The sequence below is a fragment of the Cellulophaga omnivescoria genome (assembly GCF_001999725.1).
Taxonomy (GTDB): domain Bacteria; phylum Bacteroidota; class Bacteroidia; order Flavobacteriales; family Flavobacteriaceae; genus Cellulophaga; species Cellulophaga omnivescoria.
The window spans coordinates 1-41,191 of sequence record NZ_MDDP01000009.1; the positions used below are offsets into that span (position 1 = coordinate 1).

Genomic DNA, 41,191 nt, shown 5'->3' on the forward strand with positions numbered 1-41,191 from the left:
ATTTTAAGTTGTTGAATATACAGTAGATTGGCTCTTTACAATTTTTTTTATTATGAATAAAGATAAACAAATTTATGGTGTAGATATAAGCAAAGATGTCTACGATGTGTGCACACCAGAAGGAGATTTATATCAATTTAAAAACAGCGCTAGCGGTTTTAAAGCATTTGCAAAAATTTTATCAACCAAGGCTCATTGTGTAATGGAAGCCACAGGATATTATCATTTTCAGTTGGCCTATTTTTTAAATAATAAAGGCATAGCAGTATCTATTATAAATCCATTAAAGATTAAGCGCTTTATCCAGATGAATCTATCTAAGGTAAAGACCGATAAGAGTGATGCTATTTGGATTATGAAATACGGCAAGAGCCAATCACTTGCATTATGGAAAGGCGATAGTGAATTAATGCAAGAAAACCTTCAGCTTACTCGTTTACTGAGTCTTTACACAAAACAGAGCACCCAGCTAAAGAATAAGATACACGGCGAATCAACCTTAGGTAATCCATCAAAAGTAGTAGTAAGTTCCTTAAAGAGCCAGCTTAAATCGCTGTCAAAAGAGATTGAAAAGCTAGAATCTAAGTTATACGAGAATGTTAAATCAGCCCATCAAAAGTCTCTAACATTATTAAAAAGTATCCCAGGAATAGGAGAGAAAACACCTATATCCTTAATTGTTTTAACCGATAATTTTACACGATTTGATTCTTATAAAGGATTATGTAGTTATGCGGGTATCACCCCAATAATCCGAGAATCAGGAAGCAGTGTAAAGGGACGTCCTAGAATTAGTAAAATGGGCAATGCAAAACTGAGAAATCTACTATTTATGTGCAGTTTTAATGCCTGTAAATTTAATACCGCTTGCCGAGCTTTATTTGAAAGGTTGTTAGCCAAAGGAAAGAGTAAAAAATTAGCTTTGATTGCCGTGTGTAATAAGCTACTAAAACAAGCATTTTCAATCGTGAAATCAGGCCTGCCTTATGACCAAAATTATAGAAATGTAATAAAATAAAAAATACTAAAAAAAGTTGTTTTTTACCTCAGTTCTTTGTTAGCAAACGTTTTTTCTTTTATCGCAACTATCCTAATTCTTTTATAGTCAGCAAACCATTTTCCGTTGATCAGGCATTGTTCCTTTACTTTTTCCTGCACCTCACTTTTAATTTCCTCCATATGATTTTCGGAAACTCCGATAAAAAAGTTTTCTCCGAACATTGAAATCCAATCTTTTATTCCAGAATTTTCGTCTGCAAGTTCAGTCGGTCTGTCATAATGTTCTGCAAAAAGAACTCTAAATCCAGCCGATTCAAGTTCAGTTGAATATTCTCCAATTGTTGGAAAATACCATAGGTCTAATTCGGATTGCTTTTCATAACCTCTTGTCTTCAATGAGTTTCTCAGTTCATTGACTATTGTTTGTACGTTTCCTTTACCTCCAAACTCAAGAACAATTTTCCCATTTGAATTTAAATTTTCGTACATACACTTTATGGCGTTTTTGAAATCGTTCACCCAATGCAGTGTTGCGTTTGAAAAAATCGAATCAAATTTTTCATTGAATTTGAAATTACTGGCATCGGCAACTTGAAACTCAATGTTAGGGAATTTCGATTTGGCATCAGAAATCATTTCAGCTGATTTGTCAATTCCAATCACTTCTTTGGCTAGTCCGCTTATTTTAAAAGTTAATTGTCCTGAACCGCACCCCAAATCTAAAATTCTTTGATTCTCTTTTGGGTCGAGAAGATTAATAAGACTTTCTCCATAATGATAGACAAAAGAATGTTTCTCATTATAAAGTTTAGGTTTCCATTTTGTTATCGTATCGTTCATTTCTAATGTTTGCTAACGTTTATGTATAAGAATAGTTGCGGGTTTGTATGCTAGGATTTTCCGAAGGAAAATCAGACGTTACAAACACGCAACGACCTTTGATTAAGCACTAAGCCGCAATTATTATTATACTGTGTGCCTGTTGCACAAGTTAGTAAAAATTTGACATAGTGTTAATCTTATCTTTTCATAAGATTCATAACTTTAAGAATGCAAGGCAAAAAAGTATTTCAGGAGAAATTGTTTAATTCCTTTAGTTTAAGTTCACGAGTTCCAAAGGAAAATTTCTATCGTCGGTTAAATGAGGTGTGTAATTTTAATTTTCTGTATATTCTTACAGAAAAATATTATGGTTCAAGCGGACAAAAGAGTATAGACCCTGTTGTGTTCTTTAAGTTATGTTTGGTAGGCTATTTAGAGAATATTATTAGTGACCGCAAGTTAATTTCTCATTGTTCTATGCGTCTAGATATTATGTATTTTGTAGGTTATGATATAGATGAGGAACTACCATGGCATAGTACTATTAGTCGTACGCGTCAACTTTTTCCAGAATTAATTTTTGAACAAGTATTTACAAAAGTTTTACAACTTTGTATAGAAAACGGTATGGTTAGTGGTCATACCCAGACTATAGATAGTGCTCCAGTAAAAGCTAATGCGAGTATGGATACTCTTGAGTTAAAGGTTCCTGAGGAAGAATTAGAGGAACATTTACAAAAAATTAGAGCCATAAGTTCAATGGACAAGGAGCAACCACGCCGAAAGAGTAAAGGTGATAAGTCGGGCAAGGATCAGCGAAAAATAAGAGCTAATACAAAAGAATTAACAGCTATAAAGAGTAGAAACAAGCGTTGGTCAAAAGATCAAGATCAACGTCCTGGGGCAGGTAATAAAGGCTCAAAGTACACCAGTAATAAGACACATTATAGCCCTACCGATCCCGATGCTCTTATTAGTGTAAAGCCCGGTAAGGCAAGAAAGCTTAATTACCAAAGCCAATTAAGTGTAGATATCGCCAACCATGTGATCACCGATATTAAGGCATATCACGCAGATGGCAAGGATAATCAACAATTACAAGATATTGTAAAGCGGTTACAAAGGCGTTTGTGGCAACAAGGTTTATTGTTTAAGAACTGTGTAGCAGATACGGGTTATAGTAGCGGAGAGAATTATGCATTTCTTGAAGGTCAAGGATTAAAAAGTTTTATACCACCTCATGGCACTTACAAGGGAGGTCCAGATGGTTTTATGTATAATGAATCAGAAGATCATTATGTATGTCCTCAGGGCAAGGTTATCCCTTTTACCAAGGAATTTTTAGATAGCCGAACCAAGACAAAGAAGAAAGAGTATCGGGCTAGAAAACATATTTGTATAGGTTGCCCCATACGCAGGATTTGCTTAGGTAAAAGTGCACAAGAGAAGAAATTTAGTGTTACGTACTATAGAGCGGAATATGAAAGAAATATTACACGTGTAAACAGTAAACAAGGTAGGTATATGAAAGGCAAACGGCAAAGTACTGTAGAACCAGTCTTTGGTACCTTAACACAGTTTATGGGGCTCAGAAAAATAAATACTATAGGTATAAAGCAGGCAAATAAAATAATGCATATGTCTGCTATTGCCTATAATTTGAAGAAATACTTAAAATTTACAAAAAAACATGTAAAAAGTGGAGCGGGACAGTTTGCTTTATTGTTTTTAGTAAAAAATGTTATTGGCAAGTCTTTTTTAGCAATATTAAGAGATCCAAAATTAACTTTATAATTACCAAGCAACAATAAATAAGCCTCTTAAAGAGGCTTATATCTATTCGTTTTTTACCAAATTATAGACTTGTGCAACGGTTACCTTTGTTGGGCTTAGTTTTTTATTTTAAGTTTCTTATTATTCCATCTAACCGAGTTATCTCTGGAATTATTTGAACATCAATTCGGTTCTTTTCAGATTGCAAGTCTATTTGAGATTGAACGCTATGAGTTGTATGAGCAAACGAACCTCTCTTTTTTCCGAAATCATCCATAATATTTAACCAAGTTTGGTCAAGGTCAGATTCTTCAACACCCAATGGTAATAATATTTTCCTTATATTTTTTGATTTAACTCCGTGATTTTTATTCAGTAAATTAATATAGTGTATAACTGTTTTATTTATCCTCGATTCAATACTATTTTTATCTGGTTTATTATCCCAAATAATATCTTTAGCACAAAATGTCATAACTGATAAAAGACAGTTGCTTTTCTTTCTTGTTGTTTTCCATAAATCCAATGATTTTTGAATTTTTTCTGATGCCATATCTTCAAAATAGGCTTCTATTTCCGCGTGGACTAGAATTACATAACTTCTAATTTGGTCAGACTCCTTTTTAGTATAGTTACCAGAAATTTTGACAGCCGGAAGCAAATTATTTTCTATAGCACTAATCCGAGACAATAACTTGTTATGTCTTAATGAATTAGCCATTATTTAAATTGTTTGTTCTAAATATCCATTTTCATTATAGTAAGGAACTACAATAGGAACATCTAATACATCTGCTAAAGCATTTCCCCAAGTTGTTAACCTTTTAAATGTGTTGTCCATACTTTTGGTTGTGTGTTCAAAAGAGCTTAAAAATGCCTCATCTACAATACATAGATTTTTGAAAGAGTCCAAAATTGGTGTCATTTTAGTTTTAGCCTCTTCTAAAATTTCTGGAACACTAAAATAGTATACCATTATGTCGAATATTGCACGATTAAAATTGTTTTGAAATGAATCACCTAGCCACTTACTGAAGGCTTGTTTTTGTCCTCCATATAGTTCAATTGTGAATTGAATAGCACTATCTAAATTTTTTGCATCTGCAATAATTTTGTCTTTATCATTCTCCCAATTCTCATTTAAAATTTTAACAGTATTATCAAATGCTTTTTTCAAATTCCCTTCATACACTTTTAGGAAGTACTTATTTGCGAAATATCGAATAACAATCTCGACATCTCTCATTCTATAATCAGGTTTTTTAAGATTAAGCATATTTCTAATTCCTTCACTTTCAATTGAAAATTCATCAGCAAAATCAATAAAAGGACCTGGATGTAAAGCTTGTCTCAATTCTTGTGGACTCAACTTTATACTTCCAGTGTTCAAACGAAGAAATACAGTAAATAAGAAAGATTCATTTGGCCAATTTTTTATTATTGTAGTTCTTATACTTTGATTTTCTAGTTGATTCAATTCATCAATGTACTCAGCATCTTCTTTTAATTTCTTATAAGTTTTACCACTTAAGTCAGTTAATATTTCTAAACCTATAAGTCTAAGAGGTTTAAATTCATCATCTGCTTTTTGCGAAAAGAATCTACGAATAGTTAAGAGTCTTTGCTTGCCATCAATTACTATATATTTACCTCTTTGGCCTTTCTTTTCTGCAAGTATTATTTGAGGAATTGGCAGTCCTAGAATAATAGATTCAATAAATCGACTTTTAGCTTTGTTTGACCAAGCATCTCTTCTTTGAAATTTAGGGAATAAGTCAATATTGCCTCTTGTTAGTTGGTTGTTAATAGTTTCAGCAGTCCAATCAGTTCCCCAAATTACGGATTGACTAAAAGAGTCGTCATTTTGTTCTATGTCTTCTTCGTTTTCTGCTCCAATATCTTCTGGGTCAGTAAATAAGCTTTCATCTAAGTCGTTATTTTCCATATTGTTTCTATGTTTATTCAAATTAAGCCCAACTAGTTAGTAAACGCAGTTTATTGCGTTTATTTCTCTTTCAAATATATATTATTTAGGTAACATATCTAAAGGGCTTGTAATATTTATAAGATTAGTAGTACTAACATGGGTGTAAATTTCTGTAGTTTTAGAGCTATTGTGCCCCAATAATTTTTGTATGTACCTTAAATTGGTGCCTGCGTCTAATAAATGTGTAGCAAAAGAATGCCTTAAGGTGTGCACTGTTGCGGGCATATGTACCCTAGCCTTCTTTTTAGATCTGTTAAATACCTGTCGTATGCTAGAGGCACTATACTGCTTTCCATCTGCGCCCTCAAACAACCACTTTTAGGTTTGTATACTATATAATATGCACGTAATTGCGCTAACATAGTAGGTGATAATAACGTAATTCTGTCCTTGTTACCTTTTGCGTTTCTTACCCATACACGCATATTGTTAGAGTCTATGTCTTCTACTTTAAGGTTTATACATTCAGATATTCTTAATCCGCAACCATATATCATCTTTAAAATGGTTTTATGTTTTATGTTATTTGTGACCGTTATAATGTCAGCTACCTCTTGTAAAGACAGTACTTTAGGTAGTTTTTTAGCTTTTCTAGGTCTACAAAAATCATATTTTAATAGTAAAATATATGGGATGTAAAGGAAACTAAGTTATTTTTTATCTCATGAAATCCTATAAATAATTTTATTTTGAGAATATTCAAGAAAATTCAGTTCAAATTGTTACTTTAAATTGTAGTTATTATAGGTCTCGAATACTAAAAGTACAAATTAATTTTTTACAGTTTTATCTTCAAATATTGCTATTACATTAATTTTTAGGTATAACTAATATACTTTAAAGCTCTTATTTTTGATAAATTTTAAATTTTTTCTAATTCACTTGTTGCTCCGAAACTATATGAACGAGAAGTAAGTCTTTTTTTTCTTTATTACTGTAACAAACTAATCTTAGTGTCTTCTATTTTATTTCTTTAGAACATCCAAAGTATTTCTTTTATATACCTATTAATATCAAATTAAAACTCTCTCATAATTTTTAGTTACTATAGTTTGAGATTCCAATTAAAACACACATTGCCAATGCCTTAATATTTCCGACACTTGAAAGATAATTTGCTTCGTCGATATTAGTTAAAAAACCAATCTCCAGAAGTATTGATGGGCAGTTAACAATAGTTTCACGTAGGACCTGAAAATTTGCAAATTTTAGACCTCTAGTTTTAAAACCTAATTTACCTGAGGTCTCATTTGAAATAGCTAATCCTAATTCAATAGCGTCATTTGTAAAGCGTGAATCAGAATTATGTACAAATACCTCCATGCCTTTAGCATTGTTTTGGGATGCATTACAATGCAAGGAGATAAATAGATCAGCATTTAGAGTTTTAGCCAAATATGCTCTATCATTCAAAGAAATTAGAGTGTCTTTATAGCGCGTGACGTAAATCTCAAATTTATCATTTAAAACCATTTTATTCAGTCTTACTATTTCTTTAGCTATATTGAAAACTACCTCTTTTTCCTGAATACCATACATACCAATTGCACCTATATCTTTTCCACCGTGTCCTGGGTCAATTAGTATGATTTTTTTTTGACCAAAAATGAGACACATTTTTAGGAACAAAATCATAAAACTGACGTTTTTGAGCCTTGTTTTCCATTTAAGTTTCATAGTTGAGACGATTTTTTTTATCCATACCAATACAAATTAATGTTATTTGTTTTCAATTGTAATCAAACGAATTTAAATAATATTTTTTATATAAAATACTAGTAATCAATGATTTGCATTCTAATATAACGTATTTTTCATAATGTAAAAATGAAACAAAAATTAAATTATTTCAATATGAAAAAATTACCTTCTTTAACCGTCTTGTTCCTTATTATTTCAAATACCTTATTTGCGCAAATTGGAGGAATTGAAAATTCTGTAAACGATGTTTCCGATACCATTAGGGCTATTTTTCCTATTATTTTAGGCGTCATCTTCTTAATAGGTTTCCTTTTCAATGCAGGCCATTTTTTTGGTGAAAATGCAGATCTTAAAAAAGGAATCACGCGGGTATTGGTATTTGTGCTTATTGCAGGAGCGGTAGTTGGGATCTTTACTTATCTAATCGGAATTGTAGTCTAAGTCGCTAAGAAACAATTTTAAAACAATTCTGACAATGAAAAATTACCAAGTCTATAAAAATATTAGAAAACGAGCAGTGATTATGGGTTTACCAATTTCACTATTCGCACTTATGATAACCTCTGTACTTGGGACATTACTGATCATCATATTTTCATTCAATTTTTTTGTTGTTTTTATTGTATTTATATGGAATACTGCTCTATATGTTGCATTGACCAATCTTAGCAAGCATCCAACAATACTCCACTTTACAAAAGTATTTCCAAAAACCATCAGCAATAAAAATGCCTGTGTCGCAGGCATTTTTAAAGGTCAAATACTTAAAAAATAGCAATCTATATGAACAAAATAAATCTCTCCTCACACTATCCTATAATAGATATCAAGGATCATATTTTATTTGCCACTAACGGTAATGTAGTGCTTTGTTATAAAGTAGATTTTCCTGAAATCTATTCCTTATCAGAAAATGATTTTGAGGACGTACATGGCGTGTGGTTTCAGGCTTTTAAAGCATTGCCTGTGAGCACGGTTCTTCACAAACAGGATATGTATCAAAAGGTAACTTATGACGCCAAGACTATTCCAAAGGATAGTTTCTTAGCTAGGGCTACAAATACCTATTTTAAAGGACGAGAATATATGAAACATACTTCTTACTTATTCTTTACGCTGCCCATCAATAAAGCTTTGAATGCTTCCAAATTTACAAATCCATTTCGCAAGGTTGAAAAGGAAATTTATAAAAAACTTGACCATAATGTATCGGAGTTTATTGCTTCCGTAAACGATGCAGTTGCTTATATCAATAATAGCCACAAGGTAAAGTTAATACCACTGAGTCCTGAATCCATAAAAGACATCAGTGATACTTACTTTAATGGTTTTAATGAAGGTTTTGATACGGATATTCAATTGAAGAAAACCAACATTGAAATAGGTGAACATCATTTTGATGTTTTGGCAGTTAATAGTGAATTGTGTTTTGGAGATGTAGTACAGACTAGTAAAACCAATGCTAAATTTACTTCAGATGATTTTGTGTTTCACCAGGGGTTTATGGATGGTTTAGGGTTGAGTTTGAACGAAAATCATATGGTCAATCAAATTATTTATCTAGATGATAAACATAAGTGGCGCAAGTTACTCGATAAGAAAATAGAGGAATTAAACAAGAGTTCCAATTTTGGAACCCAAAACAAAGTCGTCTTAAAAAAAATTAAGGCGATTGTTGCTCAAATTAATGCCGATGATAATTCAAGAATAATAAGGGGACATTTTAATATCATTTTTTGGTCTAGAGAAGATAGAGAGCTTTCTAAAATAGCCTCTAAAATAAAGGCGGAGTTTAAGGAGCTTGATATCGTTCCTTATTATCCAAAAGGGGAGGAACGTAAAAATTATTTTCTGAATTCTTATTGTTGTTTTTCTTCTAACTTCTCTAATGAAGATTTGTATGTAACCGATTTGAAGCACGCCTTGTGTTTGTATATCAACAATACCAACTATAAGTCAGATGCTACGGGTATCATTTTTAATGATAGACAACATAATATTCCTGTACTTAAGGACGTATGGGATGAGGAGAAGAAACGTATTAAAGCTAGAAACTTTGCCATTTTTGCACCTACAGGAGAAGGAAAATCTTTTTTAGCCAATAATATCCTTCGACAATACTTTGAGGCGGGAGTTCGACTAGTGATTATTGATTTAGGGGGGTCGTATTCTAAGTTTGCTAAACTCTATCCTGATGACCATATCATACTGCGTTATGAGCAAGGAAAGAATTTAGGAATCAATCCTTTTTATATATCCAATCAAAGTGATTTGACACCAGAACGGTTAGAGGATTTAGCTGTTTTTATATTAGAGCTTTTGGCTTCAGGAAAAAAAACTTCCAAAGCTGAAGAGGTAGCCGTTAAAAAAGTCTTATTGTATTATTATGCGGTCATTAGAACGGGGCATTCATTGGCTTCTTTATACCAATTTATCGAAAAGAAAAAGGATACCCTTATTGCTGAAATCAATGTAAAGGAAACGCATTTTAGCGTCTACAATTTTTTACACATTCTTTCTGAATATGTGGATAATGGACTGTATAGTTTTCTTTTCGCTATAAATGAAGATCAGACTTATAAAATTGAAGACAAACGAATGATCATTTTTGAATTGGATGAGGTAAAGAATAATAAGGAAATCCTTTCGGTAATGTTAAAGCTTATTAAATCAGCAATTCAAAGAACTATTTGGAGGAATAAAGCTGAAAAGGGAATCATTCTGTTTGATGAGTTTGCGAAACAACTCAAATTTGAAAACGTATTAGAAAGTGTAGAATTCTATTATCAAGCCATTCGTAAACAAAATGGAGCTATTGGCGTCATTCTCCAATCGATCAATCAATTGCCTAATAATTCTACTTCAGCAAGTATTCTAGAAAACACACAAGTAATTTATAGTCTTCGAAATGAAAAAGGCTATGACGAATTACAAAAACGATTGAACCTGTCTAGTCACGACTTAAATCAATTGAAATCTATTAGAAACAATTTTACGGGTGCTAGAATCTACACTGAAATTTTCATCAAAATTGGAAAGGAAAGCAACATTTTTCGATTAGAAGTTCCAAAAGAGGTTTATGCGGCCTACCTAACAGATGGAAAAGAAAGCGATGCTATTATGGCCATTTATAATGAAGTAAAGAATATGGAAGCCGCCATAAATGGATTTATAAAAAGTAAGTATAAATAAAAAAATAAACATTATGAAGAACCAGATTAGAATAACCACCTTATCAGTTGTAGTTTTCTTTTTAATACAAGCACGCGGGACGTGTCAGGGAATGCCGGTGTACGACAACACTAACTTTATTAGCCTATCTAAGTCGTTAATTGAATCCGCAAAACAGACTTCTCAATTATTAAAATCAGTCGAATTTTTAAAAAAACAAAAAGAAAACATTGAGAAGGTGAACAATGTTATAAAGCAATTGAAGGCGGTGCGTGAATTAACAAGGAACAATCAAAAGCTATTTGATATTGTACAAGGTGATTTACGAGAGATTCTAAATTCACCTTATATCAAAGCCGATGAGGTTCATCGGGTTTCTGAATCTTTTAATTCCATTATCGAAAGTTCTTTAGAGGGCTTGGAGTTTATGGATCAGATACTTTCAAGTGATAATCTTAAAATGACAGATGCTGAACGTGCTGAATTTCTTAAAGCAAAAGAGCTAGAATCCAAAGAAATGGTGGTTGAAATAGAAGCTAAAACTAGACGTTATCGCGAAATTATTGCCTTTAGGAAAATGCAGGATAAAATCAACAACAGAGAAACCAATTACTAATGGCTGGATTTGTTTTAGGCATAGGGTTGGAATATATTGATGCAGTATTTACAACCATTAAGAATAGTGATTTTTCGCAGTATACTATTACTGGAATGAAAACACTTGCGCTATTATTTTTTCTCATTAATATTTTAAAAAAATACAATGAAGGTGTTGCGAATAATGAGGGATATACTTGGGGGTTAACACCTTCAGAACTCGCGAAGAATTTTGCAGTCGTTATTTTGGTTATTTTCTCGACTCAGGTATTGACTGTTTTTGATGGAATTTTAGTTGCCATTGAAAATCAATACAGGGATACTGCGCCTGCTCTTCTTCCATTGCAAATGCAAGACATTGATTTGGAACAGGATGTTGGTGCATTGGAAGCTGCAAAAAAAGCACTGGCCTTACTTTATGAAGCTTTAGTAACACCATTATATGGATTAAAAGCGATCGCTTTTATTGTGGGTATATTTTTATGGTTGCTGGATTTGTTTATTTATCCCTTGTTTCTGGCAGAGCGTTATTTCTTGCTAGGGATTATGCAGGCCTTTTTTCCGTTGGTAATTAGTCTAGCTGTATTTGAAAAATTTAGAACATTGGCATACAATTTCTTTAAACTCTATGCAGGGGTTTATATGTTAGTACCTGCTTTTTTTTTGGTCAATGTCTTTGTGAATAACCTCTATACTGAAATTAACACCAATTTCTGGGGTGAATTATTCGGTACAGATTGGGGAAGTGATTTTTTTGCGCCCTTACTACAATTTGGATCAATAGGGTTTATCGTCTTACTCAAATTCAAGCTGTATCGCAAAGCAACATCTTTTGTATTTAAACTCTTTAGCGCCTAATTAATTATGAAAACACCTTATAAAAATATTTACAGTTTAATGAAGCTAAATCGTTTTGTTGTATTGACGGTTGTGATTACAGCTGCTCTTACTTGTATCGTTTCATTGATACTCGTGATACAACTTCATAAGGAAATGGTTCACAATGCTTTTGTAGTCAATACCGATGGACATATAATTCCTTTAAAACTTGTTTCTCAACAGGAAAATTTAGAAGTAGAAATACAGGCACATTTAGAACTTTTTCACACCTATTTCTATAACATAGATGCCAGTAATTACGATAAGAATCTAGATAAAGCTTTATGGTTAGGGGATAGTACAGTGGATGCCTTGTACAGACAGAAGAAAGCAGATGGAGTTTACAACCGATTATTACAATATTCATTGCTTCAAAGAGTATTGAAGATTGAATCTAGAATCGATATACAACAAGAACCGTATCGCTTTGAAACTACGACCATTTTTGAAATCAATCGAGGATCTATTGTAGATGTTTATGAGCTGATAACAACGGGAAACCTAATTCATGTTGATAGAAATTTCCCAAACAATACGCATGGCTTTTTGATTACCAATTTTTTTGAAAACAAACTTAAAAAATTAGAGACTTATGGGGATAGAAAAGAATAAAATTGTTTTTGCAGCTGTCATACTATGTGTGGTTTTATTTATAGGTTCATACGCAGTGATCATGCTAGGAGAAGATGAAGAAGCAAGCATTGAAAATAATCAAATCCTAATTCCTCAATTAGAAGAAAGACAAAAAGAATACAAATCCAAACTGGAGGCGATAGATGACTTGAAAGAAGAAAGGCAGACTAATGCTCCAAGTATTTATGATGAGCGCTTATTGGACTCTACAGGACTTTATGACCCTTATCTGTTGGATAAACAAAAGATGCGAATTGTGGATAGTATCTATAACGAAGGTCGCATTCGTTATTCGGATAGCGGTTTTAATAAGCCCGTAAATAAAGTTTTACCTAGTATAGACCTCAAAAAAACTATAAAAGAAACAGAAAAGGAGGGAGGCCATAGGACAGCAAAAGAACTTGAATTAGAGCATCTATTATTCTTTGCTTCAAACCCCTTAGAAAATCAAAAATTAGCCATTAAAAAAATGGAAGAAGTGATTTTTGTTCGGGTAGATGGAACACAAACAGTAAAGACCAATTATCGTTTACAACTGCGATTGACAAAAGAAGCTTATATCAATAATACTTTAGTGCCAAAGAATACTCCCATTTACGGCTTTGTAAGCTTTAAGCCCAACCGTACAATGATAACTATAGAAAGCATCAACAACATACCAGTTGAACTAAAAGCTTTTGACTTGCAAGATGGGAGTGAAGGAATATATGTAGAGAATAGTTTTCAAGCCAATGCGAGACAAGAAGTTGAAGGAGGTATTGTGGATGATATACATATTCCTGGAGTGCCTCAAGTAAGTGGTGTCAAAAAAATATTTCAACGAAATAACCGAACTGTAAAGGTGACTGTGACTGATAATTATCAATTACTCTTAAAAGTCCAAAATGAACATTAAAAACTAGCGCTATGAAAACCTATATTATTTACCTCTTCCTAATTTTTTCTACAACTATAAATGCTCAAAGAGTAGTAGATACGATATATGCCAATGAAAAAAAGAATGTTGCCTTGTTTTTTTCAAGTCCAATACGCCAAGGTATAACAGGAACAGTAAACTTTGTATTTACGTATAACCGTGAACAAGAAAGCTATTTTGGTTTGTTACAGGCAACACCAGGAACAGAAAGCAATTTATTGACGATTACTAGTGATGGTAAAATCTATTCTTATATTTTAAAGTATAAAAAGGAATTACAAAAACTGAATTATTTTATCGCTGAGAGTGAAAGCATAGGAAATGAGAACCCTGAGATACTGCAATCTTTACCTGTTGCGAAATCAGTGGCTCACGGTCGAATTAAATATTTCCAAAAATTTAGTGACTACTTGTTAAGGTCGTCTTCTTCATCCATAGCAAGGAGGTATAAAAAAGGAATCAAATTACAATTGGAAAAAATGGTATATGCTGGTTCTGAAGTATACCTAGCCATTGAAGTAAAGAATAAGTCTGGAATCGATTTTGAAATTGATTACCTGACTATTTATAGAACTAATGGGAATAAAAAAAGGAAAGCTTCTTATCAAAAATTACCTTTAGGGATTAGGTATAAACACAAAATGGAAACGACTATAAAAGACGGTGAATCTTCTCGATTTATTTATGTGCTGCCTAAATTTGTTCTGGGTGATAATGAACGTTTAGAAATTGAGTTGAAAGAAGCGCATGGGAGCCGGAAAGTGATTTTGAAAACGAAGGTTTAAAGCATTTTTAAATAATTTGAATTCAACTTTTCTTTTGGTTATGCATATGTTTTATTAAATGGAAAGAATATAGTGTTTGTTACGTAAACAAAACATTTATGGTATAATTCTATGTTTATTAAAGGGTTAAATGTTGCAAAAATAAAAGTATATCGTCTTGAAGGTATATAGTTGTAATATGAAAAAAATATTTTATTTATTGGTATTAATTTTATTCTGGAATTGTGATGATAAAAATAATAAACCTATGAGTGGAAATTATAGGTTTATTGGTGATAGTTTAAAGATAGAAAAAAAACTAAGCCAACATAAACTACCAGGTTTTAGTATTGCTGTATTTAAAAATTATAGAATAATACATGCCCAACAATGGGGGGTGAAAGCTGCAAACAACCAAGAAAAAATAGATGTAAATACTTCTTTTTCTACAGCTTCTATTACAAAACCAGTTACAGCATTACTATGTTTAATTTTGGAAGAAAAAGGGCTGATCAATTTAGATGAACCCATTAAAAAATACTTGAAGAGATGGCAACTTCCAGAAAGCGAGTTTACTAAGAATATTAAAGTTACTTGGAAACACTTACTTTCTCATACAGCAGGCACTAGTCAACACGGTTTCTCCGATTTTTATGATGGTGATACTGTTCCTACAATTGTTCAAAGTTTAAAGGGACAACTTCCCCGATATAATGATAAAGAAATAGAGTTTCTTTTTGTTCCAGGAACAAGCTGGAAATATAGTGGTGGTGGTTACGTAATTGTTCAAATGGCATTAGAAGATCATTTAAAAAAACCTATAGCTGAATTGGCTCAGGAGCACATATTCACCCCATTAAATTTGAAAAATACTACGATGATTCAACCAAATGAATATGGATTTTTGAGTAATGTGGCCAAGGTACATGATGAAGATGGAAATATTATAAAAACAGGTTTACCTATTACTCCTCAATTGGCCCCATCGGGTATGTGGTCAACACCTACCGATCTAGCGAAGTTGGCCATTGAGATTCAAAATGCGCTCAGAAATAAAGGAAATACTGTAATCAGTTATGAGGTAGCCAGAAAAGCAACTGCAATTTCCGCTTTAAAAGATGCTGCAGGTGGTTGGAGTTTGGGGTGGCAACTTTCGTTTGGATATGATAACTACAATTGGTTTCAATGCAATGGTTCAAATACAGGGGTAGGAGGAGATATATTTGCAACAATGGAAGATGGTAATGGGTTTGTTATTTTTGCAAATGGAGAAAAATCAAATAGATTTCCCGTAATAGATTATACAAGAAATACACTATTAAGTATAATGAAATGGAAAAAAGAGATTCCAAAAAATAAAATTAAACCTATACCGACAAATGTACAAAATGCGCTAGTTGGTACATATGATGATTTCTTGTATCAACGAAGTTTTGAAACTATTATTGTTGCTAAAAACAATCGTCTATATATTCAGTCTCCTTTTTTTGAACATTTTAAAGGCACTAAAGAAAGTGAAATGGTGTATCTTGGAGATAATGTTTTTAAAATTATAGATTACCCTAATTTTATAAAAGTAGAGACGAATAAAAATGGGCAGGCAATAAACTTTCTCATATATCGGGATTCTCCTGATACTCTTGCAGTAACTATCCCTTTAAATAAAAAATAAAGTAACTAACCTTTTTTTTGAAGTCAAATAATCATTTGGCTCAACATAGTCGAAATCTGGAGAATCGGTAAAAGATTATCTTTACGAAAAGTTGAAATCTTTAAAAAAATATCAAATTATAAATGAATTTTGAAAACCAACTCATCTTCTTTTTTAGTGCTTTAGGAGCATTTAATGGATTTTTATTATCACTCTACTTTGGTATTGTCGCACAAAGAAAAAAATTCTCAAATTACTTTTTAGCCTTATTACTTTTGGTATTGAGTATTAGAATTATCAAATCTGTCTTCTTATTTTTTAATCCAAATTTATTTAGTGTTTTTGTACAAATAGGGCTTTCTGCTTGTGTATTAATTGGACCAGCACTATACCTGTATAGCGTATCTCAACTAAAATCATCGAATACTATAAAATGGTGGATTCACATAATTCCTTCTTTTAGTATAGTGATTATATTAGGAATTCTATATCCATATTTAGGCAATAGAGAATTGTGGACCAAATTCTTAGTTAAGGGGATTTATTTTCAATGGTTGATTTATATTCTTTTAACAGGTTTTAAACTAAAACATATTCTAAAAAAAATATTCTCAAAAAATATAAAGTTCAACGAAGTTGAAGTTTGGTTGTTAAGTATTTTTGCAGGAGTATCAATTATTTGGCTTTCTTATAATATTGGTTCTTATACATCGTATATAGTAGGAGCATTATCATTTTCATTTGTTTTTTACCTTTTAGTTTTATTATGGTTATTTAAACAGAATAAAAACACTTTATTTTTTGAAGAAAAAGTAAAATACGAGAATAAGAAAATTGATAAAGAAGAGGTGAAATTAATTATAGAAAAATTAACTGTGATTAATAATGAAAAACTCTTTAAAAACCCCAATTTAAAATTGTCAGATATTGCTAAACAACTAAATATTTCTACTCATCAATTATCACAACTTCTAAATGATAATTTAGGGAAATCATTTTCGCTATTTATAAACGAATTTCGAATTGAAGAAGCAAAACAGTTATTAATTTCAAGTGAAATATACACAATTGAAACTATCGGTTACGATTGTGGCTTTAATTCTAAATCTACTTTTTTTACAACTTTCAAGAAGATAACAGGAACTACACCTGCTCAATACAAAAAAACTAGATTCCAAAAACAAAACAATTAAAAGTCTTTATTTACATAATAGTAGTTCGGATTTATAATAGAAAACCTTTATAGATAAGAATGATTGCATATTGCGGTAAATTAAAACCGTATGCAAAAAATTATATTTCTTTTATCATTAATTTCTATTCTAATTGGAGGTAAAACCTCTCAAAAAGAGTCTGACAAAATACTCTTTGTAGTATCTAATCAAGATACGTACGGAAATACAAATTTAAATGCATATAATCATTTTTCTGAAATTGTATTGGCTTATGATATTTTTAAAAAATCAGGTTATAATGTAGATTTTGTAAGCCCAAAAGGCGGAGTAATTCCTATTGGATATATAAACAATTTTGATAGCATTCAGAAAAAGTATCTAAACGATACTGATTTTAAGAATTTGCTTAAAAACACACTTCGTCCAAACGAGATTAATCCATTAAGTTATAAAGCAACCTATTACAGTGGTGGTGGTTCTGCAATGTTTGGAGTGCCAGAAAATAAAGAAATTCAAACTATTTCAAGAACTGTTTATGAAAACAATGGTATAATATCCACCGTTTGCCACGGTACCGCAGGTATTGTCAATTTAAAATTATCAAACGGAACATATTTATATGAAGAAAAACAAATAAGTGGCTATCCTGATATTTTTGAAAATATGGATTCGGAGAAATATAAAACCTTTCCTTTTTCTATAGAAAAAACAATTAATAAACGAGGAGGAAATTTTTCATATTCAAAAGAAAGAAATGCAAATTATTTTGAGGCAGATGGAAGATTAGTGACAGGTCAAGATCCTTCTTCTTCAATATCGGTTGCCAAAAAAGTTATAGAATTAATAGAAAAATAAATCAATATAAATATAAAAAAAATGAAAACAACAATCTTAACATTATTACTTTGCATTAGTGTTACACTAAATACATTTGCTCAAAAGTCTGATTATAGCCTCGTAGAAAAAACAGTTTCCTATTATTTAGACGGTGGTACAAATAATGACTTTGAAACGCTGAAAAAAGCCTTTCACCCTAGTGCAAGTATGAAATTTATCAAGGGAGAAAGCTACACAGAGGTAAATGCTATTGATTTCTTTGAAAAAGCCATCAAGCCAGGACCAAAGCAAAATCGCACTTGTATCGTAGAGCAAATCAATATTGCTGGTAATGCAGCTAATGCACGCCTTCGTATAGACTACCCCAGCTTCTATTTTATCGATTATGTGAATTTGTTAAAAATTGATGGGGAATGGAAAATAGTAAACAAGATATTCCACAGACAAAACAAAAAATAATTAATATAAATCTATTCGAAAGGATTATCGTGGTATAAAAATACTAATGATGAAAATCATATAATAAGCTTTAATACAAACTATTACTAAAATTAATTTAAAAATGAAAAAACTTCTAAGCCTTTATATCATAATAGCTTTTTCAACGGCAAGTTGTCAGCAAACTAACATTGTGGACTACGTACAACAACAATATGAAAAGGGAGAACTCAATGGAAATGTATTGGTAGTAAAAGGCGATTCCGTACTTTATGAAAAATCTTTTGGTATTGCCCATCCTGAAACAAAAGAACAGTTGACAGCTGCACATCGTTTCAGCATTGGTTCAATTTATAAAGAATTTCCAGCGGTTGCTGTAATGCAACTCTGTGAAAAAGGAAGCCTCAAAACTGATGATAAAATTAGTAATTATTTAAGTGATTTAGATTTGCCTACTTGGACATCTTCAATAACTATACAGCAGCTATTTAAGTACACCAGTGGTTTACCTAAGGTGTCATGGGAACATTATGTGGATAACAAAATACCAATTACAGAACAATTACTTTTGAAAGATTTAAGAAAGGTAGAGGAACTCGTTTTTAAACCTGGTACGGATTATCTGTATTCAAACTATAACCCCTTATTATTAACGCTTATCGTTGAAAAGGTGACTGGGCAATCTTTCGAAGATTATGTTCAACAACATATCTTTAAACCTGCAAAGATGACCGATAGTTATTTTGGCAAGGCAATGCCATACAAAAACGAAGTACTGCCTGCTATAGCATTTGATAAAGATTACAATTTTGATCCCTTTACAAATAGAGAAGCAAAGTTTTTAATGTTGTTTACTGCAAAAGATTTGTACCAATGGCTCTATCATTTACATAGTTATCAATTGCTATCAAAAGCATCTATAAAGTTCCTTTCAGAAAGAGAAGGCTCACAATCACCTTTAGGAATTTTAGAATGGGACGGTGACCAACTTGAAGTGCACCATCATCATGGTGAACAAGGAAACTATGAAAGCGTCATTAGATACTACCCTAAAGATGATTTGTACATTGTGATTTTAAAGAACCAAAAGTATTTTAATGTTATGGATATGGCAGATGAAATACATAATATTGTAACCAACACTAAAAATTAAAATATGAAAAATTTAATTATTATAATATTAAATCTCTCAAGCATAAGTCATTTACAAAGTCAGACTTTAAATGGAAACAAAGAAGACATTCAAACCATACTGAAAAACACAGAAGACTTTTCAAAATACGTAATGGCTTCAGATTACACGAATATTGCTAAATGTTATACTATTGATGCAAAAATATTTCCGAATAACACTAACATATAAGAAGGTGAGGATATTATTACCTATTGGACACTTCCTAACGGTGTAAGTACCACTTACCATAAAATAACCCAAACTGAAATAAGTATTATCAATAATACTGCTTATGATTATGGGTATTATGAGGGCAAAACCAAGCACAAAGACGGGAGCATAAATACCTGGAAAGGCAAATATGTAATCGTTTGGAAAAAAATAGATGGCGATTGGAAGATGTACTTGGATATTTGGAATAAATTGTAAAATATCAGAGCGAATGTAATATTTCATTAGATGTCTGACAAGATTTTTTAAAATTAGAAATGGATGAAAGCGGGCAATCTATAAATTTTATCATATTTAGAGGTTCCCCTGATATTCTTGCAGTAAATATTCCTTTAAATAAAAAAGAAAAGTAACTAATTTTTATTCTCTAGATATTAAATAATCATTTGGTTCAACGTAGTCAAAATCTGGAGAATCGGTAAAAAACTGTCTGAGCTGCCAAACATGACCTGAACCGTAAATTAATAAAAGGCGTTCTTCTTTATCAAAATCGGTTATGTCTAACGTGTTAGCAAATATTCTCAAATTTCTTCGGTACCACCTAGCTACATTATCCGCTCCTAAATAATTATCGCCAGCACCTTCTATTATTTTCGTTAGATATGACTGATGGTCTTTACGCCTGTTCTCAGGATTATTCAGCCTTAATAAAAGCTCTGTAAGAGTTCGGGTAGTTTTCAATGAATCTCCTATTTTATAAAATGCATCAAAGTCGTATCGTCTTGCTTTTTTATATTGACCTTGTGATTTTAAGTACGCATCTTCGTCATAATTGTCCCAATCTAAATTTACACCAAACCAATCGGCAGAGGCATCAGAACAAAAAATTCGGTCGTGGCCAAGTTTTTTGGCAAGTTTAAATCCTATTTGATAAACTTCGTTACTCTTTTCGCTAATATCAAAACTATCTTTCAAATAGTTTTGATACTTTTCATTAACAATACTATCTGCTTTAATTCTATTCCATTCCAATAGTATTTTGGTAGGTTTGTATTCTGCTATTTTGTTGAGAAGTGTCTCCAACTCAACTTGTCTTTTATCTTCCAAAATATTAAAAGGAAATTTAGGTTTATAACCATCCAAACCAGCATCATTAAAATGAAAAACACCCAAAACCATTGCTTTAGTTTTATGTTTTCCTATAAAGAAATTAGGGTCTTCTATTGGGCTTAATTTGTCCAATATTTGCTTCTCAATAATTATCTTGTCTTTTTGTTGGTTACAAGAAGTAAGTAGTACAAGAACAGTTAATATGTGAATTAGATTTTTCATGTTTATATAAAGTTTGGTTTTTTAAAGGACTGTTTGTATTTGCTTTTGTCGCACTTTCGTAACTATTCTTTTGTTTTTAAAATCCTGTAAAACTAGATATACTAAACAGCTAGAAATTGTAAAAAATCGACATTTTGAATCTATTAAAACGATTTTACCGCACTTTAAATTAAGAATTATTCATTTATACTGTCTGACCTGAAAAAACAATTTCTTTAAAGGAAGATAGTCTTTTAGTTATTCTAATGATTATTGATATATGCTGAGCGGTAGCGTTGATGGTGTGTTAGAGAAAGTTAGGTATCTCCCTTTCATTGTAAGATTAAAACAGATATTTTTTAACAGGCCAAACACTATTCAGTAGCATAACAGTTTCAATTATTTGTTAAAAGTAATTTCTATAGAAAAAGTAGCAACTTCTGAATTTATAAAACCTATTATAGCACTTATTTTAGAATGGTACTTTTTAGATGAAAAGATTACTGGTCAATCTATAATATCAGCGGTTATATTATTAACTGGGGTTTATTTTATAAATAACAACAAAATAAGACTACCTAAATAATAATATACCTTTGAAACTATATTGTAACAAAATACAGACCTATACGTTGTATTATAAATTGAGTTGTTTGAAATAAAGCTAACCAATTCAAAAGAAGAAATAATGTGTTAAAACGGAATTAACTAGAAAATGGAATACAATTTAATACCACCTTGCAAAGAACTTGAAAGCCACATAAGTCATTTTTGGGTTTGTACCTGGGATACACCTTTAGAAAAACCGAACACGACATACTATGTTGTTGGTAGTAGTTTATCTGAAATTGTTTTTGCCTTTAACGGAAATGAAAAGAACTCTAGCTTTCTGTTTTCAGCCATTCAGGGTCATACCCATTTAGCTAATCAGTATCCGGTAGATGAATTTCATCATCTTATAGGTGTAGCGTTTTATTCGTATGCAATCCCCAATTTTTTTAATATTCCAGCAAGTGAACTTAATGAAAAGTTCATGCCTTTGAATACATTTCTTGGTAAGGAAGGCATCCTGTTAAATGAAAAGATAGAAACAGCCTCTTCAACTAAAGAGCGTATTGATGTTTTATCTGAATATTTTAAATCGCTTTTGAACCAACCTAAAATGGAAGACCCATTAATAACAAAAGCAATTAAGGCTATAAAAAATGGTAATGGGAACCTGAAAATTGAACCACTTGCCTATGATTTTGGTCTGTCTCAAAAACAATTTAACAGACGGTTTAAACAATACTCAGGGTTTAATCCTAAAACCTATTCAAGGGTCATTCGTTTTGAATCTGTGATTAAACAACATCCTACTAGTTCAAGTCTTACAGAAATAGCTCATGAAAACGGCTATTTTGACCAAGCCCATTTTAATAATGAGTTTAAACTATTCACAGGATTTAATCCAAAAGACTTTTGGAGCCTAAGCGACGACGATATTTAAAACGTCTATTTTTTACAATTTTTAGAATCTTTAGTTGAATAGTTTTGAGGAGTAAAACCTAAAACAGCTCAACTAAGGATGAATTACAGAATTGAAAATAAAGAAAAAATAATCGGGCTCTTTCTGTTCATCGGACTAATTGCAGGAGTTTTCAGCATAGCACCATCAATTGATTCCGCAAACTATTTAACAGAAGCTACCACAAATTCCAACCAAGTAATTATAGCTGCCATATTTCAATTTATAATGTCCCTAGTCTATTTAGGCATTGCTATTTTACTATATCCTATCGTTAAACAGTTTAGCCTTAGTTTGTCCATTGGCTTTTTAAGTTTCAGAATTCTTGCTGTTACACTTTCCATTTTGGGAACAATTCTAATGCTTGGTCTTCTTATTTTAAGTGATAATTACGTTAAAGGTACTTCTATAAACTTCATAGAGATTCAAACATTAGCAGGTATATTAAAATCATCTCGCGATACTGTAAATCATATTTTCATGATTTTAATATTATGTATTGGTAATATTATGCTTTATGTCATATTTATTAAATCAAAACTTCTACCTAAATGGATTTCTATTTGGGGAATAACTGGAGCTGTCTTATCCATAATTGCAAGTGGTTTAGTTCTATTCAGTATTTTGGATATTATAACGGTAGAATACATAGTTTTAAATGTGCCAACAGCTATTTTAGATATAGTACTGGGTATCTGGTTGATGTTCAAAGGATTTAATAAAAAGTCACTTCTTTATCTAAAAAAAAACAGACTTAATATGTAGCCTTTTTACTTAGGATGTCCATTTTTTACAATTTTCAAAGTTTTGTTCTAAGTAGTTTTGCCGTTTTTAATTGACCTGTCTAAATATTTAAAAGCATGACACATAAAGAAAAACCTAAAAAGTCATATTATGCACTTATTGCAATTTCTGTAATCGCACTTCTGTTTAATCAATTTAAAGATGATGTTCTTTTTCAAGGAACTGATGAAATTGGCACTGAAATATCAATAAATAAGTTTCACGAATTAAAGAAACAAAAAGATAGCGATGGTAAAAGGTACTCGATTATTGGTCATGCAACTATTAGTAATTCTGATATCACGAGAGTAATTGGAAGACCTTTAAAGATAATATTTAATGACGCGGATAACAATTATATAGAGCGTTTTGAACTGTATTTTGGAGAAGGTAATAATGAATTTTATCTACCGAATGAATTCACACCTGAGGATTTAGTATTGTTTGATAATGAAGGAAATAAACATACATATAATGAAAATGTACGTTTGTCATTTACATTTAAAAGAATAAAAAACGCAATCCCAGAGAGAAATGAAGAAACTGGAGAGTATGTTTGGAGTTACAGCCAAATAAGAATTGACTCAGTAAAATAAATTATACATTACAAAATATACCAGTTACAATTTTAAGGATTGTTCGTCCTAATATATACATCAAACAAAAGAATTATGAAAATTAAATTATTGCTTGTCTTATCAATACTAGTGCTTACAAATTGCAAAAATTCAGAAAAAAAAGAAGCCCCTAAATCCTTAGATAAAGTTCAGATTGCCATGGATAAAAATGTAGATTCTCTTCTTTTAGATTCTAAAATAAATGCTGTTTCAATCGGGGTTTATAAAGATGGAAAAAAGTATATAGCTCACTATGGAGAACTAGATAAAGGGAAAAACAATAAATCAACGAACGAAACAATCTATGAAATTGCATCGGTAAGTAAAACGTTTACAGGAGTCTTAGTTGCCAACGCTGTTTTAGAAGGAAAACTAGCTCTTGATGATGATATTAGAAAGTATCTAAAAGAAGACTTCAAAAACTTCGAATATAATGGTGAACCTATAAAAATCAAACATTTGTTGACACATACCAGTAGAATGTCAAAATTCTTACCTGAAAGTATCAATGCGCTGTTAAATGACTTTAATGAAGATTTACCTTTTAAAGTATATGAAGTTCAAAAGGATTACGGTAAAAAAGAATTTTTTAACGATTTGCATTTGATAAAACTAGATACTATTCCTGGTGAAAAATATGCATATTCTAACGTTGACACAGAACTCATGGCGGAAATACTGGAAAATGTTTATGACAAATCTTTTAATGACATTTTGAAAGACTATTTCCAAAAGAATGCTGATATGCATGATACCTATGTAGACCTTCCAAAAGATAAAGAACAATATTTAGCTAATGGTTATGGAATGACTGGTAAACTTGTTCCACATGAAGTCGTTATATATGGTGCTGATGGTGGTGTAAAAACCACTATGCCAGATTTAGTTAACTATATGCAATTGCATTTAGACCCTAGCAATAAAGTAGTTGCAGAATCTCACAGAAACCTTCTTGAAAATGGGAATAGAGAAATAGGCTATTATTTCCCTATTAGAAACAATAAAGAATACGGTACGTATTACAGTATGCACGGAGGTGGTTTTGGTAGTCAAAATTGGTTTTTCCTACTTCCTAAATATAATTTGGGAATCTCTGTGATTACAAACCAAAGCGACTTGGACACAGCAGATAAATTAATGAAAGTTGTTAAAGGCCTAATTGAGGATTTGAAATAATATAAAAGATGCGAGTTCATTAGTTACAAACGAAAATAAAAGCGGATAATTCTAAGTTTAACAAACAGCAACAGAAAAGCAAAAGCTCTACGTTATAATAACTTTTGATTTTTACTACGATTTGAACAAATAATAAAATTATAATTATGAAAAAAAGTTTTTTACTAGCAATTACGATAATAGGTTTTTCAATTTCGTCAAATGCGCAAGACATCAAATTTGGCTTTAAAGGAGGGGTAAATTTCTCTACTATAAACGGTGATAATTTAGACGATATAGATGCAAGAACCGGATATCATATAGGTGCTGTTGCACAAATTGTGTTGACAGATATGTTTGCTTTGCAACCAGAACTTATCTATTCTGCTCAAGGAATTAAAAATTTGGATATTGACTATATCAATATTCCTGTTTTATTAAAATTCAAATTTGCTAAACTTTTTAGCGTAGAGGCTGGACCCCAATTTGGTTTTATAATTAATGATGAATATACACTGGTTGAACCAGAAAATATTGATTTTAGTGGAGTTCTAGGTGTTGGAGTAGAATTCGGTTCTTTTTTCGGTCAATTACGTTATAATATTGGTTTTACTGATATTGTAAAAAATGTTGATACAAAAAACTCTAATTTTCAAGTTTCTGTAGGGTATTATATATTCTAAATATCTATAGAGGAATAGATTAAAACGAAAATCTTAACAGCATGAACAAAATACTATTAGCCTTAATAATTGTTATTCCTTTAAACGTATTCTCACAAGAGTCTAGTTGCGAAGAAAAACTAGAAGCACAATTGCTTAGTAAAATAAAAAAATACGAATCTAAAAATCTTGTACCATACTATTCAGAAAAAGATGAAAAATGGGGGTTTCTAGATAAAGAGTCTAAGAAAAAAATTACAGTACCTATTTTTATGAAACCTGTCTTTTTTGGTCCATGGCTTAGTGCAGACCATGCTTTTGAAACTAGAAACAATGAAGATGGTTGTAAAATAGTTTTAAAGGGTTCTAAAAGCAATTATGATGTGCGTTATGTTTCAGAGGGGGATTATGGCATCTCAAGACAATTATATAATGAATCATTTGAAGAGGTAACAAACAATAGAGAAATGATTAATAATGACATTTCCGGTTTTGAAGTAGATGAAGATGGAGCTATCACTTCTTACAATGGTAAATATTATGATTTTAATAATAATGAACCGCTAATTGATAGATTTGCCATCCAATTCAAAGAAAAATACTATGCGGTAGTTAATAAGCATGAAAATTTTATTACCACCTATTCTATTATTGAACAAGATGGTGAAGTAGTTGAAGGTTTTGAGAAAATGCGTGACCGTCCTCGCTACAAATATACCTTTGCGACCCTAGAAGATTTGTGGTTTTTAATAGAAGTAGAAAATAATAGAGAGGGTTATGTCTTTAGGTCTATTAATCAAAAAGAATCTCCCGTAAAATTTGCATCCCCATATAGTATGACCATATTTCCTAAAACCATTGGGTACGCTATTCTAAGAACAAAATCGGGATATGGTGTATTGGACTTAACAACAATGAAGTGGAAAATAGAACCGGCTACTGAAAACGTTTTCTACTCCTTACATTATGCTTCATCAGATATATTGTTAGACAAAAATTATCCGGAACATAATGTTCCAGAGATTCCTCTTGAAGAGATATATGAAAATCGAAAAAAATCGAATATTTATGTTCTTAATCCTAAAAATCAATTCCAAGATTTAGACCTAAACTTATATATCCCTAAAAACTAGTATGATCCCTGTAAATCCTACATTTTAAATCTTATAAACTAGATGATATAGAAATGTTATAATTAGATTTATAAAGTGTTGTTTATATTTTAGCAAAACAACAAATCCATGTCATATTGTAGCTAAAAAAAAAGAACTTTAATGCTAATTTTTGTCTCACTACTGAATATTGCGATTTTTCAAGGAATCGTTTTAAGTTTAATTATTTTAAAGTCACCTTTTTTTAAATCTAAAGGGAATAATTTTTTAGCATGCACGATATTTACATTATCTCTACTTTTACTCAACCTTGTTTTTGAAGTTAATGGAGCATATAATGTTGTTCCTATCTTAAAAATTTTAGATAACGTAGAATGGGTCTTTATTTTACCCGTATTTTTCTTCTTGTTTGTAGAAAATCAAATTAATGATCCTCTTAAAAGTTTTAAAAAAAGAATTTGGTTGTTTATCCCTTTTGGATATTCTGTAATTATAAATGCTATAGACGCTATTTTTGATTCCAATTCAGTCGGAATTGTATATGATATATTAAGTCAGATTGAATTTCTATTGATCTTAATATTTCTACCTTTTATTATATTACGTACTTACACTTTAGTTAAGTTTTCCAACGATGAACAAGACAAAAGATGGATTATTGTTTTATGGTTTTTAATTTCGGTATTTCAAATAATATGGCTTTTATCAATTTTAATTGCTTTGTTTTTTGATTACAACATTTCTTATGCAATGAAAATTCTTGCGTTGTTCGTTTCTTATATAATTCATTGGACAGCATATATTGGAATATATAATTTTAAACTAGCCAAGGATAAAGTTGCAATAAGAAAAATATTAAAAGAAAAAGTATCTACTCCTTTTATTCAAACACAAATTGTTAAAAAAAACTTAGTTAACCAAGAAATATTCAATCAAGAAAACGATTATTATACAAAACTAGAAAAATTGTGTAAAGAACAGCACATATATAGAGATAACTCTTTGGATAGAATTAAAGTCGCAGAAAAACTCAATATAAGTGTTGGTTATTTGTCCCAAATTATTAACAGCATAAGTCATGAAAATTTCAATACTTATATCAATACCTATCGAGTTGATGACGTTAAGAAAATGATAGTTGATTCGGAATTTGATAATTATAGCTTGCTTGCTATCTCAATGGAAGCAGGATTTACTTCAAAAACTACTTTCAACAAATCCTTTAAGAAAATTACGGGTGTCACCCCAAACGAGTACAGAAAATCTAATAGATAAGTGCCGATTTATTCACTCTGAAGTTTTTGAAACCTTTTTAATCACGGATAAATTACTTTAGCCTCATAAAAATATTAATACACTTTTAATGAAAAAAACAATTTTAGTCACAACAATGCTATTTTCACTTTTTCTAGTTAAAGCTCAAGATCAAAATAGCAATACAGTTTACCAATTTGAAAAGAAAAATGATGTAAAGCTCAATGCATACTCTACGTCACTAGGCCTTTTTGAGGTTACATATGAAAGGAATTTAAATAAAAACTCTTCATTGGGAATTGTAGGCTTATATGCATTTAGTCAGAAATTTGATGAAGATGTCAATTATCAAATTTCACCTTTTTACAGAAGATACTTTAGTAAAAAATATGCTTCAGGTTTTTTTACGGAAGGGTTTGCAACACTAGGTTCTATCGATGGAAAACAACTATATGATTTAGATGGAAATTTAACCTTAAACGAAGGACCTGATGTAATTGATTTATCATTAGGAGCAAGTGTTGGTTATAAATGGGTTACCAAAAGTGGAATTGTTTTTGAAGCTTTATTTGGTATGGGTGGTAATTTGTTTAATGCATATAAAACAGACCATGATATTATAAATCGTCGTGCAATAAGTATTGGCTACCGATTTTAATCGCAGTTTCAACAAAATGTAAATTAAAAAGCTTAAAATATAATATGTAGGCGTGTTTAAACAAAAAAACTTGTACTACTAACACAGAGGAATTGACGGTATATAGAATCATTAAGACTTAATCTGGATAGAAAATAATGTTGGGTTAAATGATATTGCCAAAAACGATGTGAGTTTAATTACCTACTAACTTTTAAACCTTTCTTCAACCATAGTCTTGTAACTTTCGCCAATAGGAATTTCTATTTTGCCAATTTCAACATCGCTCTTCGTAAAAGCTGTTATTTGAAAATAATTAACAATATAGGAGCGATGAATGCGTATAAAGCGACTGTCTAACTCTTTTTCAAAAGCAGAAATACTAAATTTTACAGTATGTGATTCATTTACTAAATGAATCTTTATATAATCTTTTAAACTTTCTATATATAAAATTTCGGCAAAATCTATTCTTATTTTTTTTCTGTTTTTTGTTACAAAAATAAAATCATCCTTTTCGGTAGTTAGCGTAGTTTGATACTCTTGACTATAACTATTTTGCTGTTGTTTAAATTTTTCAATTGCTTTAAAAAAACGTGAAAAACTAATAGGTTTTAATAAATAATCTATAGCGTTCAATTCAAATCCGTCCAAAGCATAATTCCTGTAAGCTGTTGTAAATATCACATTAGGTTTGTGAAGCAAGTTTTTAAAAAAATCTGTACCCTTTAAAACAGGCATTTCTATATCTAAAAATAATAAATCTATTGCTTGCCGTTGTAAAATGGCACTTGCTTCTATTGCACTAGAACAAGAAGCTATAAGCTCAAAATCTGTTAATTGCCCTATGTGAGCTTCGATTAACTCTCTAGCTAATTCTTCATCGTCAATAATTAAACATTTGTACTTCATTATTTGGCAAGTAATTTTAAAGTTACTTCATAGGTTTCTTTAGCATTTTTAATATCCAATATATAATTATTTGGATATACTAACTCTAACTGCTTTTTTACATTTTTTAAACCAATACGACTCTCTTCACTATTTTCAAGGCTAGCATTAGGCTTAGTGTTTTTTATATAAAAAACAATCTGACTATTTTCAAGGTTAATATTTATTTCTATCAAAGCTTCTTTTAACTCTTGGCTAACGCCGTGTTTAAAAGCATTTTCAATAAAAGTTAACAATAAAAGTGGTGCAATATTCACATCTTTTTTAATATTGTTTTCAAATAAAATTTGAACGCGTTTACCATACCTTACTTTTTCTAAAGAAAGATAGTTGTTAATCAGCTCGATCTCTTTTTGAAGCGAAACGAAGGTATCATTACATCTATAAAGCATATAATCTAAAATATCTGCTAATTTTTCTATTACATCCGGTGTTTGGTCAGATTTTTTTAATGCTAGCGAATACAAATTATTTAAAGTATTAAATAAAAAATGCGGATTTAATTGATGCTTTAAGGCAGTTAATTCTGCTGTTTTCTTCTGTTCATTTAACTTTAAAAGCCTTTGCTGATTCTTATAAAACTGAGCCATTAGAAGTAATACGGCAGGTGTTAAAAACAAAATAGATTTACTTAAAAAAACAGAGAAATTGCTAAATCTTTTCCAAAATGAATCTTCCGCATATTTTTTAGCTATGTCATTATAGTACTCTATATATTTTGGTTCATATAAATACATATGAAGTGTAACATACAATGCAAACATTAGAATTAGTAAAATTATAAGCCAAAAAATAAAAAGATAGTTTCTTTTTTCGTTTAAAAATTTTGGAACTAACAGATACAAACAAGTGTATGCTGTGATTATTTGTGGGATTATGATTTTACAGGTAGAGTGAAATAACTGTAAATAACCTGCTTCAAAATTACTAACATTTATAGAAAGAATAAAGTATAGGAACACAGATATCCAAAACAATAAATGTTTGAATAATATAGACCTATATGGGTTGTATTTTTTTAAAAAAGGCTTCATCTGAAATAGCTAAAATACAATTATACTGGCTATTATTATTTAAAAGTCGCTAAAACCGCTATCTAGGATGTCGAACATAGCTTTTTTGATGATAAGAGTATAATTGTTAAAAATATCCTTTCTGTGGGCATTCATTAATTACTGGTCTATTTACTTAAAATCGTATATACCTCACTTATACTTTTGAATCAAAATACTTTTAAATATGAAAAACTTAATTTTTACTTTACTATTAGGGTTTATTGCAATAACTGCTTTCGGACAGAAAGTTGGAATGAGTTCCGATGAGATAGATCTTTCAGATCGTCAAGCTATAATCACCACAATTAAAAATTTTTATATAGGCGACCACACAGGAAGTATAAAACATAAAAAACTTTCTATGCATGAAAAAGGGGCATACAGATATGTAAATAAAGAAGGAAAATATAAAGAAAGTGAATTTCGATTAGATTCTGACAATGCTGATCCAAATTACAAAGAAGAGCTTTTGAGTATTGAAATTTATGATAAGATATCCTTTGCTAGACTTCGACTAGATCAATTTCACTCTAAAATTCCTGAATACAAATTAATGATACTTCATAAGGTTGATAGCCAATGGAAAATTACCAGTATCTATTGGGGTTACGGAATAAAACAATAAAAATAATATATCATGAAATACTTACTCTATCTGATGTCTTTCTTGTCATTTTTCTTAGTCTTTTCACAAGCCAATAAAAACCATAACAAGATAAATGAACAGCAATTACTTATTACTATTTATGGAAATCAAAATTCTAAAAAAATTATTAATTACGATAAAAGCTTTGTAAGTGAATCTAAACTTTTCTATGAAAGTTTAGAAAAAAAGAGTCCCACACAATTATCTGATAAAGAGAAAATTGGATTTACACTAAAAAACTATATAGAAGGGAGTTCTTATAATAATCTTGAACAATTAGAAAGTGTTTTTACAGAAAATGCCACTTTATACTTAACAGTTGGCGGTGAATTTAAATCGTTAACACCAAAAGAATATGTTGCTTTTTTTAAAGATGCTGAAAAAGGAAAGTTTAATGGTCGCTATGGAAAAGTATTATCAATTGAAGTAGTAAAAGATATAGCAACTGCAAAAGTAGAAATTTCTATTCCAGAAAGGAAAATGATCTATATCGATTTACTTCTACTAAAAAAAATTGGAGATAATTGGAAAATAATTAGTAAAACAGCAACACGAGTTGACGGTAATTAACATGAACTATATCCTAAAATGTTAAGCATAATGAAATACAACTTCAAATTTTTAATCTTTTCTATAATCTTGCTGATTGCGAGCTGTAAAAATAATCAAGCCAATTCTAATCTTTTAAAAGCTAATAAGATATTAGTAAATGACTATTCTACAAAAATTGACAGCTTAATTCAAACAACAAAACCTAGAAAGTTTAACGGTGTAATTTCCATCACTAAAAATGGGAAAGTTATTTATTCTAAAGCATTTGGATATTCCGATTTTGAAAATAAAACTCGCATTTCGTTACAAGATAACTTTAGAATTCAATCTAACAGTAAACAAATTACCGGAGTTTTAGTTTCCAAAGAAGTAGAAAAAGGAAACATTAACCTACATATCCCTATCAAAAACTATTTACCCGAACTTTCAGCATCTTGGGCAGATACGGTCACCGTTCATCAATTGCTCAATATGTCGGCAGGAATTGAAGACTTAGATAAACCCTTATTATTTGAGCCTGGTACAAGTTTTCACTACAGCAATCCAGCTTATGGTCTATTAGGAAGGATACTGAAAAAAGTAACAAAAAAAGAGTATAGCCAACTTGCTAATGACCTTTTTAAAGAAATAGGTATGGATAACACCTATTGTTACCAACTCAACAATAGAAACAAATATTTAATAAATGGTTATCAATGGATTGAAGACAAGTTTCAAAAAGTAAATTTTCACACACTTGGTTTTACTAATGAAACTTGGAATGATTTTGTTCCAACAGGTGGTATTATCTCAAACGTTGCCGACTTGCATATTTGGGACTCTAAATTGCATAAAGGAGAGCTACTAAAATCTGAATCCTATAAAAATATGACGACTTCAGATGTGCCAGATTTGTTTGCCGCTTTAAGTGATAAAGAAATCTATTACGGATATGGAGTTGACATTTGCGACGAACCGGTTAAATATATTGGTCACGGTGGCACAGGTTTTGGATTTGTTTCAATCAAATTTTATGTTCCTGAAAAGGATTTAGACGTAATTGTTTTAGAAAATTTATACAATAGTAATATCCCAATCAATTACCATTTTGAGAAAGAAATACGAAAAATAGTAATTAATAGCAGCCTACTAAAGTGACAAATAACTACAACCAACACCTTTTAAGATTTATAATAAAAAATAATAAGATGAAACTTTACACAACATTTATTATGTCCTTCCTTTTTATAGTTACTAACGCGCAGGAACCAACAATTACTTATGTAGACACACAAATTGACGTAGATGGCAAATTCAATGAAGACGTATGGAATACTTTAAATTCACATTCTGGTTTTTATAATTATGCACCAACGGATGTTGGTTTGGCAGAAAATCAATCATCAGTAAAAATGTTTCATAATGGAGAATACTTGTATGTTAGTTTAACATATAATGACACAACAAGCAATACGCAAGTAAGTTCTTTAAAACGAGATGTTCCTATTGGGATAAGCGATGGATTTGTAATGGTTTTAGATACCCAAAACCAAGAACAAAACGCCTATTATTTTTCAGTAAATAGTTATAGCACTCAAATAGATGGTATAGTAGAGCGTACTAATGAAGGTTATGATTTTACCACAAGTTGGAACACAATTTGGAAAGCAAAAGCTTTTTTAAATGACAACTTAAAGCAATATGAAATAGCGATTCCGTTAAAATCATTAAATTTTAATAGTGACAATAGCGTCTTTGGAGTTCAGTTTTATGTAAGAGATATTAAAACGAATTTATGGACCATTTTAAAAAATGTGAAACGTAACTATCGCTTATTTGATTTGCGTTTTACTGAAAAATTCAGGGTTGAAGATTTACCTAATTCATCCGCTTCACGTTTTGCGGTTACACCATCGGTAACAGTAAATAATCAAAACGATGTAGTTAACAATACCAATGAAACAACAATTAAACCTAGTTTAGATGTCCAATACAATGTAACGTCGTCATTAAAATTAGATGCGACCATAAATCCAGATTTTTCACAGATTGATGTAGACCAACAAGTAACAAACCTTACCCGGTTTTCAATATTTTTTCCAGAGCAGCGAAACTTTTTTCTTGAAAACGCCGATTTATTTTCAAACTTGGGGGTTGAGGGCATAAACCCCTTTTACTCAAGAAGAATTGGAGCTGAAAACCCTATTCAAATTGGACTAAAATTATCAGGAAATGTATTGCCAAAAACAAGAATTGGTGTTTTAAATGTGCAAACTGATAATGAAGATACAAATGCTTCACAAAATTATGGAGCTTTAGTCGCAGAACAACAACTCAATAAAAACTTTACTGCAACAGGGTTCCTAATAAATAGACAGGAAACTGATAAATTCAGTTTTAAAAATGATTACAATCGGGTAACAGGAATCAACATAAATTTTAAATCAGACAATAATAAATGGATTGGTTTAGCCAACTTAGGAAAAAGTTTTAATGATAATATCTCTGGTGATAATAGTTTTTACAATGCAGGAATTTGGTTTAATAAAAGAGGTTTTAACTGGAATGCAGCTATAAAAAATGTGGGTAAAAATTATATTACAGATGTAGGCTTTACCCCACGCCTATATAACTATGATGCAATTAATGATGTAACTATTAGAGAGGGATATACACAAACTACTATTGGTACTAGATATGAAAAATTTTACGATAACTCTAAAACGCTAAACTCAGTAAGATATCTAAACTATAGCAATGACACTTATTTTGATGAAAGTGGAGATTTAAATCAATCATCACACTTCTTTAATGGAGCAGTTTTTTTTAAAGACTTGTCATCTATCTATTATGTGTACACCCAAGAATATGTAAACTTAAAATATGGTTTTGCACCTTTAGGAAATGGGAATGCCCTAGAACCTGATACCTATAATTTTGGGATTTTCAAAATAGGATATAATTCTGCGAATAATCAAAAATTTAGATATCAGTTAGACGCACAAAAAGGAAACTATTATGGAGGAAGTAGAATTGCAGCTGGTGCATATATAAACTATCAATTATTACCTTTTGCAAACCTTCAATTGAATTATGATTTTAATAAAATAGATTTAGATTTATTGGGCAAAAAAACGTTTCACCTAACCCGTTTTACTGGGGAAGTATTTTTCAATAATCGATTAAACTGGACTACCTATGTGCAATACAACACACAAAGTGACAACTTTAATATAAATAGCCGCTTACAATGGGAATACAAGCCATTGTCCTACATATATCTTGTGCTTTCAGATAATTATAATCAAGACATTATACGTAAAAGCTGGGGATTAGCCTTTAAAATGAATTATAGGTTCGATTTTTAGAGTTGACAAAATCGAGCAGTCTGAAATTATAAAAATGTCCATTTTTTACAATTTTCATAATATTTCAAAAAGTAATTTCGCTAATCAAAAAAACAAAATTTAACCTACATTTAGAATGACAAAAAGCATAAAATTATTCGCGACATCAATTCTTACAACTATTTTCATACTTGGTTGCAGTAAAGATGATACTACTGAAATACCTATAGAAATTAAAAATGCTACTATTACATCTTACTCTAATGATTTTGGATATTCAGGAGAAACAATATCTATTTTAGGCACAAATTTTTCTGAAGATAAGACGGATGTAAGTATCGCTTTTGATGATATTGCTGTAGAAATATTAAGTTCCAATACTACAGAAATCAAATTCAAACTACCAAAAACAACAAACTTAGTTCCTGTACTTAAAATTCAAATAGCAAATACCAATCTTACAAGTGCTTATCAAAATGATTATAATGGCAACATTGCTGTTTTACCTAAAAAGATAGGCGAATGGGAGCTTACACCCAATGCTGTTCCATGGACTGAAGGAAAGACATTATTTAAAACACAACAGGTAAACGGTTTACGCTATTATTTCTCCGTAAAAGATAATGGAGGGGGCGGTCATACGTACCGTACATTAGATGGAGGTATTACTTGGGAAGATTGGGCTTCTGTAGGTTTTTTCGGAACATTCTACGTCACAATTAATGATGAAGGCTGGGCAGATTTTGCACGAATTAATAAAATACCCGTTGGAGGTTCTACTTTAATTAACAATACAATTTTTATAAATCCTGATACTGAAAACACTATAAACTGTGGTTTATATATATCTGAAGATATGAGAACAGGTATTGCAGCATTTTCCGATAAAGTCATATATGAAACAACAGACGGTATTAACTTTTCAGAAGTTTATAATAATAGTTCCAACAACAATGAATTACGTTCATTCTTTGCTTTAGATGAAAACCATATTTGGGTTGGTGGTAGAAACAACTTGGGAAACAATCCTGTTGTTTTATATAAAAATGGAGAGAATTCGCCTTGGCAAGAAACCATAATTGATGGTAATTCTACCGAATCATATCCTTTTGTTTTTGACATTGAATTTTTAGATGCCTCTAACGGTTTTCTACTATTATCCACAAATACGGCAACGGGTGACAATGCTGAAACTGTAAAACTATATAGTACAATTGATGGCGGTAGTACCTGGACACAAAAGGATAACTCACCAAAATTTTACGACATTGCCTTTAAAAATCAAAATGAAGGATGGGGCGTTTCAGAAAATAAAATTTATAAGACTACCGATGCTGGTACTACTTGGCAATTATCTTTTACGCATTCAGAAAATTTAGGAGGTATTAACTACAAAGATAATGTAGTAATGTCGTTAACAAGAGGTGGTCTTCTAAAGTATTTTTATGAATAACCAGATTCTAAGATTTTAAAATATTCCTAGATATAAACTTTTAATATTTATGACTTAAAATTAAAACATTCCCAAATGAAAAATAAAACCTACTTAATTCTCATTTTTATAATACTCAACAGCTCTTGCGGTAAAGATAACTTAGAAGATATAGGAAATGACATTGTATCGGACGTTCCTGAAAATACAATAACAACACCTTGTAGTTTTAACTTATCTGACCTAACCGCTGATTCCACTATAAAAATTGATTGCTTGTTAGACCTAAATGGACAAACAATTACTTTGCCTAATAATGTAAATTTTGAGTTTAGTGGAGGAGATATAATAAATGGCAAACTTATTTTTTCTAATGGAACCATTGACGGAAGGCTCTTAAGTTCTAAATTAGAAATTGAAGGAGAAGTAAGATTAGCATCCCCTACTTTCAAATTTTACGCTGTTAGGTGGGATATAGTTGAAGGGAACACCACTTCTGAAGTAGCACTAGCTAATACGGCTATTTTAGAAAAAGTATTTTTCTTAACCAAAAAATTAGAAGCCTCTACTTTTTTAATCGATAAGCTCGATGCTTTTTTTGAAGTTACTAAAACAACGAGTACTGCTACCAATGCTAATTGGTATCCAACACTAGAAGCTGTTAACATCCCTTCCAACTTCAATTTAAAAATGACAGAAAATACTCATCTACGAATTTATCCTGGTGATAAACATAATAGAAAAGGTGGTGCCATATTGGCCGTTAGGGATGCTGAAAATATTACTGTAACAGGAGGTAATTTATATGGCGATAGGGACCAACGTGTCTTTTCTGCTGATGATAATGGCCTGGAAGGAAGTCACCTTTTTTATATTCATTCAGGAAGAAACATTGTGGTAGATGGAGTTCGTTTTCAAGATGGTTCATCAGGTACTTTTGCCATATTTTCATTTGGTTTTTCATATAATCCAGATTATAACCCTACGCAAAACGTCACTATTAAAAATTGTATCATAAAAAACTCTAGAAGAATGGCCATTGCATTAGTAGATGGTAGAGATATTACTATTGAGAACAATACATTTATTGACGCTGGACAGCCGTCTACGAATACAGATGGCGGAGAGGTTGGTTATGCTATAAATATAGAACCAGAACGTTTTAGAGATGATAACGGCATATTAAAAGAACGTCAAAAAGTTTTCGATGTTTTAATTAAGGGCAATACCGAGAGCGGTAGCCGTGGAGGCTTCCTTACACTTACAATAGGTCAAGATATTACTGTTGAAGATAACGATATAGGTACAAGAGTAGTTTACTCACTTATATCAGGTGCAAAAATCATTAACAATAGATTTAAAGCAATTGACACCGCATCAGACAGCTGGGCTATTTTCGCAGCAGGTAGTGGAGAGACCGTTTTTAATAACGAAATAGCAAACAATATAATAGAAGGGTATAGTGCCGGAATCATTGTTGGTACTATCGATGCTTTTGTACATGATAACACAATTACCAATTGTGAAGCAGGAATTCAATTAAGTAAAGCAACTAAATCAAGAATTTATGCAAATACCATTACGGTGGAAAAAAATGGAATACAAGCCACCAATACGAATAATGATGACATAGAGATAAAAGACAACACTATAATATCATCAAGTGGTTTTCTCGTATATTTTGCTCGAATGAACAATAATGAAGAACATAAAAATCAAGAAGTAGTTTTTGATAATAATTTCTTTTATGGCTCAAGAGCACTTACCTTTTCAAATGTAAATGGTATTACTTTCAAAAATAATCTAGTAGAAGGTGGTCTTGAAATTGGGAGTGCAAAACATATTGAAGTTACTAATAATACTATTAAACCAAAAGACAGAAGTGGTTTAAGATTATTTGACACACATTTAAATACCGTAATAACCAATAATAATATTTATTTACCTACTGGTGGAAAAAGGTATTTATGTATTGAGAATAACTCAACAACGCCAAATGAAGTCTACCTGAGTGATAATGCGTGTAACTAATTCTGATTGAATTACAATTGAACACAAATTTACAAATAATTAAAAATTAACTACATTGAAAATTTATTTCGCCGGCCCCTTATTTAGTGTTGCAGAACTAAACTTTAACAACGCTTTAGTTAATAAATTAGAATTACTGGGATATGACGTTTTCTTACCTCAAAGAGATGGTATTGAATTTAAAAAAGTACCTTTTGATGAAATGACAGCAACTCAAAGAAATATGATTATTTTCTCTATTGATAGGGAGCAAGTTTTACGCTGTGATATTTTTCTTTTTGTATTAGATGGAAGAGTACCTGATGAAGGAGCATGTTTTGAACTCGGAATGGCATATACTCAAAAATACTTATCAGAATCCTCGAAACAAATATTAGGATTACATACTGACATAAGAGCTTCATTTTTAGAATCTAAATTAAACGCAATGATAGAGGTCCCCTTTGATGAAATTTTTTCTTCTGAAAATGATTTGATTCAATTTCTTTCAAGATAGTATTGGTTTTTAATCTGTTCAGCATATTTGTTTATGAGATATTTATTCGCTTTTTGTCTTTTTGGAATACTCTTACCTTGTCAATTGAGCGGTAAAAATAAACGGAAAGACTATACTCAATTAATCTCCAAAATAGTTTCCATAATTAATCAAAGTAATTTTAAGGGAGTCATTATGATTTCTACTGATTCGGTTGATATTTATTCAAGCGCAATTGGCTATTCAGATAGAGCAAAGAGTTTTAGGTAGTAATGCAGGAGGGAAGGAATCAATGAAGGGGAATGGTATAATACTGCTTATGATAGAACACATGATATATCACTAACAGGATCATATGAACTAAACGATACATGGTCGTTTGGATCTAACTTAGTTTTCCAAACAGGAAGACCTGTGACTTACCCCAATGAGCAGTATCAATATGAAGGTTTGTCTATAGCCAGTTATTCTAATAGAAATGCAGATAGGTTGCCATTATACCATAGATTAGATATTTCGGCTACGTATAGCCCTAATCGCAAAAACAGATAAAAAATGGCAGGGAGAATGGATTTTTGGTATATATAATATGTACAATAGAAAAAATGCGGCATCTATTTCTTTTTCTCAAAATCTAGATACTGGAGCAAACGAGGCAAGTAGAACAGCAATTTTTGGAGTAGTTCCTTCAGTTACCTATAATTTTAAATTTTAAAACAATGAAATTACATATAAAATATTTATTAATACTAACCGGATTGTTTTTTTCTGCCTGTACAAATGTGATAGATGTAGATTTACAAAACGCGGATCCAAGATTAACAGTAGAGGCGTCTTTAAACTGGGAAAAGGGGACATCTGGAGCTAATCAAAAAATTAGATTAAGTACATCCACACCTTATTTTGCATCTAGTCCAAATAAGCCAGTAACAGAAGCTAGTGTAAAAGTAGTGAATACAAATACTAATGAGGAATTTATATTTACTCATAATGGCAAAGGAGAGTATATAACATCTAGTTTTGTACCTATACTTAATAACACCTATATTTTAGAAGTAGAGTATTTAAGTGAAAAATATACTGGCACGGAAAAAATGATTTCTGTTCCAGATATAACCAACCTTAGCCAATCTAAAGAAAATGGATCTAATGATGAAAATTTAGAGATTAACATTACATTCAATGATCCTAAGGGTGAAGAGAATTTCTATTTGCTTAAACTTCATAGAGTAGGAGACGTTTTACCTGAATTAATAGTTATAGAAGATGAGTTTGTAGATGGTAATGAAGTTGAGATTGTTTATGAAAAAGAAGAGGACGATACAACAGATAAAAAAGAAATTTTCGTAACGGGAGATGTTGTTGATATTGAGTTTTTTGGTGTTTCCAATTCATATTATAATTATATGCGTATTTTAATAAAGCAATCATTAGGTTTAGATATTTTTAGCCCTACTCCAGTTGCTTTAAAAGGAAATTGTATTAATACAACCAATTCTGAGAATTATGCATTTGGTTACTTTAGACTAACACAAGTTGAAAAAACAAGTTATACGATACAATAGTTTTTTAATTAAAAACAAATTCTATGGAAAATTATGAGTTTAATACTGGTTCATATTTAAATAGGCTGGGCTACTTTTTAACAAATCAAAATAATATGGAAAGACCTATTAAAATATTTTAATTATTGTTACAGAATTTGCAGTATGTTTTCAATATTAACGATAGTTTAAATGAATTTTATTATTACGAAAAGCAATATGATTTGTCCCAAAAAAACTATTGTACATCTAAAAAGCTAAATAGGATTAATTTAAAGTCTTAGAAATTGATAATTGAAAATAAGCAAAGTGAAAGAATTGGTTACAATCTGTATTTAATTCATTGTTAATTATAGGCTATTTAATAAATTCTTATTTGGCTTGCTATCTTTTATATACAATGGATTATCGAAGTCGGAAAGTGATTTAGGAAAAAGTTAAATTATTTTAAAG

The 41,191-nt window shown here is 30.8% G+C and carries 39 protein-coding genes and 3 pseudogenes; 34 read left to right on the forward strand and 8 right to left on the reverse strand.

Features of this window, described 5'->3' with window-relative positions; translation table 11 throughout:
* Nucleotides 1-52: 52 nt before the first annotated feature.
* Complete coding sequence (locus tag BFJ87_RS04800) at nucleotides 53-1,018, forward strand: transposase (protein WP_077400731.1); 966 nt, start codon at nucleotides 53-55, stop codon at nucleotides 1,016-1,018.
* 23 nt (nucleotides 1,019-1,041) lie between these two features.
* Here the strand turns inward: BFJ87_RS04800 and BFJ87_RS04805 are convergent, their stop codons facing one another.
* A complete protein-coding gene (locus BFJ87_RS04805; protein WP_077400734.1) occupies nucleotides 1,042-1,839 on the reverse strand; it encodes a class I SAM-dependent methyltransferase in 798 nt (265 codons plus the stop codon).
* A 210-nt stretch (nucleotides 1,840-2,049) separates the two neighbouring features.
* Here BFJ87_RS04805 and BFJ87_RS04810 point away from each other — a divergent pair, with 210 nt between their 5' ends.
* Nucleotides 2,050-3,615: an IS1182 family transposase gene (locus BFJ87_RS04810; protein WP_077400737.1), complete on the forward strand. Its 1,566-nt coding sequence runs from the start codon at nucleotides 2,050-2,052 to the stop codon at nucleotides 3,613-3,615.
* A gap of 103 nt (nucleotides 3,616-3,718) precedes the next feature.
* Here the strand turns inward: BFJ87_RS04810 and BFJ87_RS04815 are convergent, their stop codons facing one another.
* The 4 genes and pseudogenes from BFJ87_RS04815 to BFJ87_RS04830 all read right to left on the reverse strand — a co-directional run bounded on the left by BFJ87_RS04815 (nucleotide 3,719) and on the right by BFJ87_RS04830 (nucleotide 7,258).
* On the reverse strand, nucleotides 3,719-4,315 hold the full coding sequence (locus tag BFJ87_RS04815) for a HEPN domain-containing protein (RefSeq protein ID WP_077400741.1): 597 nt from the start codon (nucleotides 4,313-4,315) through the stop codon (nucleotides 3,719-3,721).
* Between the two features lie 3 nt (nucleotides 4,316-4,318).
* On the reverse strand, nucleotides 4,319-5,539 hold the full coding sequence (locus BFJ87_RS04820; RefSeq protein ID WP_077400744.1) for a DUF262 domain-containing protein: 1,221 nt from the start codon (nucleotides 5,537-5,539) through the stop codon (nucleotides 4,319-4,321).
* An 81-nt stretch (nucleotides 5,540-5,620) separates the two neighbouring features.
* Nucleotides 5,621-6,216: pseudogene (locus BFJ87_RS17130) on the reverse strand (tyrosine-type recombinase/integrase).
* A 403-nt stretch (nucleotides 6,217-6,619) separates the two neighbouring features.
* On the reverse strand, nucleotides 6,620-7,258 hold the full coding sequence (locus BFJ87_RS04830; protein ID WP_077400747.1) for an N-acetylmuramoyl-L-alanine amidase family protein: 639 nt from the start codon (nucleotides 7,256-7,258) through the stop codon (nucleotides 6,620-6,622).
* A gap of 177 nt (nucleotides 7,259-7,435) precedes the next feature.
* Here BFJ87_RS04830 and BFJ87_RS04835 point away from each other — a divergent pair, with 177 nt between their 5' ends.
* The 14 genes from BFJ87_RS04835 to BFJ87_RS17165 all read left to right on the forward strand — a co-directional run bounded on the left by BFJ87_RS04835 (nucleotide 7,436) and on the right by BFJ87_RS17165 (nucleotide 19,946).
* Nucleotides 7,436-7,723, forward strand: coding sequence for a hypothetical protein (locus tag BFJ87_RS04835; protein ID WP_077400750.1), 288 nt, complete (start codon nucleotides 7,436-7,438; stop codon nucleotides 7,721-7,723).
* A 34-nt stretch (nucleotides 7,724-7,757) separates the two neighbouring features.
* Nucleotides 7,758-8,057 carry a hypothetical protein gene (locus tag BFJ87_RS04840; RefSeq protein WP_077400752.1) on the forward strand — a complete coding sequence of 100 codons (300 nt, stop codon included), beginning with the start codon at nucleotides 7,758-7,760 and terminating at the stop codon, nucleotides 8,055-8,057.
* Nucleotides 8,058-8,065: 8 nt separating this feature from the next.
* The gene (locus BFJ87_RS04845; protein ID WP_077400755.1) at nucleotides 8,066-10,474 is read left to right on the forward strand and encodes a TraG family conjugative transposon ATPase; all 2,409 of its coding nucleotides are present in this window, start codon (nucleotides 8,066-8,068) and stop codon (nucleotides 10,472-10,474) included.
* A 13-nt stretch (nucleotides 10,475-10,487) separates the two neighbouring features.
* On the forward strand, nucleotides 10,488-11,069 hold the full coding sequence (locus BFJ87_RS04850; RefSeq protein WP_077400758.1) for a conjugal transfer protein: 582 nt from the start codon (nucleotides 10,488-10,490) through the stop codon (nucleotides 11,067-11,069).
* The gene (locus tag BFJ87_RS04855) at nucleotides 11,069-11,908 is read left to right on the forward strand and encodes a hypothetical protein (RefSeq protein WP_077400761.1); all 840 of its coding nucleotides are present in this window, start codon (nucleotides 11,069-11,071) and stop codon (nucleotides 11,906-11,908) included. The genes BFJ87_RS04850 and BFJ87_RS04855 overlap by 1 nt, the downstream gene beginning before the upstream one ends.
* A gap of 6 nt (nucleotides 11,909-11,914) precedes the next feature.
* Nucleotides 11,915-12,541 carry a conjugal transfer protein TraK gene (locus tag BFJ87_RS04860; RefSeq protein WP_077400764.1) on the forward strand — a complete coding sequence of 209 codons (627 nt, stop codon included), beginning with the start codon at nucleotides 11,915-11,917 and terminating at the stop codon, nucleotides 12,539-12,541.
* Nucleotides 12,522-13,457, forward strand: a complete 936-nt coding sequence (gene traM, locus BFJ87_RS04865) for a conjugative transposon protein TraM (protein WP_077400767.1) — start codon at nucleotides 12,522-12,524, stop codon at nucleotides 13,455-13,457. Before BFJ87_RS04860 ends, traM begins: the two co-directional genes overlap by 20 nt.
* 11 nt (nucleotides 13,458-13,468) lie before the next feature.
* On the forward strand, nucleotides 13,469-14,263 hold the full coding sequence (locus tag BFJ87_RS04870; protein ID WP_077400770.1) for a DUF4138 domain-containing protein: 795 nt from the start codon (nucleotides 13,469-13,471) through the stop codon (nucleotides 14,261-14,263).
* 178 nt (nucleotides 14,264-14,441) lie between these two features.
* Nucleotides 14,442-15,914: a serine hydrolase domain-containing protein gene (locus BFJ87_RS04875; protein ID WP_077400773.1), complete on the forward strand. Its 1,473-nt coding sequence runs from the start codon at nucleotides 14,442-14,444 to the stop codon at nucleotides 15,912-15,914.
* Between the two features lie 122 nt (nucleotides 15,915-16,036).
* Entirely contained in the window at nucleotides 16,037-17,086 is a 1,050-nt protein-coding gene (locus BFJ87_RS04880; protein WP_077400776.1) for a helix-turn-helix domain-containing protein, read from the forward strand.
* A 90-nt stretch (nucleotides 17,087-17,176) separates the two neighbouring features.
* Complete coding sequence (locus BFJ87_RS04885; RefSeq protein WP_077400779.1) at nucleotides 17,177-17,923, forward strand: type 1 glutamine amidotransferase domain-containing protein; 747 nt, start codon at nucleotides 17,177-17,179, stop codon at nucleotides 17,921-17,923.
* 21 nt (nucleotides 17,924-17,944) lie between these two features.
* A complete protein-coding gene (locus BFJ87_RS04890) occupies nucleotides 17,945-18,364 on the forward strand; it encodes a nuclear transport factor 2 family protein (RefSeq protein ID WP_077400782.1) in 420 nt (139 codons plus the stop codon).
* 103 nt (nucleotides 18,365-18,467) lie between these two features.
* Nucleotides 18,468-19,496 (forward strand): serine hydrolase domain-containing protein, encoded by a 1,029-nt coding sequence (locus BFJ87_RS04895; protein ID WP_077400785.1) that lies wholly within the window; start codon nucleotides 18,468-18,470, stop codon nucleotides 19,494-19,496.
* 225 nt (nucleotides 19,497-19,721) lie between these two features.
* Nucleotides 19,722-19,946 (forward strand): nuclear transport factor 2 family protein, encoded by a 225-nt coding sequence (locus tag BFJ87_RS17165; protein WP_420836111.1) that lies wholly within the window; start codon nucleotides 19,722-19,724, stop codon nucleotides 19,944-19,946.
* 162 nt (nucleotides 19,947-20,108) lie between these two features.
* Here BFJ87_RS17165 and BFJ87_RS04905 read toward each other — a convergent pair whose 3' ends face one another.
* The gene (locus BFJ87_RS04905; protein ID WP_077400788.1) at nucleotides 20,109-21,020 is read right to left on the reverse strand and encodes a DUF5694 domain-containing protein; all 912 of its coding nucleotides are present in this window, start codon (nucleotides 21,018-21,020) and stop codon (nucleotides 20,109-20,111) included.
* Nucleotides 21,021-21,390: 370 nt separating this feature from the next.
* Between BFJ87_RS04905 and BFJ87_RS04910 the strand changes: the two are divergent.
* From BFJ87_RS04910 to BFJ87_RS04950, 9 genes and pseudogenes are all read left to right on the forward strand, one after another.
* Nucleotides 21,391-21,585 (forward strand): annotated as a pseudogene (locus BFJ87_RS04910) (EamA family transporter); the annotation flags it as partial.
* A 129-nt stretch (nucleotides 21,586-21,714) separates the two neighbouring features.
* Nucleotides 21,715-22,488 (forward strand): helix-turn-helix domain-containing protein, encoded by a 774-nt coding sequence (locus BFJ87_RS04915; RefSeq protein ID WP_077400794.1) that lies wholly within the window; start codon nucleotides 21,715-21,717, stop codon nucleotides 22,486-22,488.
* A 78-nt stretch (nucleotides 22,489-22,566) separates the two neighbouring features.
* Nucleotides 22,567-23,271, forward strand: a complete 705-nt coding sequence (locus BFJ87_RS04920) for a DUF4386 domain-containing protein (protein ID WP_077400797.1) — start codon at nucleotides 22,567-22,569, stop codon at nucleotides 23,269-23,271.
* A 95-nt stretch (nucleotides 23,272-23,366) separates the two neighbouring features.
* On the forward strand, nucleotides 23,367-23,885 hold the full coding sequence (locus BFJ87_RS04925) for a hypothetical protein (RefSeq protein ID WP_077400800.1): 519 nt from the start codon (nucleotides 23,367-23,369) through the stop codon (nucleotides 23,883-23,885).
* A gap of 75 nt (nucleotides 23,886-23,960) precedes the next feature.
* The gene (locus BFJ87_RS04930) at nucleotides 23,961-25,082 is read left to right on the forward strand and encodes a serine hydrolase domain-containing protein (RefSeq protein WP_077400803.1); all 1,122 of its coding nucleotides are present in this window, start codon (nucleotides 23,961-23,963) and stop codon (nucleotides 25,080-25,082) included.
* 146 nt (nucleotides 25,083-25,228) lie between these two features.
* Nucleotides 25,229-25,744 (forward strand): porin family protein, encoded by a 516-nt coding sequence (locus tag BFJ87_RS04935; protein ID WP_077400806.1) that lies wholly within the window; start codon nucleotides 25,229-25,231, stop codon nucleotides 25,742-25,744.
* A 41-nt stretch (nucleotides 25,745-25,785) separates the two neighbouring features.
* Nucleotides 25,786-26,856, forward strand: a complete 1,071-nt coding sequence (locus tag BFJ87_RS04940) for a hypothetical protein (protein ID WP_077400809.1) — start codon at nucleotides 25,786-25,788, stop codon at nucleotides 26,854-26,856.
* Between the two features lie 141 nt (nucleotides 26,857-26,997).
* A complete protein-coding gene (locus BFJ87_RS04945; RefSeq protein ID WP_077400812.1) occupies nucleotides 26,998-28,110 on the forward strand; it encodes a helix-turn-helix domain-containing protein in 1,113 nt (370 codons plus the stop codon).
* A gap of 88 nt (nucleotides 28,111-28,198) precedes the next feature.
* Nucleotides 28,199-28,747 carry a DUF3575 domain-containing protein gene (locus tag BFJ87_RS04950; protein WP_077400815.1) on the forward strand — a complete coding sequence of 183 codons (549 nt, stop codon included), beginning with the start codon at nucleotides 28,199-28,201 and terminating at the stop codon, nucleotides 28,745-28,747.
* A gap of 186 nt (nucleotides 28,748-28,933) precedes the next feature.
* On the opposite strand, the gene BFJ87_RS04955 is transcribed toward BFJ87_RS04950, so the two are convergent.
* Nucleotides 28,934-29,638 carry a LytR/AlgR family response regulator transcription factor gene (locus BFJ87_RS04955; RefSeq protein ID WP_077400818.1) on the reverse strand — a complete coding sequence of 235 codons (705 nt, stop codon included), beginning with the start codon at nucleotides 29,636-29,638 and terminating at the stop codon, nucleotides 28,934-28,936.
* Nucleotides 29,638-30,414 (reverse strand): sensor histidine kinase, encoded by a 777-nt coding sequence (locus BFJ87_RS04960; RefSeq protein WP_171974468.1) that lies wholly within the window; start codon nucleotides 30,412-30,414, stop codon nucleotides 29,638-29,640. Before BFJ87_RS04960 ends, BFJ87_RS04955 begins: the two co-directional genes overlap by 1 nt.
* Nucleotides 30,415-30,916: 502 nt before the next feature.
* On the opposite strand from BFJ87_RS04960, the gene BFJ87_RS04965 reads away from it, so the two are divergent.
* The 9 genes and pseudogenes from BFJ87_RS04965 (at nucleotide 30,917) to BFJ87_RS05005 (ending at nucleotide 40,759) form a co-directional block, all read left to right on the forward strand.
* A complete protein-coding gene (locus BFJ87_RS04965) occupies nucleotides 30,917-31,357 on the forward strand; it encodes a hypothetical protein (protein ID WP_077400825.1) in 441 nt (146 codons plus the stop codon).
* 12 nt (nucleotides 31,358-31,369) lie between these two features.
* Nucleotides 31,370-31,948 (forward strand): nuclear transport factor 2 family protein, encoded by a 579-nt coding sequence (locus tag BFJ87_RS04970; protein ID WP_077400828.1) that lies wholly within the window; start codon nucleotides 31,370-31,372, stop codon nucleotides 31,946-31,948.
* 30 nt (nucleotides 31,949-31,978) lie between these two features.
* Nucleotides 31,979-33,067: a serine hydrolase domain-containing protein gene (locus BFJ87_RS04975; RefSeq protein WP_171974469.1), complete on the forward strand. Its 1,089-nt coding sequence runs from the start codon at nucleotides 31,979-31,981 to the stop codon at nucleotides 33,065-33,067.
* Between the two features lie 50 nt (nucleotides 33,068-33,117).
* Nucleotides 33,118-35,277 carry a DUF5916 domain-containing protein gene (locus tag BFJ87_RS04980; protein ID WP_077400834.1) on the forward strand — a complete coding sequence of 720 codons (2,160 nt, stop codon included), beginning with the start codon at nucleotides 33,118-33,120 and terminating at the stop codon, nucleotides 35,275-35,277.
* A gap of 115 nt (nucleotides 35,278-35,392) precedes the next feature.
* The gene (locus tag BFJ87_RS04985) at nucleotides 35,393-36,709 is read left to right on the forward strand and encodes an IPT/TIG domain-containing protein (protein ID WP_077400837.1); all 1,317 of its coding nucleotides are present in this window, start codon (nucleotides 35,393-35,395) and stop codon (nucleotides 36,707-36,709) included.
* Nucleotides 36,710-36,784: 75 nt separating this feature from the next.
* The gene (locus BFJ87_RS04990) at nucleotides 36,785-38,719 is read left to right on the forward strand and encodes a NosD domain-containing protein (protein WP_077400840.1); all 1,935 of its coding nucleotides are present in this window, start codon (nucleotides 36,785-36,787) and stop codon (nucleotides 38,717-38,719) included.
* Nucleotides 38,720-38,774: 55 nt separating this feature from the next.
* Nucleotides 38,775-39,215 carry a nucleoside 2-deoxyribosyltransferase gene (locus BFJ87_RS04995; RefSeq protein WP_077400843.1) on the forward strand — a complete coding sequence of 147 codons (441 nt, stop codon included), beginning with the start codon at nucleotides 38,775-38,777 and terminating at the stop codon, nucleotides 39,213-39,215.
* A 264-nt stretch (nucleotides 39,216-39,479) separates the two neighbouring features.
* A pseudogene (locus tag BFJ87_RS17170) lies at nucleotides 39,480-39,909 on the forward strand (hypothetical protein); the annotation flags it as partial.
* Between the two features lie 4 nt (nucleotides 39,910-39,913).
* Nucleotides 39,914-40,759: a DUF4249 domain-containing protein gene (locus BFJ87_RS05005; RefSeq protein WP_077400846.1), complete on the forward strand. Its 846-nt coding sequence runs from the start codon at nucleotides 39,914-39,916 to the stop codon at nucleotides 40,757-40,759.
* Nucleotides 40,760-41,191: the final 432 nt, after the last annotated feature.

Bases quoted from the DNA above. Each gene is read 5' to 3' on its own strand.
- BFJ87_RS04985 (WP_077400837.1), top strand. From the start codon at position 35,393: ATGACAAAAAGCATAAAATTATTCGCGACATCAATTCTTACAACTATT.
- BFJ87_RS04855 (WP_077400761.1), top strand. From the start codon at position 11,069: ATGGCTGGATTTGTTTTAGGCATAGGGTTGGAATATATTGATGCAGTA.
- BFJ87_RS04830 (WP_077400747.1), bottom strand. From the start codon at position 7,258: ATGAAACTTAAATGGAAAACAAGGCTCAAAAACGTCAGTTTTATGATT.
- BFJ87_RS04880 (WP_077400776.1), top strand. From the start codon at position 16,037: ATGAATTTTGAAAACCAACTCATCTTCTTTTTTAGTGCTTTAGGAGCA.
- BFJ87_RS04920 (WP_077400797.1), top strand. From the start codon at position 22,567: ATGAATTACAGAATTGAAAATAAAGAAAAAATAATCGGGCTCTTTCTG.
- BFJ87_RS04970 (WP_077400828.1), top strand. From the start codon at position 31,370: ATGAAATACTTACTCTATCTGATGTCTTTCTTGTCATTTTTCTTAGTC.
- BFJ87_RS04810 (WP_077400737.1), top strand. From the start codon at position 2,050: ATGCAAGGCAAAAAAGTATTTCAGGAGAAATTGTTTAATTCCTTTAGT.
- BFJ87_RS04845 (WP_077400755.1), top strand. From the start codon at position 8,066: ATGAACAAAATAAATCTCTCCTCACACTATCCTATAATAGATATCAAG.
- BFJ87_RS04850 (WP_077400758.1), top strand. From the start codon at position 10,488: ATGAAGAACCAGATTAGAATAACCACCTTATCAGTTGTAGTTTTCTTT.
- BFJ87_RS04800 (WP_077400731.1), top strand. From the start codon at position 53: ATGAATAAAGATAAACAAATTTATGGTGTAGATATAAGCAAAGATGTC.
- traM (WP_077400767.1), top strand. From the start codon at position 12,522: ATGGGGATAGAAAAGAATAAAATTGTTTTTGCAGCTGTCATACTATGT.
- BFJ87_RS04990 (WP_077400840.1), top strand. From the start codon at position 36,785: ATGAAAAATAAAACCTACTTAATTCTCATTTTTATAATACTCAACAGC.
- BFJ87_RS04975 (WP_171974469.1), top strand. From the start codon at position 31,979: ATGAAATACAACTTCAAATTTTTAATCTTTTCTATAATCTTGCTGATT.
- BFJ87_RS04805 (WP_077400734.1), bottom strand. From the start codon at position 1,839: ATGAACGATACGATAACAAAATGGAAACCTAAACTTTATAATGAGAAA.
- BFJ87_RS04925 (WP_077400800.1), top strand. From the start codon at position 23,367: ATGACACATAAAGAAAAACCTAAAAAGTCATATTATGCACTTATTGCA.
- BFJ87_RS04965 (WP_077400825.1), top strand. From the start codon at position 30,917: ATGAAAAACTTAATTTTTACTTTACTATTAGGGTTTATTGCAATAACT.
- BFJ87_RS04945 (WP_077400812.1), top strand. From the start codon at position 26,998: ATGCTAATTTTTGTCTCACTACTGAATATTGCGATTTTTCAAGGAATC.
- BFJ87_RS04870 (WP_077400770.1), top strand. From the start codon at position 13,469: ATGAAAACCTATATTATTTACCTCTTCCTAATTTTTTCTACAACTATA.
- BFJ87_RS04915 (WP_077400794.1), top strand. From the start codon at position 21,715: ATGGAATACAATTTAATACCACCTTGCAAAGAACTTGAAAGCCACATA.
- BFJ87_RS04950 (WP_077400815.1), top strand. From the start codon at position 28,199: ATGAAAAAAACAATTTTAGTCACAACAATGCTATTTTCACTTTTTCTA.
- BFJ87_RS04835 (WP_077400750.1), top strand. From the start codon at position 7,436: ATGAAAAAATTACCTTCTTTAACCGTCTTGTTCCTTATTATTTCAAAT.
- BFJ87_RS04980 (WP_077400834.1), top strand. From the start codon at position 33,118: ATGAAACTTTACACAACATTTATTATGTCCTTCCTTTTTATAGTTACT.
- BFJ87_RS04955 (WP_077400818.1), bottom strand. From the start codon at position 29,638: ATGAAGTACAAATGTTTAATTATTGACGATGAAGAATTAGCTAGAGAG.
- BFJ87_RS04905 (WP_077400788.1), bottom strand. From the start codon at position 21,020: ATGAAAAATCTAATTCACATATTAACTGTTCTTGTACTACTTACTTCT.
- BFJ87_RS04940 (WP_077400809.1), top strand. From the start codon at position 25,786: ATGAACAAAATACTATTAGCCTTAATAATTGTTATTCCTTTAAACGTA.
- BFJ87_RS04885 (WP_077400779.1), top strand. From the start codon at position 17,177: ATGCAAAAAATTATATTTCTTTTATCATTAATTTCTATTCTAATTGGA.
- BFJ87_RS04935 (WP_077400806.1), top strand. From the start codon at position 25,229: ATGAAAAAAAGTTTTTTACTAGCAATTACGATAATAGGTTTTTCAATT.
- BFJ87_RS04840 (WP_077400752.1), top strand. From the start codon at position 7,758: ATGAAAAATTACCAAGTCTATAAAAATATTAGAAAACGAGCAGTGATT.
- BFJ87_RS04960 (WP_171974468.1), bottom strand. From the start codon at position 30,414: ATGTATTTATATGAACCAAAATATATAGAGTACTATAATGACATAGCT.
- BFJ87_RS04860 (WP_077400764.1), top strand. From the start codon at position 11,915: ATGAAAACACCTTATAAAAATATTTACAGTTTAATGAAGCTAAATCGT.
- BFJ87_RS04895 (WP_077400785.1), top strand. From the start codon at position 18,468: ATGAAAAAACTTCTAAGCCTTTATATCATAATAGCTTTTTCAACGGCA.
- BFJ87_RS04930 (WP_077400803.1), top strand. From the start codon at position 23,961: ATGAAAATTAAATTATTGCTTGTCTTATCAATACTAGTGCTTACAAAT.
- BFJ87_RS05005 (WP_077400846.1), top strand. From the start codon at position 39,914: ATGAAATTACATATAAAATATTTATTAATACTAACCGGATTGTTTTTT.
- BFJ87_RS04820 (WP_077400744.1), bottom strand. From the start codon at position 5,539: ATGGAAAATAACGACTTAGATGAAAGCTTATTTACTGACCCAGAAGAT.
- BFJ87_RS04875 (WP_077400773.1), top strand. From the start codon at position 14,442: ATGAAAAAAATATTTTATTTATTGGTATTAATTTTATTCTGGAATTGT.
- BFJ87_RS04890 (WP_077400782.1), top strand. From the start codon at position 17,945: ATGAAAACAACAATCTTAACATTATTACTTTGCATTAGTGTTACACTA.
- BFJ87_RS04815 (WP_077400741.1), bottom strand. From the start codon at position 4,315: ATGGCTAATTCATTAAGACATAACAAGTTATTGTCTCGGATTAGTGCT.